This window comes from Kitasatospora misakiensis (assembly GCF_042656005.1).
In the GTDB taxonomy this organism is placed as follows: Bacteria; Actinomycetota; Actinomycetes; order Streptomycetales; family Streptomycetaceae; genus Kitasatospora; species Kitasatospora misakiensis.
The window spans coordinates 1-56997 of the sequence record NZ_JBHSOF010000017.1; the positions used below are offsets into that span (position 1 = coordinate 1).

General features: G+C 73.9%; 47 protein-coding genes and 1 other RNA gene (1 of these 48 only partly in view). 23 read left to right on the forward strand and 25 right to left on the reverse strand.

Annotated features, from left to right (window positions below; translation table 11 throughout):
- Positions 1–53 precede the first annotated feature (53 nt).
- Positions 54–695, reverse strand: coding sequence for a TetR family transcriptional regulator (locus tag ACFP3U_RS15320; protein WP_380226051.1), 642 nt, complete (start codon positions 693–695; stop codon positions 54–56).
- A gap of 282 nt (positions 696–977) precedes the next feature.
- Here ACFP3U_RS15320 and ACFP3U_RS15325 point away from each other — a divergent pair, with 282 nt between their 5' ends.
- From ACFP3U_RS15325 to ACFP3U_RS15335, 3 genes are all read left to right on the forward strand, one after another.
- Complete coding sequence (locus ACFP3U_RS15325; protein WP_380226052.1) at positions 978–2288, forward strand: glycosyltransferase family 4 protein; 1311 nt, start codon at positions 978–980, stop codon at positions 2286–2288.
- A 183-nt stretch (positions 2289–2471) separates the two neighbouring features.
- Positions 2472–3239, forward strand: coding sequence for a class I SAM-dependent methyltransferase (locus ACFP3U_RS15330; RefSeq protein WP_380226053.1), 768 nt, complete (start codon positions 2472–2474; stop codon positions 3237–3239).
- Complete coding sequence (locus ACFP3U_RS15335) at positions 3236–4318, forward strand: prenyltransferase/squalene oxidase repeat-containing protein (RefSeq protein ID WP_380226054.1); 1083 nt, start codon at positions 3236–3238, stop codon at positions 4316–4318. The genes ACFP3U_RS15330 and ACFP3U_RS15335 overlap by 4 nt, the downstream gene beginning before the upstream one ends.
- 101 nt (positions 4319–4419) lie before the next feature.
- Here the strand turns inward: ACFP3U_RS15335 and ACFP3U_RS15340 are convergent, their stop codons facing one another.
- The 7 genes from ACFP3U_RS15340 to lanL all read right to left on the reverse strand — a co-directional run bounded on the left by ACFP3U_RS15340 (position 4420) and on the right by lanL (position 15958).
- Entirely contained in the window at positions 4420–5322 is a 903-nt protein-coding gene (locus tag ACFP3U_RS15340; protein WP_380226055.1) for a hypothetical protein, read from the reverse strand.
- Positions 5323–5630: 308 nt separating this feature from the next.
- The gene (locus ACFP3U_RS15345; RefSeq protein WP_380226056.1) at positions 5631–6659 is read right to left on the reverse strand and encodes an N-acetylmuramoyl-L-alanine amidase; all 1029 of its coding nucleotides are present in this window, start codon (positions 6657–6659) and stop codon (positions 5631–5633) included.
- A 7-nt stretch (positions 6660–6666) separates the two neighbouring features.
- Positions 6667–7968, reverse strand: coding sequence for a hypothetical protein (locus ACFP3U_RS15350; protein ID WP_380226057.1), 1302 nt, complete (start codon positions 7966–7968; stop codon positions 6667–6669).
- A 280-nt stretch (positions 7969–8248) separates the two neighbouring features.
- Positions 8249–8902, reverse strand: a complete 654-nt coding sequence (locus ACFP3U_RS15355) for a class I SAM-dependent methyltransferase (protein ID WP_380226058.1) — start codon at positions 8900–8902, stop codon at positions 8249–8251.
- Positions 8903–9039: 137 nt separating this feature from the next.
- On the reverse strand, positions 9040–10401 hold the full coding sequence (locus ACFP3U_RS15360; protein ID WP_380226059.1) for a M48 family metalloprotease: 1362 nt from the start codon (positions 10399–10401) through the stop codon (positions 9040–9042).
- A gap of 290 nt (positions 10402–10691) precedes the next feature.
- Positions 10692–12698: a S9 family peptidase gene (locus ACFP3U_RS15365; protein WP_380226060.1), complete on the reverse strand. Its 2007-nt coding sequence runs from the start codon at positions 12696–12698 to the stop codon at positions 10692–10694.
- Positions 12695–15958, reverse strand: a complete 3264-nt coding sequence (lanL, locus tag ACFP3U_RS15370) for a class IV lanthionine synthetase LanL (protein WP_380226061.1) — start codon at positions 15956–15958, stop codon at positions 12695–12697. Before lanL ends, ACFP3U_RS15365 begins: the two co-directional genes overlap by 4 nt.
- Before the next feature lie 571 nt (positions 15959–16529).
- Here lanL and ACFP3U_RS15375 point away from each other — a divergent pair.
- Genes ACFP3U_RS15375 through ACFP3U_RS15385 form a run of 3 tightly spaced genes read left to right on the forward strand, consistent with a single transcriptional unit; the run spans position 16530 to position 19283 of the window.
- The gene (locus ACFP3U_RS15375) at positions 16530–17366 is read left to right on the forward strand and encodes a Nif3-like dinuclear metal center hexameric protein (RefSeq protein WP_380226062.1); all 837 of its coding nucleotides are present in this window, start codon (positions 16530–16532) and stop codon (positions 17364–17366) included.
- 23 nt (positions 17367–17389) lie between these two features.
- On the forward strand, positions 17390–18133 hold the full coding sequence (locus ACFP3U_RS15380) for a zinc ribbon domain-containing protein (RefSeq protein ID WP_380226063.1): 744 nt from the start codon (positions 17390–17392) through the stop codon (positions 18131–18133).
- 4 nt (positions 18134–18137) lie between these two features.
- Entirely contained in the window at positions 18138–19283 is a 1146-nt protein-coding gene (locus ACFP3U_RS15385) for a bifunctional RNase H/acid phosphatase (protein ID WP_380226064.1), read from the forward strand.
- Positions 19284–19382: 99 nt separating this feature from the next.
- Here the strand turns inward: ACFP3U_RS15385 and yaaA are convergent, their stop codons facing one another.
- Positions 19383–20168, reverse strand: a complete 786-nt coding sequence (gene yaaA / locus ACFP3U_RS15390) for a peroxide stress protein YaaA (RefSeq protein WP_380226065.1) — start codon at positions 20166–20168, stop codon at positions 19383–19385.
- A 205-nt stretch (positions 20169–20373) separates the two neighbouring features.
- Between yaaA and ACFP3U_RS15395 the strand changes: the two genes are divergently transcribed.
- Positions 20374–21858 carry an MFS transporter gene (locus ACFP3U_RS15395; protein ID WP_380226157.1) on the forward strand — a complete coding sequence of 495 codons (1485 nt, stop codon included), beginning with the start codon at positions 20374–20376 and terminating at the stop codon, positions 21856–21858.
- Between the two features lie 13 nt (positions 21859–21871).
- An RNA gene (rnpB, locus tag ACFP3U_RS15400) (RNase P RNA component class A) lies at positions 21872–22269 on the forward strand.
- A 166-nt stretch (positions 22270–22435) separates the two neighbouring features.
- Here the strand turns inward: rnpB and ACFP3U_RS15405 are convergent.
- From ACFP3U_RS15405 to ACFP3U_RS15415, 3 genes are read right to left on the reverse strand one after another with little or no spacing between them, the layout of a single operon-like run.
- Positions 22436–23287, reverse strand: a complete 852-nt coding sequence (locus tag ACFP3U_RS15405) for a helix-turn-helix domain-containing protein (RefSeq protein ID WP_380226066.1) — start codon at positions 23285–23287, stop codon at positions 22436–22438.
- A 4-nt stretch (positions 23288–23291) separates the two neighbouring features.
- Entirely contained in the window at positions 23292–23792 is a 501-nt protein-coding gene (locus ACFP3U_RS15410) for a DUF6879 family protein (protein ID WP_380226067.1), read from the reverse strand.
- On the reverse strand, positions 23761–24066 hold the full coding sequence (locus ACFP3U_RS15415) for a hypothetical protein (RefSeq protein WP_380226068.1): 306 nt from the start codon (positions 24064–24066) through the stop codon (positions 23761–23763). The genes ACFP3U_RS15410 and ACFP3U_RS15415 overlap by 32 nt, the downstream gene beginning before the upstream one ends.
- Positions 24067–24248: 182 nt before the next feature.
- Between ACFP3U_RS15415 and ACFP3U_RS15420 the strand changes: the two genes are divergently transcribed.
- Both ACFP3U_RS15420 and hemC read left to right on the forward strand, forming a co-directional pair.
- Positions 24249–24725, forward strand: a complete 477-nt coding sequence (locus ACFP3U_RS15420) for an NUDIX domain-containing protein (protein WP_380226069.1) — start codon at positions 24249–24251, stop codon at positions 24723–24725.
- The gene (gene hemC, locus ACFP3U_RS15425; RefSeq protein WP_380226070.1) at positions 24722–25690 is read left to right on the forward strand and encodes a hydroxymethylbilane synthase; all 969 of its coding nucleotides are present in this window, start codon (positions 24722–24724) and stop codon (positions 25688–25690) included. The genes ACFP3U_RS15420 and hemC overlap by 4 nt, the downstream gene beginning before the upstream one ends.
- Positions 25691–26120: 430 nt before the next feature.
- Here hemC and ACFP3U_RS15430 read toward each other — a convergent pair whose 3' ends face one another.
- Entirely contained in the window at positions 26121–26378 is a 258-nt protein-coding gene (locus tag ACFP3U_RS15430) for a Prokaryotic metallothionein (RefSeq protein ID WP_380226071.1), read from the reverse strand.
- A gap of 323 nt (positions 26379–26701) precedes the next feature.
- On the opposite strand from ACFP3U_RS15430, the gene ACFP3U_RS15435 reads away from it, so the two are divergent.
- On the forward strand, positions 26702–27361 hold the full coding sequence (locus tag ACFP3U_RS15435) for a PadR family transcriptional regulator (protein ID WP_380226072.1): 660 nt from the start codon (positions 26702–26704) through the stop codon (positions 27359–27361).
- A gap of 28 nt (positions 27362–27389) precedes the next feature.
- Here the strand turns inward: ACFP3U_RS15435 and ACFP3U_RS15440 are convergent, their stop codons facing one another.
- Positions 27390–27587, reverse strand: coding sequence for a hypothetical protein (locus ACFP3U_RS15440; protein ID WP_380226073.1), 198 nt, complete (start codon positions 27585–27587; stop codon positions 27390–27392).
- Positions 27588–27616: 29 nt separating this feature from the next.
- Complete coding sequence (locus ACFP3U_RS15445; RefSeq protein ID WP_380226074.1) at positions 27617–27847, reverse strand: hypothetical protein; 231 nt, start codon at positions 27845–27847, stop codon at positions 27617–27619.
- A 442-nt stretch (positions 27848–28289) separates the two neighbouring features.
- On the opposite strand from ACFP3U_RS15445, the gene ACFP3U_RS15450 reads away from it, so the two are divergent.
- The gene (locus ACFP3U_RS15450; protein WP_030391595.1) at positions 28290–28991 is read left to right on the forward strand and encodes a bifunctional DNA primase/polymerase; all 702 of its coding nucleotides are present in this window, start codon (positions 28290–28292) and stop codon (positions 28989–28991) included.
- 55 nt (positions 28992–29046) lie between these two features.
- On the opposite strand, the gene map is transcribed toward ACFP3U_RS15450, so the two are convergent.
- Positions 29047–29892 (reverse strand): type I methionyl aminopeptidase, encoded by an 846-nt coding sequence (map, locus tag ACFP3U_RS15455; RefSeq protein WP_380226075.1) that lies wholly within the window; start codon positions 29890–29892, stop codon positions 29047–29049.
- A gap of 121 nt (positions 29893–30013) precedes the next feature.
- On the opposite strand from map, the gene ACFP3U_RS15460 reads away from it, so the two are divergent.
- Complete coding sequence (locus ACFP3U_RS15460) at positions 30014–30247, forward strand: hypothetical protein (protein ID WP_380226076.1); 234 nt, start codon at positions 30014–30016, stop codon at positions 30245–30247.
- Between the two features lie 27 nt (positions 30248–30274).
- On the opposite strand, the gene ACFP3U_RS15465 is transcribed toward ACFP3U_RS15460, so the two are convergent.
- Both ACFP3U_RS15465 and ACFP3U_RS15470 read right to left on the reverse strand, forming a co-directional pair.
- Complete coding sequence (locus ACFP3U_RS15465; protein WP_380226077.1) at positions 30275–31642, reverse strand: MFS transporter; 1368 nt, start codon at positions 31640–31642, stop codon at positions 30275–30277.
- Positions 31643–31751: 109 nt separating this feature from the next.
- On the reverse strand, positions 31752–32375 hold the full coding sequence (locus ACFP3U_RS15470; RefSeq protein ID WP_380226078.1) for a hypothetical protein: 624 nt from the start codon (positions 32373–32375) through the stop codon (positions 31752–31754).
- 47 nt (positions 32376–32422) lie between these two features.
- Here ACFP3U_RS15470 and npdG point away from each other — a divergent pair, with 47 nt between their 5' ends.
- Positions 32423–33115, forward strand: coding sequence for an NADPH-dependent F420 reductase (npdG, locus tag ACFP3U_RS15475; protein ID WP_380226079.1), 693 nt, complete (start codon positions 32423–32425; stop codon positions 33113–33115).
- A gap of 142 nt (positions 33116–33257) precedes the next feature.
- The gene (locus ACFP3U_RS15480) at positions 33258–33443 is read left to right on the forward strand and encodes a hypothetical protein (protein WP_380226080.1); all 186 of its coding nucleotides are present in this window, start codon (positions 33258–33260) and stop codon (positions 33441–33443) included.
- Positions 33444–33476: 33 nt separating this feature from the next.
- Here the strand turns inward: ACFP3U_RS15480 and ACFP3U_RS15485 are convergent, their stop codons facing one another.
- Positions 33477–34292 carry a site-2 protease family protein gene (locus ACFP3U_RS15485; protein WP_380226081.1) on the reverse strand — a complete coding sequence of 272 codons (816 nt, stop codon included), beginning with the start codon at positions 34290–34292 and terminating at the stop codon, positions 33477–33479.
- 239 nt (positions 34293–34531) lie between these two features.
- Here ACFP3U_RS15485 and ACFP3U_RS15490 point away from each other — a divergent pair, with 239 nt between their 5' ends.
- Positions 34532–38005, forward strand: a complete 3474-nt coding sequence (locus tag ACFP3U_RS15490) for an AfsR/SARP family transcriptional regulator (RefSeq protein ID WP_380226082.1) — start codon at positions 34532–34534, stop codon at positions 38003–38005.
- Positions 38006–38092: 87 nt separating this feature from the next.
- Here the strand turns inward: ACFP3U_RS15490 and ACFP3U_RS15495 are convergent, their stop codons facing one another.
- From ACFP3U_RS15495 to panB, 3 genes are all read right to left on the reverse strand, one after another.
- A complete protein-coding gene (locus tag ACFP3U_RS15495) occupies positions 38093–38905 on the reverse strand; it encodes an ABC transporter permease (protein ID WP_380226083.1) in 813 nt (270 codons plus the stop codon).
- Complete coding sequence (locus ACFP3U_RS15500) at positions 38902–39933, reverse strand: ATP-binding cassette domain-containing protein (RefSeq protein ID WP_380226084.1); 1032 nt, start codon at positions 39931–39933, stop codon at positions 38902–38904. Before ACFP3U_RS15500 ends, ACFP3U_RS15495 begins: the two co-directional genes overlap by 4 nt.
- 131 nt (positions 39934–40064) lie before the next feature.
- Positions 40065–40952 (reverse strand): 3-methyl-2-oxobutanoate hydroxymethyltransferase, encoded by an 888-nt coding sequence (gene panB / locus ACFP3U_RS15505; protein ID WP_380226085.1) that lies wholly within the window; start codon positions 40950–40952, stop codon positions 40065–40067.
- A 310-nt stretch (positions 40953–41262) separates the two neighbouring features.
- Here panB and ACFP3U_RS15510 point away from each other — a divergent pair, with 310 nt between their 5' ends.
- From ACFP3U_RS15510 to ACFP3U_RS15520, 3 genes are all read left to right on the forward strand, one after another.
- A complete protein-coding gene (locus tag ACFP3U_RS15510; protein ID WP_380226086.1) occupies positions 41263–42918 on the forward strand; it encodes an MFS transporter in 1656 nt (551 codons plus the stop codon).
- 124 nt (positions 42919–43042) lie between these two features.
- The gene (locus ACFP3U_RS15515; protein WP_380226087.1) at positions 43043–43681 is read left to right on the forward strand and encodes a TetR/AcrR family transcriptional regulator; all 639 of its coding nucleotides are present in this window, start codon (positions 43043–43045) and stop codon (positions 43679–43681) included.
- A 223-nt stretch (positions 43682–43904) separates the two neighbouring features.
- Entirely contained in the window at positions 43905–44951 is a 1047-nt protein-coding gene (locus ACFP3U_RS15520) for an endonuclease/exonuclease/phosphatase family protein (RefSeq protein ID WP_380226088.1), read from the forward strand.
- 24 nt (positions 44952–44975) lie between these two features.
- Here ACFP3U_RS15520 and ACFP3U_RS15525 read toward each other — a convergent pair whose 3' ends face one another.
- On the reverse strand, positions 44976–46730 hold the full coding sequence (locus ACFP3U_RS15525) for an NAD+ synthase (RefSeq protein ID WP_380226089.1): 1755 nt from the start codon (positions 46728–46730) through the stop codon (positions 44976–44978).
- A 152-nt stretch (positions 46731–46882) separates the two neighbouring features.
- Here ACFP3U_RS15525 and glnA point away from each other — a divergent pair, with 152 nt between their 5' ends.
- Positions 46883–48244, forward strand: coding sequence for a type I glutamate--ammonia ligase (gene glnA / locus ACFP3U_RS15530; RefSeq protein ID WP_380226090.1), 1362 nt, complete (start codon positions 46883–46885; stop codon positions 48242–48244).
- Positions 48245–48434: 190 nt separating this feature from the next.
- Complete coding sequence (locus tag ACFP3U_RS15535; RefSeq protein ID WP_380226091.1) at positions 48435–49646, forward strand: hypothetical protein; 1212 nt, start codon at positions 48435–48437, stop codon at positions 49644–49646.
- Here the strand turns inward: ACFP3U_RS15535 and ACFP3U_RS15540 are convergent.
- A complete protein-coding gene (locus ACFP3U_RS15540) occupies positions 49613–50776 on the reverse strand; it encodes an acyltransferase family protein (RefSeq protein WP_380226092.1) in 1164 nt (387 codons plus the stop codon). The two genes, ACFP3U_RS15535 and ACFP3U_RS15540, sit on opposite strands and share 34 nt — an antisense overlap.
- Before the next feature lie 179 nt (positions 50777–50955).
- Between ACFP3U_RS15540 and ACFP3U_RS15545 the strand changes: the two genes are divergently transcribed.
- On the forward strand, positions 50956–53979 hold the full coding sequence (locus ACFP3U_RS15545) for a bifunctional [glutamine synthetase] adenylyltransferase/[glutamine synthetase]-adenylyl-L-tyrosine phosphorylase (protein ID WP_380226093.1): 3024 nt from the start codon (positions 50956–50958) through the stop codon (positions 53977–53979).
- A gap of 75 nt (positions 53980–54054) precedes the next feature.
- Here the strand turns inward: ACFP3U_RS15545 and ACFP3U_RS15550 are convergent, their stop codons facing one another.
- Positions 54055–54963 carry a phosphatase PAP2 family protein gene (locus ACFP3U_RS15550; RefSeq protein WP_380226094.1) on the reverse strand — a complete coding sequence of 303 codons (909 nt, stop codon included), beginning with the start codon at positions 54961–54963 and terminating at the stop codon, positions 54055–54057.
- A gap of 327 nt (positions 54964–55290) precedes the next feature.
- Between ACFP3U_RS15550 and pulA the strand changes: the two genes are divergently transcribed.
- Positions 55291–56997, forward strand: partial view of a pullulanase-type alpha-1,6-glucosidase gene (gene pulA / locus ACFP3U_RS15555; protein WP_380226095.1) — the start only. It continues 3822 nt past the right edge of the window; the window shows 1707 of its 5529 coding nt (coding positions 1–1707); its start codon is at positions 55291–55293; its stop codon lies off the right edge, out of view.

The window sequence follows — 56997 nt, forward strand, 5'->3', positions numbered from 1 at the left end:
TGGCCCAGCCGCCCCACCACCCGGCGTCTCAAGTGATCCATTTGCCGGTCGGTCTAAGGCAGCGTGAGCAGCCGGGCGGCGGTGTGCAGGTCGGCCCGGACCTCGGCGATCGAGGCGCGGCCGGAGAGCCAGGCGACCAGCGCCGCGTGCCAGGTGTGCTCGATCACCCGGACGGCGGCGCGCTGCGTCTCGGTGGGCGGTCCGGACTGCCCGATGGCGTCCAGGATCAGCTGTCCGGTGGTGGCGGAGACCTGGTCCACCTCGGCGCCCACCGAGCGGTCGGCGAAGGAGAGCGCGCGGACCATCGCCTCGGCCAGCAGCGGCTCGCGCTGCAGCGCGTGGAACGCCCGGGTGAGCGTCTCGGCGACCCGCGGCGCCGGTTCGCGCTCGGTCGGCGGGTGCCGGCGGACCTGCTCCTGGAGGCCGCGCAGCTGTTCCAGCATGACCGCCACCAGCAGGTGCACCTTGGAGGGGAAGTACCGGTAGAGCGTGCCGAGCGCCACCTGCGCGCCCTCCGCGACCTCCCGCATCTGGACGGCGTCGTACCCGCCGCGGGCCGCCAGGACGGTCGCGGTCCGCAGGATCCGCCGCCGCCGTTCGGCCTGCCGGGCGGTGAGCGGCGGGGTCGCCCCGGGGACGGCCGCGGACGCGGGCGGTGCGGCCGGCGTGGGCGGCGGTGAGGACGGTGACGGCAAGGACGCTCCCGGGCGCGAGAAGTGGTGGGCTGCTCCGGACGGGGACGGACAGAGAGGGAAGGGACGGGCTGGGACGGGTGGGGCCGGACGGACGGGCACGGGCGGGTGTGGCACCCGGGCGTGGCGCGAATCACCAGCCCTGGATCCGGAGCGGATGCTACGGGCCGGTATCTTCGAGGTCTCTCATTGTTCACGGGGCAGCTGGTGAACTCCACACCACACTGAAACCTGATCTACTTTACCGACCGGCAGCACAGACAGCAGCAGAGATGAGGGCCGACGATGACCGCGCAGCCGCTGCGGATTGCCCTGCTCTCGTACCGCGGCGACCCGTTCTGCGGCGGTCAGGGCGTCTACGTACGGCACCTCTCCCGTGAGCTGGCCCGCCTCGGCCACCACGTGGACGTGATCGGCGCCCAGCCGTACCCCGTCCTGGACGAGGTCGAGGGGCCGGGCTCGGTCCGGCTGGTGGAACTGCCCAGTCTGGACCTCTACCGCGCCGACGACCCCTTCCGCACCCCGGCGCGAGAGGAGTACCGGGGGCCGGTGGACGTCCTGGAGTACGTCACCATGCGCACCGGCGGCTTCCCCGAGCCGCTGACCTTCTCGCTGCGCGCCCGCCAGTACCTGGCCCGGCACCGCGGCCGCTACGACGTGGTGCACGACAACCAGACGCTCGGCTACGGCCTGCTCGGCCTGGCCCGGCACGGCTTCCCGCTGGTCACCACGATCCACCACCCGATCACCGTGGACCGCCAGGTCGAACTCGACGCGGCGGCCGGCCGGCTGAAGCGGCTGTCGCTGCGCCGCTGGTACGCCTTCACCCGGATGCAGCGCCGGGTCGCCACCCGGCTGGAGCACATCATCACCGTCTCCGGCACCTCCAAGCGCGAGATCGCCGAGCACCTGGGCGCCGCGCCGCACTCCGTCTCGGTGGTGCCGATCGGCGCCGACACCCGGCTCTGGTCCCCGTCGGACGCGGTGGCCCGGGTGCCCGGACGGATCGTCACCACCTCCAGCGCCGACGTCCCGCTGAAGGGCCTGGTGCACCTGGTCGAGGCGCTGGCGAAGGTCCGCACCGAACGGGACGCGCACCTGGTCGTGGTCGGCAAGCCGCAGAAGGAGGACGGCCCGATCGCCCGCGCGGTGCGCGCCTTCGGGCTGGAGCGGCACATCGAGTTCCGGCACGGCCTGACCGACTGGGACCTGGTGGACCTCTACCGCTCGGCCGAGGTGGCCTGTGTGCCGTCGCTGTACGAGGGCTTCTCGCTGCCGGCCGCCGAGGCGATGGCCACCGGCACCCCGCTGGTCGCCACCACCGGTGGCGCGATCCCCGAGGTGGCCGGTCCGGACGGCGAGAGCTGCCTCGCGGTGCCCCCGGGCGACGCGGACGCGCTCGCGACGGCGCTCGGCCGGCTGCTGGACGACCCGGAGCTGCGGGCCGCGCTCGGCGCGGCGGGCCGGGAGCGGGTGCTCGCCCGGTTCACCTGGGAGCGCGCCGCCGAGCTGACCGTCGAGGGCTACCGGGCCGCGATCGCCACTGGGGCCGGCCGCCGGGCCCGCTCCGGCCCGGGCTGGCGCTACGTGGCCTGACGGCGTCCGCCCTACGGCCGGGACGCTGCGGCCGGGACGCCGCCGCCGGGCGGGCGGCGCGGGCGACCGGCCGCCGCACCCGTGGCCGCGCCGGGCGGCCCGCCCGACCGCCCCGGCCGCGCCTCCGCGTTTTCCCTGGCTCGGCGTCAGGAACCTTGGGTACCGAAGGAATGGGAGTCCGCAGTGCTGACCGTTGATTTCTCGCGCTTCCCGCTCGCCCCCGGCGACCGGGTGCTCGACCTGGGCTGCGGCGGGGGACGGCACGCGTTCGAGTGCTACCGGCGCGGGGCCAATGTGGTCGCCCTCGACCAGAACGCCGAGGAGATCGCCGAGGTCAGGAAGTGGTTCGCCGCCATGGAGCAGGCCGGCGAGGCGCCGGAGGGCGCGTCCGCGGTCGCCATGGAGGGCAACGCGCTGGCCCTGCCGTTCGAGGACGACTACTTCGACAAGATCATCATCTCCGAGGTGATGGAGCACATCCCGGACGACAAGGGCGTGCTCAACGAGATGTTCCGGGTGCTCAAGCCCGGCGGCCTGCTCGCCGTCACCGTGCCGCGCTGGCTGCCCGAGAAGATCTGCTGGGCGCTCTCCGACGAGTACCACGAGGTCGAGGGCGGCCACATCCGGATCTACCGGGGCGACGAACTGGTCGGCAAGCTCAAGGACGCCGGCCTGGAGCCGTACGGCACCCACCACGCGCACGCGCTGCACTCGCCGTACTGGTGGATCAAGTGCGCGGTGGGCGTCAACAACGACAAGGCGCTGCCGGTCAAGGCCTACCACCAGCTGCTGGTCTGGGACATCGTCGGCACCCCGGTGATCAGCACCCTCACCAAGGCCGCCGAGCGGGCGCTCAACCCGGTCATCGGCAAGAGCTTCGTCGCCTACGCCGCCAAGCCCCACCGGGCCGGCGCGGGGCGCGGCGCCGAGGGCGCGGGCGGGGCGGAGTGACCGCCGCCGTCCCCGAGGTCCTGCTCCTCGACGGGGTGCTCGACGCCGAGCAGGCCGCCGGCACCGTCCGCAGCATCCTCGCCGAGCAGCAGCCCGACGGCGCCATACCGTGGTTCCACGGCCACCACCTCGACCCGTGGGACCACACCGAGGCGGCGATGGCGCTGGACACGGCCGGCGAGCACGCCGCCGCCGAGGCCGCCTACCGCTGGCTGGCGGCGCGCCAGAACCCGGACGGCTCCTGGTACGCCGCGTACGCCTACGGGCAGTCGGAGCACGCCGACGGCGAGGTCTGCGACGCGGCCAAGGAGACCAACTTCTGCGCCTACGTGGCGGTCGGCGTCTGGCACCACCACCTCTCCACCGGTGACGACGCCTTCCTGGACTGGATCTGGCCGACCGTCCGGCGCGCGCTGGACTTCATCGTCGCCCAGCGGCTGCCCGGCGGCCCGATCGCCTGGCGGGTCGACGAGCACGGCCGGGCCACCGACGAGGCGCTGCTCACCGGCTCGTCCAGCATCCTGCACGCGCTGCGCTGCGGGCTGGCCGTCGCCGACTACCTGGAGGAGCCGCAGCCCGACTGGGAGCTCGCGGCCGGCCGGCTCGGGCACGCCGTCACCCACCACCCCGAGCGGTTCCTCGACAAGGGCCGTTACTCGATGGACTGGTACTACCCCGTGCTCGGCACCGCGCTGCGCGGCCCGGCCGCGCAGGAGCGGATCGCCCGGGACTGGGACCGGTTCGTCGTCCCGGGCCTGGGCGTGCGCTGCGTCGGCGACCGGCCCTGGGTCACCGGCGGCGAGAGCGCCGAACTGGCCATGGCGCTCTGGGCGATCGGCGAGTCGGACCGCGCGGTGGACATCCTGCGCTGGATCCAGAAGCACCTGCGGCACGAGGACGGCTCGTACTGGACCGGGTACGTGTTCGAGGACGACGCGATCTGGCCGGAGGAGCGCACCACCTGGACGGCGGGCGCGCTGCTGCTGACGGTCGCGGCGCTCGGCGGCGACCCGGCGACGGTGGCGGTGTTCGGCGGCGAGGAGCTGCCGACCGGGCTGGTGGTCCAGGACTGCTGCTGAGCGGCCGACCACAGCCGACGATATCCGCCGCGTGGAACGGCGAAGGGGCGGGACCGGAGAGATCCGGTCCCGCCCCTTCGCCGTACGGGGCGTCGGCGGGGTCAGCCGCGCTGGATGCCCGAGGGGTCGGCCAGCAGGCCCTGGGTGCCGTCCTGCAGCTGGGCGACCAGCGCGCCGCCGCGCTGCTCGACCGCCAGGTACCAGGTGCCGGGGACCAGCTCGCCGACCGGGGCACCGGCCGGGTTGTCCTTCGGGCTCAGCTGACGCGGCGCCGGGACGGCGAACCAGAACGGCGCGAAGTCCGCGGCCGGGGCCGCCGGCTGCGGCTGGGTGCCAGCCTGCTGCGCGGCCTGCTGGGCGGCGACGTCGTGCGGCTGGCCCGGGACCGGCTGGCCGGGCTGGCCGGCCTGCGCGGACGGGTAGCCGTAGCCACCGGGCTGGCCGAACGGCGGCTGGTTCGGGTCCTGGCCCGGGTAGCCGTAACCGCCGGGCTGGCCGGGCTGGCCCGGGGCGGGGTAGCCGCCGGCCGGGAAGGCCGCCGGGGCGGCCGGCTTGTCGGTGACCAGCGGGGTCTTGAGCACCGGGATCAGCTGGCCGCCCGCGGCCGCAACGGCCAGCACGACCAGCGCGATGACGGCGAGCCAGGCGCCGAAGCCGTGGCCGATGCCGTCCATGCCGCCGCCGAGCGCCCACAGCGCGGTCCACAGCGCGGCCACCGAGAAGGCGATGCCCCACTGGTCCAGGCGCAGGCCGAGGATCTGACGGTTCGCGGCCGCCTGGCCCTGGAAGCGCTGGATCAGGATGAGGGCGGCGGCCAGGATGCCGAGCAGGAAGACCGAGGGCAGCACGGGGAACAGGACACTGTCCCAGGCGTTCGTCGAGGTGTCGCCGCAGTACCTGCCCTTGCAGTCGACGGACCAGTACGGCAGGAAGGAGGCGATGAAGAGCAGGACGGCCGCACCTGCGACGGCGGCGTCTCCCTTGGTGAGAGCGCGCAGATTCACTAACGTTCCCCTCGTTGGTGTGTCGTGGTCGGCGGTTTTCGTGTCGGCGCTCGGCCGGTGTTCGTCGGCGCCCGTCCGGTCGGCTGACCGGGCCGAAAACTCCGAACGGACCAGAAGCCTAGGGCCAACGGCCTCCCAGGTGCACGGCGGGCTCGGGAACGGGGCGAAGTCGTTGCAAACCGCGCGGTTCCGACCCCGGTTGTTTAGTGTTCCGTCAACCGGTCCGCCGCGCCGTCAACCGGTCCGCCGCGCCGTCAACCGGCTCGCCGATCCGTCGACCGGACCGCCGTCCGCCGCCGGGCGGCCTCCTACCGGGTGGTCAGGAACGAGGTCAGCGCGTCGGCGATCCCCTGGGCGGCCTGTTGGCGCCACTGAGGATCCGTCATCCGACGGGCGTCCGTCGGGTTGCGCATGTTACCGCACTCGATGAACACCTTGGGCACGGTCGAGAGGTTCAAACCGCCGAGGTCCGAACGGGTGTCCAGGCCCTGGCTCGCGACGTAGTCGGCGTACGGCTCGCCCGTCGCCGCCCGGAAGCCGTCGCGCAGCAGCAGGCCCAGCCGGTGCGAGGGTTCGACGATCGCGGAGGTGTTCGCCTTCCCGGCGGTCACCTTGGCGGGCATGATCACGTGGAAGCCGCTGCCGCTCGCCGGGCCGCCGTCGCCGTGCACCGAGACCGCGGCGTCGGCGTGGGCGGTGTTGCCGATCCGGGCGCGCTCGTCGATGCACGGCCCCCACGGGCGGTCGCCGTCGTGGACCAGCACCACGGTGGCCCCGCGGGCGGTGAGGATCGCGCGGGCGCGGCGGACCACGTCGAGGGAGTACTCGGCCTCGGTGTAGCCGGCGTTGGTGCTGGTGCCGGTGGTGTCGCACTCCTTGCGGGTGTTGCCTATGTCGACCTTGCGGTTGATCTCGGTGGTGTGGGCGGAGTTCCCGGCGTTGTGGCCCGGGTCGAGGACGACGGTGCGGCCGGTCAGGGTGGTGGTGGTGGTGGGGGCAGGGAGCGGGAACGCGGGGGCGGCGCTGCCGTTGCCGGGGGTGGCGGCAGGGGTGGGCGCCGTCGACGCGCCGGGGGTTCCGAAGCCGGGCGTTCCGAAGCCGGGGTTCGGGGCGGCGGGCGTACCGGTGCCGGCGGCGGCCGGGGTGGCCGGGTCGGAGTCGCCGAGGGCCTGCCGGCCGAGCCAGCCGGCCAGGCCGAGTACGGCGAGTACGCCGACCGCGGCCGCGGTGCGCAGCAGCGCGGAGCGGCGGCGCTTCGGGGCGGCCGGGCGCTCGGCGTCATCGGTGATGGTGGAGGTGGCCGTGGGGGCGGCGGGGTGATCGGTGATGCGCGTCACGGGTGGTTCAGATCCGGTCCTGGGTGCGGGGGGTGAGTCCGAACTGGTCGGCGATCGCCTTCCACTTCGTGACGAAGTCCTTCTTCGCCTGGGTGGCCTGCGGGTTGAGCTCGTCGGCGCGCTTCTTGTCGGCGGTGTTCGGGGCGCTGCCCGAGCAGCCCTGGGTGGAGACCGTCCGGGCCCAGCTCGCGTACGCCCGGTCGATGTCGGCGGACAGCTGCCAGGCGGACTTCAGCGACTGCACCGCCTCGGCGCCGCCCGGCAGGTCCGCGACGCCCAAGGTGCCCAGCTTGGTGAGGAGTTGGTCGCGCTGCTTGGCGCCGTTGTCGAACACCTGCGCGGCGGAGTCGATGTCGGGCTTGGCCGGGCAGCTGTTCACCTTGGCGACCGCGCTGCCGATCGGGGCCTTGGCGCCCTCGCCCTGGGTGAGCAGCTCGTCCAGGGCCTTGGCCTGGGCCGGCGCGTTGGGGCCGCCGGCGGCGGTCGGGCTGGGGGTGCCGCTCGGGCTCGCCGCGGGGTCGGTGGCGGCCGGGGTCGGCGCACCGGCGGAACCGGTGGGGGCCGGGGCGGGCTGCGGGTTCCCGGAGCCGGTGGTGGCGGCGGAGGAGGAGGGCGCGGGGCCGGCCTGGTCGGTGGTGGAGCCCTTGTCCCTGACCGCCCAGAGGATGCCGCCGCCCAGGGCCAGGACGAAGAGCAGGGCGAAGGCGATCAGCAGCGGCGCGCGCCGGCTGCCGGGGCCCTCGTCGTCCTCGGCCGCCTCGTAGCCGGTCGGGTAGTCGTGGGGGGCCTGGCCGTAGCCGTGCTGCTCGTAGCTCTGCTGCTCGTACGCGGCCTGGCCGTAGCCCTGCTGACCGTAGCCCGGCTGGTCGTAGCCGGGCTGGTCGTAGCCGTACGGGGCCTGGGCGTGGCCGTCCTGCGGCGGGTACGGCGGCTGCTGGGCCGGCCGGGGCGGGCCGTAGGGCGCGCCGGGGGCCGGCCCACCGGGGGCGACCTGCGGGAACGCCGGGGCGGTCGGGGCCGCGGCGGACGGCTGCGGCGGCGCGTTCCGGGGCGGGAAAGCGCCGGGTGCGGCGGGCTGCGGCGGGAGCGGGTGCGGGATGAGCGCCGTCGGGGCGTCGTCGTCGTGCGGTCCGGCCGGGGGCGCTGGCGGGCCGGCGGGCCGACCGGGGGCGGCCGGCGGGGCGGCCGGCGGGGCGGTCGGCGGCGCGCCCGGCGTGGCGGGCTGCTGGGGACCGCGCACCCAGCCGCCCGCACCGCCGCGGGCGGTCGGGTCCCAGACCGCCGGAGCGGTGTTCTGCTGGTCGGTCATCTGTGCCTGGCCCCCACGGTCTGCCCGGGCCTGGTCCGCCCGGGTGCTCTGCTGGTGTCGTGCGGCCGCGCCGCGATCGCGGGCGTCCGCGACCGCGCGGACACCGTAACCGTTCGCGCCCCCGCCCGGCAGTCCCGGCACGACGTTAGAGCATCCGTGATCGGCCGTGGGGCGGGTCGGCCGACTCCGGACACCCCGCGGACGTCGTCCGGGAGCGTCCGCCGGGGTGCCGGGTGGAGTGCCGGGCGGGAGCTGCGGAAACCGGTCCGACCTGCGGTTCTCAGCCGGCGGCGCGGCGCAGGACGCGCAGCGAACCGGTCACCGAGACCTCCTCGAAGCCCTCGGCCAGGGCCCGCAGGTACACGCGGTAGGGAGCCTGGCCGCCGTCGGCCGGGTCCGGGAAGACGTCGTGGACGACCAGCAGGCCCTCGGGTGCCAGGTGCGGCGCCCAGCCCTCGTAGTCGGCGGTGGCGTGCTCGTCGGTGTGGCCGCCGTCGATGAAGACCAGGGCGAGCCGGCCGCCCCACAGCGCCGCGATCCGGGGCGAGCGGCCGACCAGGGCGATCACGTGCTCCTCCAGACCGGCCGCGTGCAGCGTGCGGCGGAACCGGGGGAGGGTGTCCATCCGGCCGACCTCCGGGTCGACCAGGGTCGGGTCGTGGTACTCCCAGCCGGGCTGCTGCTCCTCGGAGCCGCGGTGGTGGTCGACGGTCAGCGCCATGGTGCCGGTCTCCCGGGCGGCGGCGGCCAGCAGGATCGCCGAGCGGCCGCAGTAGGTGCCGATCTCCAGCACGGGGAGCCCGGTCCGGCGCGCGGCGGTCACGGCGGCGGCGTACAGGGCGAGGCCCTCGTCGACGGGCATGAACCCGGTCGCGGCCTCGAACGCGGCCAGCACCTCGGGCTGGGGGCGCGCGGTCTCCAGGAGGTCGGACATGGTGCTGCTCCTCGGCGGGTGGTCCGATGGTCGGGCGGTCTTACTGGCCGTCGGACCCTACTCGACAGTTTGAGCTCGGCTCGCCTCCGCCCCCAACCCCGGTCGGACCGGTCGGACCGGGGTCGGGGGCGGGCAGGTCAGCCGGCGAGCAGGGTGCGGGCGACGCGGCTGCGGTGCGGGGCGAGCTCGGCGTCGATGGCGGCGGCCTCCTCCGGGGTGCAGCGGATCGCCGCCGGGACGGGCGGGCGCTCCGCGAGCAGCGCGATGCGCAGATGGGTCGGCGGGTGCGAGGCGTCCACGGCCTGCCCCTGCCGGCGCGAGCGGCGGAGCAGCCGCTCGCGCTCCAGCGGCGGGATCGCGGCCAGGTGCTCGCGCAGCCGCGGCCAGAGCGCGTCGGTGTCCGGCCCCGCCGGGGTGTCCCCGCGCCGTCCGGACCGGGGCCGCGACTGGATCTCGGCGCGCAGCCGCATGGTCACCGTCCCGGTCGCCGCGGCGAGCAGCCCGACGGTCAGGCCCTCGCGCGCCGCCTCGGTGGACCCGACCCGGGCGCCGAGCTCGTCGGCGTGGTACTCGGCCTGCTGGCCGGCCCGCGCCGTGAGCCGGTCGAGCACGAAGAACGCCCGGTACAGCACCCGGCTGAGCAGGTGCAGGAAGGCGTTGCCCAGGTAGTCGCCGATCAGCGACAGCAGCGCGACCACGCCGTACCCGCCCCTGGTCCGCTCGCGCGGCAGGCTGAGGTCGTACCAGTGCGCGAGCGAACGCATCGCCGAGCCGAGCCAGAGGCCGCGCCGGTAGTCGCCGTTGACCCGGTGGGCGAGCTCATGGCCGAGCAGCGCGATCCGCTGCCGCTCGTCCAGCGCCTCCCAGAGCGGCAGGCCCACCGTGAGCACGGACGTCCGGCGCAGGCCGACCACCGCCATGCTCGCGTTGAACGCCTCGTCGACCTGGATCACCCCGACCGGCGGCGCCCCGATTTCGGCGGCGATCCGGTCGGTCAGCCCGTACAGGGCGGGTGCCTCGGCTCGGTTCAGGACGCCCGTGCCGCTCGGCGCCCGGCCGAGGCGCGGGCGGAGCAGGAAGGCGACGGCGAGCAGCAGTGCGCCCAGGCAGCGCAGCGGTGTGTTGCCGGTGACGAGGAGCCAGGCGCCCGAACCCGTCACGGCGAGGGTGACGAGGTGGATCGGGACGGCCAGGGCCGAGGCGGCGAGCCAGTCCCGGCGGGTGGTGTCGGCGCGGCCGGCCACGACGTCCTCGAACAGCCGCTCGGTCCGCTCGGCCGCCGCCCGTTCCCGGGCCAGCTCCTTCGGGCTCCTGGCGGCGTCCTCGGCAGCCTCCTCGGTGGGGAGGAGGTTCCACTCGCAGGCCGGGCACCAGGCGGTGAACCGGGGGTCGGGGTCGACCGGCGCGGAGCACTCGGGGCAGTGGCGCGGGCGGCCGTCGGCGGCGGGGGAGGTGGAGGTCGCGAGCGCGGACGGTGGGGGAACGGTGGGGTTCGGCACGGCGGACGATCATGCCAGTGGTGCGGACGGCGGCGGAAGACCCGGCGGCCCCTGTTTTCGGGGGCTCGTACGCGGCGCCCGGGCGCGGGCCGGGGCAACTGGAACGCGTTCTACCTCGCGGGCATGATCGCGCACCGGGTCGCCCTGGCGGAGGTCAACGAGGCGCTCGCGCAGATGCGCGGCGGCGAGGCGCTGCGGACGGTCGTCACGCTGGGCTGAGCGGGTCGCGGCGCGGTGACCCGGTGGCCCGGACGCGGCGCGGGGCCCGCCGGGCGTTCCGGCGGGCCCAGTTACCCCGGCCGGCCGGTGCGCAGGAAGCCGGCGAGCAGTTCGTGCAGCACCGCGCCGCCCTCCTCGGCCAGCGCCTCGTGCCCGGCCCCCGCCGCCTCGACGTAGCGGAAGTCGGCCCCCTCGGAGCGTCCGATCCGCAGCAACTCGTGCCGCAGCGAACGGGACTGGCTCACTGGCACGACCTCGTCCCGGTCGCCGTGCACGACCAGCAGCGGCGCCCCGATCCGGTGCGCGAGCTGGAGCACGTCGCGCGGTCCGCGGGCGTCGGAGATCGGCTCGCCGCCGCCCAGGCGGGTGGTCAGCGCCCGGACGGCGGTGGAGGCTTCGGCCTGCAGCCGGGCGCCGGACAGGAACGGCGCGACCACCGCGCAGCGCGCCACCTGACCGGCCGGCGCGTGGACCGCCGCCAGCAGCGCGAGGAACGCGCCGTAGCTCACCCCGAACAGGGCGGGCGGCTCCAGTCCGAGCGCGGCGCGCTGGCCGGCGATGCCCTCCAGCAGGTGCAGGACGTCGTCGAGGTCGGGCCCGCCCCAGGCACCCCGGATCGCCATCGCGTGCGCCACCCCGTACCCGGTGGAACCGCGCTGGTTCGGCGCGAGCACGGCCAGGCCCTCGCCGGCCATCCGTTGCAGCGCCGGGTCGAACTCCAGCCGCCAGGCGTCCGCCGGGCCGCCGTGCAGGGCGAGTACCAGGTGGGGGCTGCTCAGCCAGGCGTCCCCGCCGTAGACCACGGCCTCCAACGGGCCTGCAGGGCCCGAGAGTTCGAGGCTCTGGGCGGGGTGCCAGCGGCCGCCGTCGCCGGGCTCGGTGGAACCGTCGAGCCGCCATCCACGCGGTGTCGTGCCGGGGCGGCTCCTGGTGCCGCCGGGCTGCCAGGGCAGGACGGTGTCCCGCCACGGCCCCGGCAGGCCGGAGCCCAGCGGCGCCAGTTGCAGGGGCAGCGGCACCGGCCCCGAGGTGGCGGCGACCGGCCCGTGCGAGAGCAGCGCGTCCACGTCCAGGGTGGCGAGCGCGGCCGGGTGGTCGGGCGCCGAGTACGGCATCCGCAGACCGTCCGCCGACCAGTGGCCGACCGCGCCGAGCCGCCCCGGCGGGACGGGCAGCGGGTCCAGCCGGCCGGTGGCGGGCCGCCAGAGGGCGAGCGAGCAGCCCGCGCCGTGGTCGATCTGGATCGCCACCCGGGGCCCGTCGGCGGCCGCCCGGAGGGCGACCGGCCGCAGGAACATGCCCGCGACGTGCAGCACCTCCGGGAAGCGCAGCGGGTCGCCGCCGCCCAGCACGCCCCAGCCGATCCGGTCGCCGCCGGGCGCGTCGCTGCGCACCATCGCGAACCGGCTGTCCGGGTCGAACAGCGCCAGCCGGTCGTTGCTGCGCTCGCCGATCTCCAGCAGCGGGGTGACGGCGCCGGTGCGCAGGTCGAGCACCACGGTGCGGACCAGGCCGTCGCGCACCCGGTCGAGCGCCAGCAGCGCGCCGGCCCGGTCCAGCCAGGCGCCGCCGCTGTGCAGGCCCGGGATCTCGGCGACCCGGTGGGGCGCGGAACCGTCGGCCCGCACCTGCCAGACGGTGGTGGCCGGTCGGGTGTCGCTGCCGACGGCCAGGGCGACCGGCGCCCGGGGCCCGGTCGGCGCGCCCTCGGGGAGCGGCAGGAGGCGGAGCCCCGGCATCCGCAGGGTGGCCAGCGGCCGTTCGGCGGTGACGGGGCGGCCGTGCTGGTCGGTGGCGGCGGAGAGCGTCACCAGGTCGTGCCGTTCGCCGTCGCTCCGGCGGACCAGCACCGAGCCGTCGGGCAGGGCGACCAGTTGCGAACGGAGGTCCTCGGAGCGGTTGCCGGGCAGCGGGAGCCCGGTCGGCCGGGCGGGGCCCTGGGCCGGGAGCTGCCAGCTCTCCGCGTACCAGCCGCCGTCGGCGGCGGAGGCGAGGCAGGCGGCGTGGCTGCCGTCGGCGGCGAAGGTGAAGCCGATCCGGCGCAGCGCCTGGGCCACGGCCCGGACGGCCACGTTCACGGCGCCACCACCCCGCCCAGGCCGGGACGGGGACCTGGCACCCTGTCCGTACCAGGGCTGGAGCGCTCCGCCGCGTCGAACGGGGTCGGGTCCACCCAGAGCCGCGGACCGCCGTGCCGCAGCCGCAGCAGGAAGGCCAGCGCACCCGCCGTCCCGGTGCCGTAGGCGGGCGCGCACCCGGTGCCGGTCTCGTCCGGCAGCACCAGCAGCCCGTCGCGCAGCGCCGAGCGGGCGGCGATCAGCAGGCCCGACTCGACGGCCGCAGCGCGGAAGCCGGGGTCGCCGGTGGCCTCGGCGAGGTCGAGCAGGAACTCCCCGTCGCCGGCCAGTCCGTGGCAGGCGCAGACGCCGCTGTGCCAGCGCCCGGCGGTCACCGCCCGCCCGGCGGCCAGCGCCAGCCGGTGCGCGTCGGCGTCGCCGGTGGCGCGCCAGAGCCGCAGCAGGAAGGTGCCGGCGCCGGAGGAGCCGTTGCACCAGTGGGCGAGGCGGACGTGCGCGGGGTCGTCGGCGCTCCGCGGCCACCAGGCGGCCGGTACGTCCTCGGCGCCGACCGGGCCTGCGGAGTTCGGTGGGTCGAGGCGGGTGGTCGGGCCTTCGGGGCCCGGCGGGTCGAGGCGGGCGGTCGCGGTGAGCGTGCGGCCGGCGGCGCGGGCGCCGTCGAGCAGCACGCCGTCCCCGGTGGCCCCGGCCGCCGCGAGCAGGAAGGCGCCGACCCCCGCGACCCCGTGCGCGAACCCGAGGTGGGTGATCCCGGCGAGCGCCGAGTCGAAGTCCTGCGGCACCGGCCACACCACGCCGTACGGCGTCTGCCGCGCGGAGGCCAGGAGACCGTGGCCGCAGCGCGACGCCCGGGCGAGGAACTCCGCCGGCCCGGCCCCGCCGCCGGACACTCCCTCGGCGGCGCAGCGGAGTTGCAGGAACCCGGCGCCGGTCGCCCCGTGGCAGACGTCCGGGTTCGGCCACTCGACGGCGATCCGTCCGGCCAGCTCGGCGGCCCGCCCGGCGAGCGCGTGGTCGCCCAGCGCGCGGGCGGCGTCCAGCAGGGCCCAGGCGGCGCCGGAGCGGCCGAAGTGCAGGCCGGGCAGGACCACCGGTTCGGCGGCGCACCGGCGTTCGATCCATCCGGCGGCGGTGCGGGCGGTGGTCCCGGCGAGGGTGCGGACGTCCTCCGGCAGTCCGGGGGTCGCCGCCGCCCGGGCGAGGAGGGCGAGCACCCCGGCCGCGCCGTGCTGCACGTTGCAGGGGTCCGACCGCTCACCGGCCGGGACCACGGGCCACAGCCGGTCCGGCCGCAGCGGCGTGGCGGTGGCGGCGATGTGCCGCAGCCCGTCGTGCAGCACCCGGTCGAGGACCGCCGTGCCGCCGTCGCCGTCGCTGTGTACGAGACCCGGACCGTCGGTGGGGCCCTGCGCCGGTCGGCGGGGCGGCGGACGGTCAGGCACCGGTCGGTCCTCCGTCGGCCGGTCCTCAGCCGGCGCGGGACCGGGGTGCCGGAACGCCCCGCCGTGGTCCGCGCTGCCGGGCCCGTCGGGCGCGAGGGCCTCCCGGACCCGGGCCGGGTGCCAGCGCCGGTGCGGCTTCTCGGCGCGCAGGCCGAGGACGGCCGGGGCGAGCCGGTGGGCGGTGGTGCCGCAGCGGGCGGCGAGGGCGAGCCAGCGGCCCAGCCGGTCGGTGACCGGGCGGGCGTGCGGGAGGTCCTCGGGCAGCAGCGGGTCGTGGCCGGTGGCGAGCAGGAAGAGCAGCCCGCCGAGCGCGTACAGGTCGGCCTCCGGTTCGGCGGTGCGGGTGCCGTCGCCGCCGCGGCCCGCCGTGAGGCGGGCGAATCCGCCGATCCGCCGTTCGGGGGCCGGGGCCCCGGCGGCCGCGACCAGGGCGAGCCGCCCCGGCCCCTGCTCGGGTGCGCGGTAACCGGGCGTGCCGCCCGCGACGGCCCGGCTGCCGGCCTCGGCGGCCGGCGCCAGGTCGACCAGCCGCAGCGAGCCGTCCGGCTGGACGAGGACATGGCCGGGGGAGAGGCCGCGCAGCACGAGCCCCTGCTCGTGTACCCGTTCGACGAGGTCGAGCAGCGCGTGGGCCATCGGCTCGGCCTCGGCCCAGTCGACGCCGGGGCTGCCGTCGCGGCGGAGCCGGGCCGCGACCCAGTCGCCGAGCGGCTGTCCGGCGATTCGTTCCTGCACCAGGAAGAGCGAGTCGTCCTGCTCGACGAGTTCGACCGGTCGCGGGGCCAGGCCCAAGCCCTCCAGCCGGGCGAGCAGGGCGGCCTCGTGCCGCAGGGTGGCGCGCGCGTCCGTGCCGTCGCGGTCCACCTCGATGTGCGCGCGGGCCTGCTTGACCACGACCTCGGCGCCGCCGTCGGTGTCACGGCCGAGGAAGACGCCGCCCTCGATGCCGTGCCGGATCGCCGCGGTGACCACGTACCGGCCGGCGAGCAGCACGCCGCCGCTGCCGCGCCGCCGGGGTGCGGGCCGGCCGATGCCGGGCCGGTACCCGGGCCAGCCCCGGACGGCCATCGGCGCGCCGCCCACCGGATCCGCTGGGGCCGGACCCGCCGGACCCGCCACCGCCTGCGGCCCGTCGAACGCCCGGGGCCCGTCGACGCCCAGCGGGTCCCGGGCCCACGGCGGGCACCGGTACGCCTCCCCGCGCACGTCCTCGACCCGCTCGCCGTCCGGCCCGCGCAGCATCGACCGGTACCCGCCGTCGTTGCCCAGCTCGGCGCGCGCCGCGATGGCGCCGTAGCGGTAGTGGACGAGGCTGCCCGGCCGGTACGGGCGGTCGGAGAGCACCACGGGCCCGGGCAGGCCGTCGGTGGCGCGGTGCAGCGCGGCGGCCAGCCGCCGGAACTGCGGTTCGCCGGCCGGGTAGACGGTGATGAACTTGCCGGCCGAACCCCGGTCGCCGTGGCAGGAGTTGAGCTCGTGCAGCTGGGCCGGGCCGGCCGCGAAACGGAACGCGCACGGATCCTCGGCGAGGACTTCGGTGACGGCCGCGAGCACCGCGCCGCCGACCGCCGAGGCGGCGCTGACGTGGAGTTTCCAGCCCTCGTCGGGGAGTTCGCCCGCGGCCGGCCCGGCCGTGCACCAGAAGCCCTCGACGGTGACCCGCCAGTCGGTGACCCGCCCGTCGGCCCGCCCGTCGGCGGCGGCCAGCGCCGCCCGCGTCATCTCCGGCCACCGGCCGGCCGGGTCCGGCCCGTGGTCCGCCCAGCCCGTTCCACCGCCCGTTCCGCCGGCCGTACGCAGCGATGTGTCCGCCTCCATCCGCCACCACATCCCTTCGTCCGGCGCCGACGCGCCCTCTGCGGTGCCCACTGCTCCGGCACCGGGCGCGCGGCCACGGCCTGAATCGGTTCCTCGGAACTGCCCGGGTGCGTCGCCCCGGCGGTCGCCGGCGCCGTCCCGGCCGCGTCCGCCGCGGGGCCCGGTCCGGTCCGGTTCGGTCCACCCGTCCGGGCCCGGAGCTCCGGCGGGGGGCCTGCCCGACCCGCCGGGTCGGGGCAACTCCCGGTCGCGGAAGTGAAGTTACTTTCGGTAGCGAGGGGTGCTCAATCCGAAGCCGGTCACTTCACTCATAAGGGTGATCGGGGTGCCGGTTCGCCTGCGTGCGAGGGGTCCCGTGTGCGCGGCGCGCAGCCCTTCGTCCGGCGTGAACCGCGCTCGCGCGCCGGTCGAACGGGCGCCATCGCCCGCCCGCGCACACCTCCGTCGCGGGTTGACGCGCATCCGTGCGCCCCCGCCCAGCCCCCCCGCCCAGCCCCTCGCCCGGCCCCGGCCGCGCCCCCCGCCCGGCCGGGCGGACCGCCTCCCCCCGCGCGCACGGTAGTCTCGACAGGTGCCGAAACTGTCCGACGTCATCACCGCCCTCGAAGAGCTGTACCCGCCGCAGTGGGCGGAGTCCTGGGACGCCGTCGGCCTGGTCTGCGGAGACCCTCAGGCCGAGGTCCGCCGCGTGCTGTTCGCCGTCGACCCCGTCCAGGCCGTCGTCGACGAGGCCGTCGAGTGGGGAGCGGACCTGGTGGTCACCCACCACCCGCTGTACCTGCGCGGCACCACCACCGTCGCCGCCACCACCTTCAAGGGCCGCGTCGTGCACACCCTGATCCGCCACGGGATCGCCCTGCACGTGGCCCACACCAACGCCGACCACGCCGACCCGGGCGTCTCGGACGCGCTCGCCGAGGCGGTCGGCGTGACCGTGACCGGCCCGCTGGTCCCGGACCCGACCGACCCGCTGGGCCGGCGCGGCACCGGGCGGGTCGGCCTGCTGGAGCCCCCGCTGACCCTGGCCGCGTTCGCCGCGCAGGTCGCCGCGAGCCTGCCGGCCACCGCCACCGGCGTACGGGTCTCCGGTGACCCGAACCGCCTGATCAGCCGGGTCGCGGTGTGCGGCGGCTCCGGCGACAGCCTGTTCGCCGAGGTGCGCGCGGCGGGCGTCGACGCCTACCTGACCGCCGACCTGCGCCACCACCCGGCCTCCGAGGCCACCGAGGCGGCGCCGGTCGCCCTGGTCGACGCCGCGCACTGGGCCACCGAGTGGCCCTGGCTGCCCCTGGCCGAGCGGGCGCTGCACGCCGCCGCCGAGAAGCGCGGGTGGACCGTGGAGACCAGGGTCTCCGGCACGGTCACCGACCCGTGGACCGCGCACGCCCCCATGTCCTTCCCCGCCTGACCCGATTCACAGGAGCTCTCCGCTTGAACGCCGCGCCCGCCGACCAGATCCGCCTGCTCGACCTCCAGGCCATCGACTCCAAGCTCGACCAGCTGGCCCACCGGCGGCGCAGCCTGCCGGAGCACGCCGAGATCGACAAGGTCAACGCCGACCACACCGCGCTGAAGGACCTGGTGGTCGCCGCCCAGGCCCAGCACGGCGACACCACCCGTGAGCTGACCAAGGCCGAGCAGGACGTGGAGCAGGTCCGCGCCCGGTCCGCCCGCAACCAGCAGCGCCTGGACTCCGGCGCGATCACCTCGCCGAAGGACCTGGAGAACCTCCAGCACGAGATCGGCTCGCTGGCCAAGCGCCAGGGCGACCTGGAGGACGTCGTGCTGGAGGTCATGGAGCGGCTGGAGTCCGCCCAGACCCGGGTCACCGAGCTGACCGCGCGCCTGGAGCACTCCACCGTCGTGCTGACCGAGGCCGAGGGCCGCCGGGACGCCGCGTTCGCCGAGATCGACGGCGAGGCGGAGAAGGTCAGGCGCGACCGCGAGGCCGTCGCCGCCGTCATCCCGGCCGACCTCATGAAGCTCTACGCCAAGCTGCGCGAGACGCAGGGCGGCGTCGGCGCGGCCCGCCTGTACCAGCGCCGCTGCGAGGGCTGCCGCACCGAGTTCTCGATCACCGAGCTGAACTCCATCAAGGCCGAGCCGGCCGACAAGGTGGTCCGCTGCGAGAACTGCGGGCGGATCCTGATCCGCACCGCCGATTCGGGCGTCTGACCCGGTGGCCGCGCGCAGGTTCGTCGTCGAGGCGGACGGCGGCTCCCGGGGCAACCCGGGGCCGGCCGGCTACGGCGCGGTGGTCCGGGACGGCGACACCGGGCAGATCGTCGCCGAGGCCGCGGAGTTCATCGGCCACGCCACCAACAACGTCGCCGAGTACCGGGGCCTGATCGCCGGTCTGCGGGCGGCCCGGGCGCTCGATCCGGACGCCGCGGTGGACGTCCGGATGGACTCCAAGCTGGTCGTCGAGCAGATGTCCGGCCGGTGGAAGATCAAGCACCCCGACATGCAGCCGCTCGCGGCCGAGGCGCGCGAGGTCTTCCCGCCCGGGCAGGTGAAGTACACCTGGATCCCGCGCGAGCGGAACAAGGAGGCCGACCGGCTCGCCAACGAGGCGATGGACGCCGGCAAGGCCGGCCGGCAGTGGGAGCCGAGGGCGGCGGCCGCCCCGGCGGCGGCCGTCGTCGAGGAGCCGCTGGAGACGGCCGCGCCCAAGGCCGGCTGGGCGGCGCCCGCGGACCTCGGCACCCCGACCACCTTCGTCCTGCTGCGGCACGGCGAGACCCACCTCACCCCGGAGAAGCGGTTCTCCGGCAGCGGCGGCACCGACCCGGAGCTCTCCGAGAAGGGCCGCTGGCAGGCCGAACGGGCGGCCGAGGCGCTGGCCGCGCGCGGCTCGATCCAGGCCGTGGTGGCCTCGCCGATGCTCCGCACCCGGCAGACCGCCGAGACCGTCGCCGCCCGGCTGGGCCTCGACGTCCGGTACGAGGAGGGGCTGCGCGAGGTCGACTTCGGCGCCTGGGAGGGGCTGACCTTCGCGGAGGTGCAGGAGCGCCACCCGGAGGACCTCACCGCGTGGCTCGGCTCCGCGAAGGCCCGGCCGAGCGGCGGCGGCGAGAGCTTCGCCACCCTCACCCACCGGGTCGGGGTGGCCCGGGACAAGATCCTGGCCCGCCACCCGGGGAAGACGGTGCTGGTGGTCTCGCACGTCAGCCCGATCAAGACGCTGGTCCGGCTGGCGCTGGGCGCCCCGCCGGACGCGCTGTACCGGATGGAGCTGTCGGCCGCCTCGCTGTGCGCCGTCCAGTACTACGCGGACGGCAACGCATCGCTGCGGCTGCTGAACGACACGGGGCACCTGCGCTGACGAACGCCGGGGGCCGGAACGCCGGGGGCCGGTCGGATCCCGCCGACCGGCCCCCGTTCCGTCGCGCTCAGTGCCCGTCGAACTCAGTGCCCGTCGAACTCAGTGCACCTCGGTGACCACCACGTCCAGCTGCCACGGCTTGCGCGCGGTGCCCTCGGCGGCGACCTCCACCCGGTGGCCGAGAGCGAGCAGCGCGTCCAGCAGCTCGCCGGGCGTCTTCGGTTCGGCGCCCGCCACCAGCAGGTCGCGGACCAGTCGGCCCTTGGTGGCCTTGTTGAAGTGGCTGACGACGGTGCGCTTGCCGTTCCGCTCCTGGAGCACCCGGACGGTCGCCGTCCGGGACACCAGCTCACCGGCCGGCTTCCAGGCCGCCGCGTAGGCGGTGGACCGCAGGTCCAGCACCAGGCCGTCGGCCACCTCCGGCAGTACGTCCGCCATCGCGCGCCGCCAGTACGCGCCGAGCGCCCCCGGTCCGGGGAGTTTCACCCCCATCGAGCAGCGGTAGGGCGGGATCCGGTCGCCGATCCGCACCGCGCCCCAGAGGCCGGAGAAGACCAGCAGCGTCCGCGCGGCCCGGTCGTACGCGGCCTCGTCGAGCGTGGCCAGCCCGAGGTTGTCGAACAGCACCCCGGTGTACACCTGCCCGGCCGGCAGCACGCCCGCCGTCGGCAGGCCCGCGTTGCGCGCCACCTCGCCGCGCAGGCCCGGGCTCAGCCCGAGCACCTCGGCGGCGGCGTCCTCGTCACCCCGGCACAGGGCGACCAGCGCCTCCAGCACCTCGCCCCGGGCCGAGGTCAGCCCCGGCAGCGACAACCCGTCGAGCGCCACCGGCACCCCGTCCGCGGAAGCGGCCTTCCCCTCCGAGGGCGGCAACAGCACCAGCACGACGGACTCCTCCACACTCCACGGGCCACGGACCCCGCCACCCTACGCAACCCGCCCCCACCCGGAGAAACGGCCGGTCACCGCCGGGCCGGGCCGCCGTCCCGCTCGGCTGACCGCCGCCGACCCCGCCACCCGGACGGTCCGCTCCGCCGCCCTCCGAGCGCCGCACGGGTGGGAGGATCGACCCGTGCCCGAAGCGACCCCCATGAGTCCGCCGTCCGCCGCCGACCTCGGACGGCGCCGCCGGCTGCTGGTCCTGGCGATCTGCTGTCTGAGCCTGTTCATCGTCGGGCTCGACAACACCGTGGTGAACATCGCCCTCCCGGAGATCCAGAAGGACCTCGACGCCCCCGCCTCGGGCCTGCAGTGGATCATCGACGCCTACACCCTGGTGCTGGCCTCGCTGCTGATGCTGTTCGGCTCGCTGGCCGACCGCTTCGGCCGCCGTCGGGTGTTCCGGACCGGCCTGCTGGTCTTCGTGCTCGGTTCGCTGCTCTGCAGCCTGGCGCCGAGCCTGGAGTGGCTGGTGGTGTTCCGGGCGGTGCAGGCGGTCGGCGGTTCGATGCTCAACCCGGTGGCGATGTCGATCATCACCAACACCTTCACCGAGCCGCGCGAACGGGCCCGGGCGATCGGCATCTGGGGCGGCGTGGTCGGCATCTCGATGGCGCTCGGTCCGCTGCTCGGCGGCTTCCTGGTGCACGCCGCCGGCTGGCCGGCGATCTTCCTGATCAACGTCCCGGTCGGTCTGCTGGCCTGCCTGCTGACGATCCGCTACGTCCCCGAGTCGCGCGCGCCGAAGGCCCGCCGCCCGGACCCGGTGGGGCAACTGCTGATGGTGGTGCTGCTCGGCTGCGGCACCGCCGCGATCATCGAGGGCCCCGAGCACGGCTGGACGTCCCCGCTGATCCTGGGCCTGGCCGTGGCGGCGCTCGCCGCGCTGGTGGCCTTCCCGCTCTGGGAGCGGCGGGTCGCCGAACCGCTGGTCGACCCGCGGTTCTTCCGCAGCGCGCCGTTCACCGGCGCCACCCTGACCGCCGTCTGCGCCTTCGCCTCGCTCGGCGGCTTCCTCTTCCTCAACACCCTCTACCTCCAGGACGTCCGCCACTACAGCCCGGTCGAGGCCGGCCTGTGGACGCTGCCGATGGCCGGGATGATGCTGGTCTGCGCGCCGGTCTCGGGCCGGATCGTCGGCGCCCGTGGCCCGCGGGTGCCGCTGGTGCTGGCCGGTCTCGGCCTGGCCGGCAGCGGTCTGCTGCTCACCCGGCTGGCCGCGGACTCCCCGCCGGCGCTGCTGCTGGCCGCGTACGGGCTGTTCGGCTTCGGCTTCGGCTTCGTGAACGCGCCGATCACCAACGCCGCGGTGTCCGGCATGCCGCGCGCCCAGGCCGGGGTGGCGGCGGCCGTCGCCTCGACCAGCCGGCAGGTCGGCCAGTCGCTCGGCGTCGCGGTGATCGGCACCGTGGTCGCCACGGCGGTGGTCGGCCCGGTGCTCACCGGCTTCGCCCCGGCGAGCCACGCCGGCTGGTGGATCATCGCGGGCCTCGGCGCCGTGATCCTGCTGCTCGGCCTGGTCACCACCTCGGCCTGGGGCACCGCCACCGCCACCCGGGTCGCCGCCCGCCTCGGCGGCGATCCGCCGATGACCCGCCCCGGAGTACGGGAGGCTCCGCCCGAGCGGCTACCATGACCTCTACGGCGGAAGAGCCGGCCGGGCGGCCGCGACGGGTCCCAGGACCCGCCGAGGAACGTCCGGGCTCCACAGAGCAGGGTGGTGGGTAACGCCCACCCGGGGTGACCCGCGGGACAGTGCCACAGAAAACAGACCGCCCGCCGCTTCGGCGACGGGTAAGGGTGAAACGGTGGTGTAAGAGACCACCAGCGACCGGGGTGACTCGGCCGGCTCGGTAAACCCCACCTGGAGCAAGGTCAAGATCGGTGCCTCACGGCGCCGTGCGCGGATGCCCGAGGGCTGCTCGCCCGAGTCCGCGGGTGGACCGCACGAGGCTGTCGGCAACGGCAGCCCTAGATGGATGGCCGCCTCCCCGGCCCGCGCAAGCGGCCCGGGAGACAGAACCCGGCGTACAGGCCGACTCTTCCGTCGCCTAGCTTGAGTGAGGCCCCCTGATCTGCAAAACAGCAGATCAGGGGGCCTTCCTCTTTGATCCACCCTGGGGTGTCAATCCAGGGTGGTTCTGTCCGTTCGGGGCCGTTTCTCGGCGCTCTGTGGCGATGCTGTGGCGGCGCCGTCGGCTGATCACCGCTCCTCAGGCCCCTTGAAGACGGCCACGGGCTGCCTCGATCTCGTTTCGGGCGGCAGTACCGAACACGGCTTGGTCTCGCAGAGCGGCGAACACGCGGACGAAGTACGAGGTGTTCTCGGGTCTGGACGTCTGGAATGCCCCCGACCAGAACTCTTGCTTGAGCAAGCTCTCATCGAACAGGTAGAAGCCCTCGCCGGGGTAGAGCGACCGTGGTCGGCCTTGCGGGATGATCCCGATGGACACGTACGGCAGCCTGGACACCTCCAGGAGGTGGTCAAGTTGCCCGTTCATCACCTGGGCACCGCCCGTGTTGTTAGTTAGCGCTGAGGCTTCCAGGAGGAACGAGAAGATCGGTGCCCCGGTGCCGAGGAACCGTTTCCGGACCATGCGGTTCTGTGCTGCTTTCTCAACGTCGTCCAAGGGCAGGCCGTGCAGCTCGGCATGGATGGTGAACTGCGCCTTGGCGTACTCGACCGTTTGTAGGAAACCGGGGACGAACAGCGACTCGTACACGCGGACCAGCTTGGTCTTCGCGTACAAGTCCATGGCTTGGAACTGGAGACGCTTCATCCCCGGTCGGTGCCACCGCTTGTAGTCGGTCCACATCTGCTCGATCTCACGACTCATCGCGATGAGTTCGGGAGTCTGCCCCTCGACGGCACACGCCGTTGCCCATTTTCGGATGTCTTCCTCGGTCGGGCTCTGCGTCCCGTGCTCGATCTTCGACACCTTGGTCTTGTGCCAGCCACACCGCTGCGCGAGTTCGACACCCGAAAGGTGGGCATCCCGACGGAGTTCCTTGAGCTGAATCCCGAAGGCGCGCTTTGCGGACTCGGATGGTTCCTGGTCAGACATGTCGTTACGGCTTGTACTCACCATTGGGGACGCCGAGCGACCATGCCTGCTCGAACGCCTCGTTGCAGAACCGGATCACGTCCGGATCGGTTGAGAGCTGGATGTCGGTCTGTTGGTTGTCTCCCCCGATGAGGTTGAAAACCACCAGATCCTCCCGGATCAGGCAGTCGTTCCCCGGCAAGGGCAGCGCCGACACGAGACGGCGGGGAAGCCACCGAAGACGTTCCGTGGGGTCGGCCAGCTCGACCGCCATCCGCTGGTAGCCCGAGAGGGGTTCGGAGACGACCCGCACACGCCGGTAAGGGAAGCCGGCGGCGGCCTTCCCGGTCAGGAACGCACGATGCCCACGCATCGTCTCCTCGACCGTCTCACGGTCGCCTGAGCTCCATGCCTCGAACAACGGGCGGTCCACCTCATAGAAGTCCCGTAGCTCAAGCTTCCGGACCTCTTGGGCGGGCTCACCGAACAGCAGGTCAATTCGGCGTGCCGCCGAGATCAATTCCATAACGCTCCCTGACGTACTTCCGCACGAACACATCCATGGTCCGCCCGGACATCTCCCCGAACGTCTCGTCGTCGGCGAGGGTGACGAGCTGATCCCGAACCTTCGGCCCGCGCTTCTTGAGCTGCACGATCCATGAGTCACGGTCAGTCTCATAGAACGTCTCGCACTCGACGCCGCCCTGAGAGTTGGGGTCCGTGCAAAAGAACGTAGCGGTCAAGTCGTCGCCGTCGCTGCTGTGTTGCCGCATATTGCTCCCCCCGTGATCCGGCCGCATGGCACCCTCATTCCGCCGGACGACGCCCCGGGGGGATTCTTTGATGACCGCGATGCGGGCCTCTGGCGTGATGGCCGTCCGTGTACGCGGTCTCTGTGGGCCTGGCGCGTTTCGGCGTCCGCCGTGGCCGTGGTCCTGGCCCTTTGGGTTGGCTGGCCCATCGGCCGCCCGTGGGGGGAGGAATGGCAGTGTCTTCGTATCGGGCACCGGGTCACCCGGTAACGGCATCGGTACTTCTGACCGATTCTGCAAGCCGCGTGCTGATCGTTCATCCGGCACACCGAACCGCGGAGCGGCATCTGCCCGGCGGGATCGTCGAGGACGGGGAGTCCCCTGTCGATGCCGCCCGCCGAGAGGTCCGCGAGGAGCTGGGATTGATCGTCGACCTCCGGCATGGCGATCTGTTCGCCGTGGAATGGGTCCAGGCCCGCCGGCCTGGCCGCCGCTCCCGCTTCGCATTCGTCTTCGCCGGTCCCGTCCTGGCCGCCACTGACACGGCCCGGATCTCGTTGCAGCGTACGGAACTCGACGCCTGGCGTTGGGCAACCCGCGAGGAGGTGAAGACCCTGCTCCACCCGGCGGTCGCCGCACGGATCGTGGCGCCGCTTCAACTGCCCGGAACCGTGACCTACCTTGAGACAAGAGGACCGGAGTCATGAGTGACTTTCCCGAGCGTGAGATGCGTATCGGCACCCGCAGTTCACCGATGGCGCTCGCCCAGACCGACCAGGTTGCGACGCTGCTGAGGAAGTACGAGCCTGACCTGAGGGTCACCGTCGTGCCGGTGACCACCGAAGCCGATCTCTGGCAGGGTGACCTTGCCAAGTTGGGCGGCAAGGGCCTGTTCACCAAGCAGATCGACCAGATGTTGCAGCGCGGCGATGTGGACATGGCCGTGCACTGCGTCAAGGACGTGCCCGGAGACGTCCCCCTGCCGGATGGTCTGATCTTCGCGGCCTACCTGCCCCGAGACGACGTCCATGATGTGCTGCTGTTCCCCGAGGGGGACTCTCGGCAGACCCTTGACGACCTTCCACCCGGCGCGTCGGTGGCCACGTCTGCGGTCCGCCGGAAGGCTCAGATCCTGCGCGTGCGACCTGACTTGAACGTCATCCGCATCCGGGGACTGGTCGGCACCCGCGTGGACAAGCTCGACCGCAAGAAGCCCATGGACGCGAAGCTTGACGCAATGATCCTCGCGGCCTCGGGACTCGAACGCCTCGGCCTTTCGGACCGTGCCCGGCAACGGTTTGGGGTTCAGGAATTGCTCCCTGCCGTTGGGGCGGGCGTGCTCGGTCTGCAGTGCCGCCGGGATGATCACCCGGTGGCGGCTCTGTTGGAGCGTCTGAACGACGAGAAGACCATGCGAGAGGTCACGGCTGAGCGCGTGATGCTGCACGGCCTACGTGGACACTGCAACAGCCCGATTGCCGGGTACTGCACCACCGACCCGGACGGCCAACTGTCTCTGCGCGGGATGGTGTTCTCCCGCGACGGCTCGAAGTTCGTGCATGCCCAGTACTGGGGCGAGAGCCTGAACGATCCGGCCGTTCTCGGCAGTCGGGTCTGTGCCGAGCTGCTGCGTCAGGGTGCCCGCGACATCATTGAGGGCATCCCTCACTGACACCGCCCGAGCAGATGAAAGAACCGCCCCGGCCGAGAAGGCCGGGGCGGTTTGCTTTGCTTCGAGCGTTCAGAGGAGTGCGATGGGCACCTACCACCACCAGGTGTAAGGGGCGGAGGCCCGGGACCGGAAGGCCCTCGAAGCGGTCTTCTTCACGGAGACCAAGGAGGTTGTGATCCCGGATGTCGTGGAGGGGGACGACGAAGGGGCGGCGTGATGCGTGGTGGCCGGCCGAAGTGTGGCGATCGTGTGGCGATCTGGTCTGGCCCCGTTTCACGGCATCGCCGCAGGTCACAGCCGCTATGGCGACAGAACCCGGCGTACAGGCCGACTCTTCCGTCGCCGACCTGAACGAGGCCCGCCGACCTGCGCAGCAGCAGGTCGGCGGGCCTTCGTCGTCCCGGTGCGCGGGCTCGGGACCGGCTCGGGATCAGCCCGGGTGGGTGCCGACGGCGTCGCGGATCTGGTCGCCGAGGCCGCCGTTGACGCGGGCGCAGTTGGCGCAGCAGAAGAACATGCCGGCGACTTCGACGCCGTGGCCGACGATCCGGACGTTGCAGTGCTCGCAGCGCGGCGCGAGCTTCTCCATCGCGCACTCGAAGCTGTCGAAGGTGTAGACGTCGCCGGTGACGGTCTTGATCTCGAAGGCGAGCCAGTAGTCGTTGCCGCAGGTGACGCAGGTGGCCATGGCGGCGCACTTCCTTCCGGACGGGAGGGGAGAGGGCCGGGCGGCTGCCCGGCCCTCTCAGTGTCGGAGCCGCTCCGGAGGGCGGCCACCCGGCGGAGCCGACCCGGTCAGGCGGGCCGGGCGGAGAGCTCCTCCAGGGCGCCGACGGCGCCCTGGCCGCCGCTCGGGCGGCGGTGTCGGGAGGTGTATCGGAAGGCGTTGACGGTCGACAGTCACCGATATATCGTTGAGTTATCGGGACAGTAACTCGACTGTCGCGAACGATTGTCTGACGATCGTTGACGGGGTCGCCTTCGAGTGGCCCGAAACGGGAGGTGGGTGCCATGCGCCCAGGACGATTTCGTGGAGAAGGCGGTCCCGGCGGTTGCCGGCCGGGGCCGGAGTTCGCCGGGATGCCCGGTGAGTCGAGCGAGGGCCGTAGGGCGTTCGGCCCGTTCGGGCCGCCGTTCGGCGGCGGTGGGCCGGGGGGACGCCCGGGGCCGCCGTGGGCCCGGGGCGGGTTCGGCGGGCCGCCGCCGTGGGTTCGCGGCCGGCGTGGCGGGCGGGCCCGGCGCGGGGATGTGCGCGCCTCGCTGCTGGCGCTGCTCAAGGAGCGGCCGATGCACGGCTACGAGATGATCGCCGAGATCGCCGAGCGGTCCGGCGGGGCCTGGCGGCCCAGCCCCGGCTCGGTCTACCCCACTCTCCAGTTGCTGGAGGAGGAGGGCCTGGTCACGGCGGAGGAGATCGGCGGCAAGCGGCTGGTCTCGCTCACCGAGGCGGGCCGGACCGAGGCCGAGGCCGGGCCGGACGAGCCGTGGGCGGAGGCCGGTCAGGAGATCGACTGGGCCGCGGTCCGGGAGGTCGGCCAGGCGCTCGGCGCGGTGGAGCACGCCGTCCGCCAGGTGATGGCGACGGGGACGGAGGCGCAGCGGGCCAAGGGCCTTGAGGTGCTCAACGAGGCCCGTAAGAAGCTGTACCTGATTCTGGCCGAGGATGCCTGACCGGTACCGGTGAGGGCGGTGCGGCTGCTCAGGGGCGGACGGCGAACAGGGCCGCGCACGCGAGCAGCAGCACCGTCCAGCCGAACCAGAGCCAGCCGTTGGAGCCGAGCACCGCGCTGTAGAGGCTGACCACCACGAGCAGGCCGGCCGTGACGCCGGCCATCTGCCGGTTGTGGTGCGCCACCGCGGTGGCGCGGCTTCTCGGCTGCCGTTCGGATCTCGCCATCGGCGTCCTCCCGCAGGGGGAGGCGGCCGTCACCCGGAAGCGCGGGCGGTGGCCGCCTCGTCGTACTCGTAGCGCCAGTACCAGCGGGTGCCCCGCTGCTGCTTGGCCCGGACGTACACCAGTGTGCGCGCCGGGGTGTCCCCGTGCGAGGGGACCGGCACGGTGTACTTCTTGGGCACCCCGTACATCGGGCCCAGCGGGATGGGGAGGATCCGGCCGTCCAGGGGGCCGCCGACGAATTCGGTGTCCGCGCTCTTCACCCCCCCAGGGTCTCACCCCGGCCCGGGTGCGCGGCCGGCCGCCCGGCGGGGTCGGCGGTGGCCCGCGCGGAGGCGGTGTGGCGGCAGGGTGCCGGGAGTGTGACCGGAGAGGCACCGCCCCCGGTCATCCGAAGGGCCCGCGCACCCTTATCCTTCCTGTTACGCCCTCGGGGTCCACCCGGGTCAGCGGGCCCGTACGGGCCGGGCGAGGCGCGACTCACCGTGCCCGCCGGGCCGCCGAGCCGCAGCCGTCGTGCCGCCGTGACTCCGTACCGTGACCCCGGGCGTCGGCCGTCCGGCAACCCCGGCTCCGGCTGTCGGGGCGCGGGACCGCAGGGCCGAGCACCACCCGGGGAAGCAGCGGGGGGCGCCGTGCGTTGCGTCGGAGTGGTACGTCGAACGCTGTGTCACACCAGGCACGGCAATGCGCGGAAGGGGCCCGATGGAATCCGGCGGCAGGTGGACGGCCTGGTGGCAGAAGCGTGACCGTGAGCGGGCCCGGTCGGCGGCGCCCGACACCCCCGCCGCCAGACTGGACCAGCTGCTCGGCGCGGTCCGCGCGGGTTTCCCGCTCGCGCCCGCGGCCCATCCGGCCGGGTACCGCTGTTCCTGCGACCGGGTGGCCTGTCCGGCCCCGGCCCAGCACCCGGTCTCCTTCGCCTGGCAGACTCAGGCGACCACCGACCCCGAGCAGCTCGCCCGTTGGCTCTCCCGCGATCCGCTGGCCAACTTCGTCACGGCCACCGGCCGCGCCCACGACGTGCTGGACGTGCCGGCCGAGGCCGGGCGGCTGGCCCTGGAGCGGCTGACCGCTCTCGGCGTCGAGGGCCCGGTGGCGGCGGTCGGCGAGGACCGCTACCTCTTCTTCACCGCCACCCGGGGCACCCCGGTGGACGAGGACGAGTGGTGGCCGAGCGCCCTGGACTCCACGCCGGACACCATGTCCGAGCACCCCGGCCTGCGTTGGCACTGCCGCGGCTCGTACACCCTGCTGCCGCCGGCCGCGCTGCCGGACGGCTCCGAGGTGCGGTGGCTGCGCGGGCCCGAGCAGCCGCTGCCGGACCCGCTGCGCGTCCTGGACGTGCTGACCGACGCCTGCACCGAGGTGGGCGCGGTGGCCGAGGAGCAGTGGCTGATCGGCTGACCGGCCGGCTGGTCGGTCAGCTCATCAGCCGACCGGCCGCTAACCGACGGGGGCCCTACGGCAGGGTGAGGACCTCCGCGCCGTCCGCCGTGACCACCAGGGTGTGCTCGAACTGGGCGGTGCGCTTGCGGTCCTTGGTGACGACCGTCCAGCCGTCCGGCCAGATCTCGTAGTCGTAGGTGCCCAGGGTCAGCATCGGCTCGATGGTGAACGTCATGCCCGGCTTGATGACCTCGGTGGCCCGCTCGCTGTCGTAGTGCGGGACGATCAGGCCGGAGTGGAACGACGTGTTGATGCCGTGTCCGGTGAAGTCGCGCACCACGCCGTAGTCGAAGCGCTTGGCGTAGGACTCGATGACCCGTCCGATGACGTTGATCCGGCGGCCCGGCTTGACCGCCTTGATCGCCCGGTCGAGCGACTCCCTGGTCCGCTCGACCAGCAGCCGGGAATCCTCGTCCACGTCGCCGCACAGGTAGGTGGCGTTGAGGTCGCCGTGCACGCCGTGGATGTACGCGGTGGCGTCGATGTTGACGATGTCACCGTCCTGGAGGACGGTCGAGTCGGGGATGCCGTGGCAGATGACCTCGTTGATCGAGGTGCAGACCGACTTGGGGAAGCCCCGGTAGCCGAGGTCGGACGGGTAGGCGCCGTGGTCGCACATGTACTCGTGCGCGACCGCGTCCAGGGCGTCCGTGGTGACGCCGGGAGCGATCAGCTCCGCCGCCGCGGCCATCGCCCGGGCGGCGATCCCGCCGGCGATCCGCATCTTCTCGATCGTCTCGGCGGTCTGCACCTCGGGCCCGGTGTACGGGGTCGGCGCGGGCTTCCCGACGTACTCGGGACGCGCGATGTGCGCCGGGACCTTGCGGGTGGGGGACTGGATGCCGGGTACGAGTGCCATGGCGGCGAGTCTAGTTGGCAGCACCTGGGCGTCGGGTGTGCGGTGGGCGCCCGGGCGGGGAATGATCAGGACGACGCGACGCCGCACGGGGGACGCGACCGCCGACACGGAGGTGACCACCATGGCCCTGGGATTCCGCCGCAACAAGCCGACCGGCCGGCCCGGCGAGTGGTTCTACTGCATCAAGCACGGCAAGGTCGAGGAGGGGCCGGAGTGCCCGGCCAAGGACCGGCTCGGCCCGTACTCCACCCAGCGGGAGGCGGCGCACGCGCTGGAGACCGCCGAGCGGCGCAACCAGGAGTGGAAGGACGACTCGCGGTGGAACGACCGCCCGGCGGGCAGCGCGGGGGAATAGCGGGCGTCGGGGAGTAGCCGGGGGGGCTCAGCCCGTGCTGGCGCCCGCCCCCTCGGCCTCCGCCGTCCGCTCCGCGGCCTCCCGTTCCGCCGCCGCGTGCTCGTGCTCCGCGCGGACGGCGGCCGCGTGCGGGTCGGTGCGGTCGTCGTAGGAGAGCAGCCGGGGCAGCGCGGTGGCCAGCGCGAGCACGCCCACCACGCAGGCCACGCCGCCGACCCACACCGAGGCCCGGACGCCGACCAGCCCGGCCATGCCGCCGGCCCGGACCTGGCCGAGCTGGGGCCCGACCGAGTAGCTGAGCAGTTCGACGCCGGCCATCCGGCCGCGCACCGCGTCCGGGATCGACTGGTTCCACAGGGTGGAGCGGGCGATCCCGCTGACCTGGTCGGCGCCGCCGGCCAGCGCCAGGCAGAGCAGCACCACCCAGACCGAGGCGGACAGGCCCGCCAGCGCGATCGCCACGCCCCAGCCGAGCGCGGCGACCAGCAGCAGTCGGCCGTGCCGGTGGATCCGGGACGTCCAGCCGCTGGTCATCGAGACCAGCAGGGCGCCGACCGCCGAGGCGGCGTACATCGGCCCGAGCGCCCAGTCGGCGTCCAGCTCGGCGGCCAGGAACGGGAAGATCGCCACCGGGAAGGCGAACAGCATCGCGCACAGGTCGATCGCGTAGGTGCCGAGCAGGTCCTTGCGGCTCCACGCGTAGCGGACGCCGGTGAGCACCGCCCGCACCGAGGGCTTCTCGGCGCCGGTGGGCGGCGGTACCGCCCGGATCCGGGTGAGCAGCAGCACCGAGGCGGCGAAGGTGACCACGTCCAGCGCGTACGCGGTCTGCACCCCGGCGAAGGTCACCACGACGCCGGCCAGGGTCGGGCCGGCCACCGAACCGACGTTCCGGTAGAGCGAGTTGAGGGCGAAGGCGGCGGTCAGCTGCTCGTGCGGGACGATCCGCGGGGTGAGCGCGTCCAGCGCCGGGCGCTGCAGGCCGTCGGCTGCGGCGACCAGGGCGGCCACCAGGTAGACCGGCCACAGGACGGGCGTCGGCAGCAGCGCGTTGACCAGCAGCAGGACGCTGAGCAGGCCGAGTCCGGCCTCGGCGAACAGCACCAGGCGGCGGCGGTCCAGGGCGTCGGCGAGGGCGCCGCCCCAGAGCCCGAAGACGATCAGCGGGACGAGCTCGAAGGCGCCGATCAGACCGACCGCGAAGGCGGAGTCGGTCAGCTCCTTGATCTGCAGCGGGACGGCGACGTAGGTGAGGAAGCTGCCGAAGCTGGTGACGCAGCCGGAGAGCCAGAGCAGGCGGAAGTCCCGGGAGGAGCGCCAGGGCGTGAGATCGGGAGCCACCGAGCGCAGCAGGGACTTCGCCCGGCCGCTCGGGGGTTGGTCGGGTTCGTTCACGAGCGACCATCCTGCGCGGGCGTTCGTCCCGGCCGCAACGGAATTTCCGCCGGCACCCGCGCCCGGCAGCTCAGCCCGGTGCCTCAGCCCGGCAGCGCCGCCCGCGCGCTCACCAGCGGCTGATCGCCGGCCCCGCGGTGAGCCTGCCGGCCAGCTCCGCCAGCCGCCCCAGCGTCGAGCGCCGCGCGGGCGGCTCGCCGGCGGCGGCGCTGACCAGGTGCTGGGCCAGGTCGAAGGGCTCGTCCTCGGCCGTGCCGACGGCGAGCCGCCGGTGCGCCAGCCCGGCGAGATCGGCGAGATCGGCGAGTTCGCCCGGCGCGTCGGGCGTCGCGCCGTCCAGCGCCAGGACGGTCGCCCCGTGCCGGCGGGCGTCGTGCACCCGCTCCAGCAGCGGCTCGCCGGCCGCCGCCGGGGCGACCACCAGGACGGTCGACCCGCGCCCGGCCTCGGTCAGCCGCCGCAGCCCGTGCGCCAGATGGGCCGGCGCCCGGGCCGGGACCCGGTGGCGCAGCAGGGTGGGGGCCAGCCGGGGGACGTCCGACCAGGCGGCCTCGTCCTCCAGGTGGGCGGCCAGGTGCCAGGGCTCGTAGGCGGCGGTGCCGACCAGCAGCAGCTCGCCCGCGCCGCGCCGGGAGACCGCGTTCCGCAGCTCACCGGCGAAGCCGCCGACGGCTTCCAGCCACCCGGTTCCGGCCAATCGGTCCCGTAGTGCCGAAACTCTCACCGCGTCCATGGCGCACAGGATGTCGCGGCGGGCCGGCGATTTGGCAGGATCGGCCCATGACTTCCCTCGATTCAGCGACAAACCCGGCCCATGAGTTGCCGGACGTCTCGCAGCTGGTGGTCGGTGTCCTCGGCGGCACCGGAGACCAGGGGCGGGGGCTGGCCCTGCGGCTGGCCAGGGCCGGCCAGCAGGTGATCATCGGTTCGCGCGACGCGGCCCGCGCGCAGGCCTCGGCGGACGAGATCGGTCTCGGGGTGCGCGGCGCCGACAACGCCGCCACCGCCAGCGAGAGCGACATCGTCATCGTCTCGGTGCCGTGGGAGGGGCACGCCGCCACCCTCACCGCCCTCCGTACGGAGCTGGCCGGCAAGATCGTGGTGGACTGCGTCAACCCGCTCGGCTTCGACAAGCAGGGCGCCTACGCGCTCGTCCCGGAGGAGGGCAGCGCCGCCCAGCAGGCCGCCGCCCTGCTGCCGGACTCCCGGGTGACCGCGGCCTTCCACCACCTCTCGGCGGTGCTGCTGCAGGACGAGTCGGTCGAGCGGATCGACACCGACGTCATGGTGCTCGGCGAGGAGCGCGCCGCCACCGACATCGTGCAGGCGCTGGCCGGCCGGATCCCGGGGATGCGCGGCATCTACGCGGGCCGGCTGCGCAACGCCCACCAGGTGGAGTCCCTGGTGGCGAACCTGATCTCGGTCAACCGCCGCTACAAGGCGCACGCGGGTCTGCGGATCACCGACGTCTGATCGTCGGGCCATCCGACGGTCCGACGTCCCGATCGTCAGTCGATCGGACCGGATCGCCGACCTCACCCCTGGACCCGGTCCGGAGGTGAGGTCGGCGACAATGGGGGCCGACCTCGCCACCGGCCCTCAGGAGTCCCCCGCCATGCCCCGCACGTCCGTCCTCGCCTCGCTCGTCGTCGTTCTCGCGCTGGCCGCCGCCGTGGTCTCGCTCGTGCAGGGCTGGTGGCTCGGCCTCATCTGGCTGCCGATGGCGGGCATCGCCAGCAATGTGCTCTGGATGAACGTGCGCCGGGAGAGGCTGGCCCGGGCGGCCGCCGAGCAGTCCTGAGCCGCCCTGAGCCCCTCAGCCCCCGCAGTCCGTTCAGTCCTTCCAGAACGTGAACAGCTCGTGGCCCACCTGCGGGTAGGCCCGGTCGACGCCCAGCAGGTCCATCGCCCCGTACACGGCCTCGAAGAACCAGTGGTTGACCTCCGGCTGCCAGAGCAGCGCGAAGACGGCCAGCATGCCGTACGGCGCGAACGGCTCGATCGCCCGCCGGGTCTTGTACGACAGCCAGGGCTCGACGATCCCGTAGCCGTCCAGGCCGGGCACCGGCAGCAGGTTGAGCAGGGTCGCGCTCAGCTGGAGCATGCCGAGGAAGCCCAGGGCGAGCGCCAGCGGCGAGACGTCCAGCTCGATGCCGTTCCAGAACGCGTGCACCTCGGAGTCGTCCAGCCAGCCCGCGCCGACCGGGACCAGCAGGAGCACCGCGGCCAGCAGGTTCACCAGCGGCCCGGCGGCCGAGATCAGGCTGTGCTTGAGCCGCCCGTGGACCCGGCTCCGCTCGATCCAGACCGCACCGCCGGGCAGGCCGATGCCGCCCAGCAGCACGAAGACGATCGGCAGCACGAAGCTGAGCAGGGCGTTGGCGTACTTGAACGGGTTGAGCGTCAGGTAGCCCTTGGCGCCGACGGTGATGTCGCCGCCGTGCAGGGCGGTCCGCGCGTGCGCGTACTCGTGCAGGCAGAGCGAGACCATCCAGCCGGCCACCACGAACAGGAAGATCCCGAAGCGGGAGTTGCCGTACCCCTGGTAGACCGCCCAGCCGGACGTGCCGAGGATCGCGAGCAGGGCCCAGAACACCGGGCTGATCCGGCGGTCCTCGCTGCGTGAGCGCTGCGTGGCGGCGAAGGTCATGGTGTGGGTGCTCCGGTGGTCGGGGGCGCGTGCGGACTGGGCAGAGGCCGATCATGCCGGGCGGGCCCGCGTCGGACAAGCCGTCCCGGATGAACGTACGGAGCCCGCCGCCGGGTTCCTGGCCCCGAACGGCCGCGCACCGGGGGGAGGGCAGGCGAATACCGGCCTCAGCGTTCGGTCAGGGGATGGTCCCGGACAATTGTGCGTGGGTGGCGGGGTCGATCCACCAGAATGGTGCGGTGCACTACGGCATCCTCGGCACCACCACGGCCCACCACGACGACGGCACCCCGGTTCCGCTCGGCGGAGCCCGGCTGCGCGCCCTGCTCGCCGCGCTGGCCCTGCGCCAGGGGCGGCCGGTGCCCGCCGATCTGCTGGTCGACGAGGTGTGGGACACCGAGCCGCCGCAGGACGCCTCGGCCGCGCTGCAGACCCTGGTCGGCCGGCTGCGCCGCACCATCGGCCGGGACCGGGTCGGTTCAGGCCCGGCCGGGTACTGGCTGACCGACCCGGTCACCGACCTCGCCGAGTTCCAGCGGCTGGCCGCCGAGGGCCGCCGGGCGCTGGAGCAGGGCGACCAGGTGTCGGCCGCCGAGCGGCTGCGGGCGGCCCTCGTCCTGTGGCGCGGCCCGGCGCTCGCCGACCTGCCCGACCGCGGCGGCCCGGCCACCCGGCTGGAGGCGCAGCGCGAGGAGGTCCGCCGGCACCGGATCACCGCCGAGCTCGGTCTCGGCCGGGCCGCCGAGCTGGTGGCCGAGCTCGCCGAGCTGTGCGAGCGGCAGCCGCTGGACGAGCCCCTGCAGTACCTGATGGTCCGGGCGCTGCACGAGAGCGGCCGGACGGCCGAGGCGCTGCGGCACTACGAGCGCACCCGGCGCGCCCTGGCGGACGAGCTGGGCGTCGATCCGGGGCGCGCGCTGCAGTCGCTGTACGCGGAGCTGCTGAGCCCGGTCGAACCTGTCGAGCCGACCCCGGCGGGCCCGTCCGCCCCGGCCCCCGGGGCCCGGCCGTCCACGCCCGCTGTGCCGATGACCACGGTGCCGATGACCGCAGCGCCGATGACCGCGGTCCCGATGACCGCAGCGCCGATGACCGCGGTCCCGATGACCGCGGCGCCTGTGCCGCCCGCCCCGGTGCCGCCCGCCCGCGCGCTCGGCAATCTGCGCGGCCGGCTGACCAGCTTCGTCGGCCGGGAGAGCGACCTCGCGGCGCTGCGCTCGGTCCTCGCCACCAGCCGGCTGGTCACCCTGACCGGCCCGGGCGGCTCCGGCAAGACCCGGCTGTCGGTCGAGGCCGGCCGGCTGGAGCAGGGCGCCGGGCACTGGCCGGACGGCGTCTGGGTGGCCGAGCTCGCCCCGGTGGAGCGCCCGGACGCGGTGCCCGGCGCGGTGGTGTCGGCGCTCGGTCTGCGGGAGACCGTCCTGCACACCGGCGGCATGGTCGCCGAGGTGATCGAGGCCCGCACCGACGACCCGGTCCGCCGGCTGATCGAGCACTGCGGGCGCCGCCGGATGCTGCTCGTCCTGGACAACTGCGAGCACCTGATCCAGTCCGCCGCCGACCTCGTGGACACCCTGCTCACCGAGTGCCCCGGGCTGACCGTGCTGGCCACCAGCCGGGAGCCGCTCGGGGTGCCCGGCGAGACCGTCCGGCCGGTCGAGCCGCTGCCCGACCCGGTGGCGCTGCGGCTGCTCGCCGAGCGGGCGGCCGCCGCCCGCCCCGGCTTCGACCCGCGGAGCGACCCGGAGGCCTGCGCCGAGATCTGCCACCGGCTGGACGGCCTGCCGCTCGCCATCGAACTGGCCGCCGCCCGGCTGCGGGTGATGACGGCCCGGCAGATCGCCGACCGGCTGGACAGCCGGTTCGCCCTGCTCACCGCCGGCAGCCGCACCCTGCTGCCGCGCCAGCAGACGCTGCGCGCGGTGGTGGACTGGAGCTGGGACCTGCTCGGCAAGCAGGAGCGCGCGGTGCTGCGCCGGCTGGCGGTGTTCGCCGGCGGCTGGACGCTGGAGGCGGCCGAGGCGGTCTGCTCGGACGACTCCGAGGTGCCCCGCGAGGAGGTCGCCGACCTGCTGCTCTCGCTGGTCGACAAGTCGCTGCTGGTCGCCGACCTGGACGGGGAGGGCCCGTCGCGCTACCGGATGCTGGAGACCATCCACGAGTACACGGACGAGCGGCTGGCCGAGGCGGAGGAGACCGGGGCGACCGAGGGCCGGCACGTCGAGTACTTCCGCGAGCTGGTCCGCACCGCCGAGCTGTACGTCCACGGGCCCGAGCAACTGCACTGGCTCGCGGTGCTGGAGCGCGAGCACGACAACATCCGGGCCGCGCTGTGCCGCGCCGTCGACCGCCGGGACGAGGACGAGGCGCTGGTCCTGGCGCTGGGCATGAGCTGGTACTGGTCGCTGCGCGGCTTCAGCCAGGAGGCCCGCCGCTGGTACGACGCGGTGCTGGAGATCGGTCCCGACCCGTTCGACGCGGAGGCCCGCCCGGTGCCGCTGGACCGGCCCGTGCTGGAGTACCCGGTGCCGATGCCGCCGGAGGCGCTCGGCGAGGCCCGTCGGGCGCTGGTCATCCACCGGCTGATCAGCATGTTCGAGGGGAACCTCGACGTGCTGGCCGACCAGGAGGCGGTCGCGGTCGCCCGGAAGATCACCGGGTCCTACACCCGCGACCTGCCGCAGTCCTACCGCTTCCCCGGGCTGATGCGGGTCTTCGGTGCCTTCCTGATCGGTCAGCTGGACAGCATGAAGGACCTGCTGGACGAGGCGGTGGAGGGCTGCCGGGAGCACGGCGGCCCCAGCGACCTCGCGTTCATCCTGCAGATCCGGGCCAAGATGATGAACGACTGGCCGGGCGGCGCCGAGCAGAGCACCCTGGACGGCGAGGAGTCGCTGGAGCTGTACCGCCGGGCCGGCGACCGCTGGGGGATGTCCCAGGCGCTGTCCGCGCGCGGCGAGTCGCTGGCCAACCAGGGCCGCTCGGCGGAGGCCGTCGAGGCGTACCGCCGGGCGATCGAGCTGGCCGAGGAGCTGGGCGCGCCGCAGGAGGTGCCGATGCTCCAGGTGCACCTCGGGTCGGCGATGCTGGACGACGACCCGGTGACGGGGGAGCGGACGGTCCGGGCGGCGATGGAGGGGATCGAGCCGGGGAACAACCAGGCCACCAACGGCGCGCTGCTGCTCGGGCGCCTGATGCTCTGCGGCATCAGCGTCCAGCGCGGGGACTACGCGAACGCCCTGGCCGAGCTGGACGAGCTCCGGTGGACCCGGGTCGGCGCGTTCGCCCCGGGCGTGGTCGGCGGGATGCTGACGGTCACCCGGGGCTGGATCACCGCGCGGGCCGGCGACCCCGACCGCGGCCGCGAACTGGTCAACGAGGGGCGGCGGTTGATGAGCTCGGCGCCGTCCGGCGCGAGCGGCTTCGTGGAGCAGATGTCGGTGATCCTGCTGCCGCCGGTGATCGGGCTGCTGGAGGCCTTCGCGCTGCGCGACGGCGACCGGGAGCGGGCCCGGCAGGCCGCCGTGCTGTTCGGCGCGCACGCCGGGATGAACGGGCCGAAGGGCGGCTACCTCGACCGGGTGGAGCGGGAGCGGGCCGAGCGGAGCCTGCGCGGGATGCTCGGTGACGCGGTGTTCGAGGCGGCGGCCGCCGAAGGCGGCCTGCTGACCACGCGGGACGCCACCGACCTGCTCGACCGGCTGGTAGGCTGACCCCGGGTGCCCCCCTCGCGCACCCGGGGCCGGCGCACCAGCCGTGCCCGGCCGTTCCTTCATTCCCCGTGCCAGTCCGGCCGGGACTCAGGTCCGCTTGCGGAAGCGGGCGACGGCGAGCGGCGCGAAGACCGCGGTGATGCCGATCGACCAGGCCAGCACGATGAGCACCGGGTGCGCCACCGCGCCCTGGCCGTTCATCAGGGCCCGGCAGGCGTCGGCCAGCGCGGACAGCGGGTTCACCTTGGTGAAGGCCTGGAGCCAGCCCGGCATGGTGTCGGTCGGCGCGAAGATCGAGCTGCCGAACTGCATCGGCATCAGCACCAGCATGGCGACCCCCTGGACGGCCTGGGCGCTGCGCAGCGCCATGCCGAGCAGCATCGAGATCCACACGATCGACATGCCGAACAGCAGCGAGAGCCCGATCGCGGCCAGCAGCTCCAGGAAGCCGCCGTTCAGTTCGAAGCCGAGGATCAGCGCGAAGACGATCAGGATGGTGAAGGAGAGCAGCGCCCGGCAGGTCTCCGCGGCGATCTTGGAGAGCAGGACCGAGGAGCGGCCGATCGGCAGGGTGCGGAACCGGTCCATCACCCCGGTCTGGAAGTCGCTGTTGAGGCCGGTGCCGACGGCCATCGCCAGGGTGATGCCGGTCTGCCCGAGCAGGCCGGGGATCATGTACTGCTTGTAGGCGTCCTGGCCGCCGGCGATGGCGCCGCCGAAGACGTAGACGAACAGCACGGTGAAGATGATCGGCATCAGGACGGCGTCGAACATCGACTCCGGGTCGGCCTTGATCCGCATCAGGTTGCGGCGGGTCAGCGCGCCGACGTGCCGCAGATGGCCGGCCGGGCCGATCCGGCTGTCCTCGGCCCGGGCGGGGGCGAGCGTGGCGGTGGTCATGCGACGGGCTCCTTGGCGAGGCTGGGGGCGGCGTCGGCGACCGCCGGGCGGTCGGCGGGCTTGCCGGTGATGGCGAGGAAGACCTCGTCGAGGCTGGGCAGCTGGGTGTCGATGTCGGCGATGCCGAAGCCGCGGGTGCCGAGGGCGCCGATCACGGCGGTCAGCTGCTCCTCGGCGGTGAGCGGCACGGACAGCAGGCCGGTGTCGGCGGAGAAGGTCGCGGTGGCGATGCCGGTGTCGTGCAGGCAGCGGGCCATCTCGGGGAGTTCGGCCGGACGGGTGGGACGGACCTGCAGGGTCCGGCCGCCGACCTGGGCCTTGAGCTCGGTGACCCCGCCGGCCGCGATCACCCGGCCGCGGTCGATGACGGTCAGCTCGCCGGCGAGCTGCTCGGCCTCCTCCATGTACTGGGTGGTGAGCAGCACGGTGGAGCCCTCGGCGACCATCCGCTGCACCTCGTCCCAGACCTCGTTGCGGGTCCGCGGGTCCAGGCCGGTGGTGGGCTCGTCCAGGTAGAGCACCCGGGGCCGGCCGATCATCGAGGCGGCCAGGTCGAGGCGGCGGCGCATGCCGCCGGAGTAGGTCTTGGCGGGCCGCTTGGCGGCCTCGGTGAGCGAGAAGCGCTCCAGCAGCTCGGTGGCGCGGGACTTGGCGTCCTTGCGGGGCAGGTCGAGCAGCCGGCCGATGAGGTAGAGGTTCTCGTAGCCGGAGAGCAGTTCGTCGACGGAGGCGTACTGGCCGGTGAGGCCGATGGTGCGGCGCAGCTGCTTGGGCTGGCGCAGGACGTCGTAGCCGCCGACGAAGGCGGTGCCGGCGTCGGGCTTGATGAGGGTGGACAGGACGCGGACCAGGGTGGTCTTGCCGGCGCCGTTGGGGCCGAGCACGCCGAGCACGGTGCCCTCGCGGACGGTCAGGTCGACGCCGTCGAGCGCCTTGGTGCTGCCGAAGTGCTTGACGATGCCGTGGACCTCGACGGCGTTCCCCGCGGCGGGCCCCCGGTCGTTCGGGGTGGTGGAGATTCGTGTCATGCCCCCAGGTTGTCCGCCCGGTCTGTCAGCCCGCTGTCAGGGCGTCGACCGGTCCGGCAGGGCACTGGCAGGCCGCTGTCACGCCGCTGTCACCGGGGCCCGGCCGTGGTCGGGCCCCGGTGACGGGGGCGTCAGTGGAAGGTGTGCTCCGGCGCGGGGAAGTCGCCGCCGCGGACGTCCTCGGCGAACGCGCGGGCGGCGTCGCCGAGGACGGCCCGCAGGTTGGCGTACTGCTTGACGAACTTGGGCACCCGGCCCGCGGTCATGCCGGCGAAGTCCGTCCAGACCAGCACCTGGGCGTCGCAGTCCACCCCGGCGCCGATGCCGACGGTGGGGATGGCGAGCTGCTCGGTGACCTGCCTGGCCAGCTCGGCGGGCACGGCCTCCAGGACGACCGCGAAGGCGCCGGCCTGCTGCACCGCCTTGGCGTCCCGCAGCAGCTGGTGCGCGGCCTCGTCACCGCGGCCCTGGACGGGGTAGCCGCCCAGCGCGTGGACGGACTGCGGGGTGAGCCCGATGTGCGCCATGACCGGGATGCCGGCCTCGACCAGCAGCTCGATCGAGCGGGCGCTGCGCTCGCCGCCCTCCAGCTTGACCGCGCCGACCCCGGCGTCCTTCATCAGCCGGACCGCGTTGTGCATCGCCTGGGCCGGGGACTCCTGGTAGGAGCCGAACGGCAGGTCGGCGACGATCATGGCCCGCTTGGTGCCCCGGACGACCGCGGCGGCCAGCATGACCATCTGATCCATGGTCACCGGCACGGTGGTCTCGTAGCCGAGGTGGCAGTTGCCGGCGGAGTCGCCGACCAGCAGGACGGGCGTGCCGGCCTCGTCGAAGACGCCGGCGGTGAGGGCGTCGTAGGCGGTCAGCATCGACCACTTCTCGCCGCGCTGCTTGGCGGCGGCGAGGTCGCGGACGGTGACGCGGCGGGTGGTGACCCCACCGTAGAGGGTGGCGGTCGCCGCCTGGTTCTGGGTCGACGCCTGGTTCTGGGCAGGCGAAGGCGAAGAAGCGTTCATCGAACAGGCTCCTGAAGGGTTGTCGTCTCGTGGCGCCGTGCGGCGTCCCCGGATCACCTCCATGCTTGCACGGCCCGGCGCGGGCGCAAAAGTGGCGGGGTGGGTGGTGTGCGAGATCGGCCACCGGGGTCTTTGCCACGGTTTTACGAAACGGAGTCGTCTCGTATCGATAGTGCCGCTACGCTGACGGCGGGGGGTTTACGAGACGACTGCGGCTCGAAACAACTGCGGCTCGAAACAACTGCGGCTCGAAATGCTGCGGCTCGGCATGCCCGCCAGTGACACGCCGGACCACGGACGGGAAGAATCCATGACCACCGCCGCCGCACCACCCCGGGTGCCGGAAGCCATCCACCGCCGCCGCTGGGCGATCCTGGGCACCCTGGTGCTCGCCCTGCTCGTCGTCGTCCTCGACAACTCGATCCTCAACGTGGCGATGAAGACCATCGCCTCCCCGGCGCCCACCGGCATCGGCGCCAGCCAGAGCGACCTGGAATGGTCGATCAACTCCTACACCCTGGTCTTCGCCGGGCTGCTGTTCACCGCGGGCCTGCTCGGCGACCGGTTCGGCCGCAAGCGGGCCCTGCTGGCCGGCATGGTCGTCTTCGGCCTCGCCTCGCTGCTCTCCGCCCTGGCCGCCACGCCGGGCGAGCTCATCGGCTACCGGGCGCTGATGGGCGTCGGTGCCGCCCTGGCGATGCCGGCCACGCTCGCCATCATCATGAACGTCTTCGAGCGCGCCGAGCAGCCCAAGGCGATCGGCATCTGGGCTGGCGCGGTCGGCCTGGCCATCGCGATCGGCCCGATCACCGGCGGCCTGCTGATCGAGCACTTCTGGTGGGGCTCGGTCTTCCTGGTCAACGTGCCGATCGTGATCGTCTCGGTGATCGCGATGGTGCTGCTGGTCCCCGAGTCCAAGGACCCGAACCCGGGCCGGCTCGACCCGGTCGGCGTGCTGCTCTCCATCATCGGCCTGGTGGCGCTGATCTACGGCATCATCAAGGGCGGCGAACTGGCCGACTTCACCGCCGCCGCGGCCTGGGTCCCGGTGCTGATCGGCGTGGTGGCGCTGACCGCCTTCGTGCTCTTCGAGCGCCGCACCGCGCACCCCGCGCTGGACGTCGGCTGGTTCCGCAACAAGGTGTTCAGCGCCTCGGTGGTCGTGATCGGCGTGGTCTTCTTCGCGCTGATGGGCGTCTCCTTCTTCGGCGTCTTCTACACCCAGAGCGTGCGCGGCTACAGCGCGCTGGAGGCCGGTGCGCTGATGCTGCCGCTGGCGATCGCCCAGCTCGTCTTCGCCCCGCGCGCCCGGCTGGTGGTCGACCGCTTCGGCGTCCGCGCCACCTGCGCCGTCGGCATGGTGCTCATCGCGGTCGGCTTCCTCGGCTACCTGCTGCTGGAGGCCACCACCCCGATCTGGGTGCTGGTCGTGCTCGGTCTGCTGATGGGCACCGGCATGGCGCACGTCATGCCGCCGATCACCGTGTCGATCATGGGCTCGCTGCCGCGCGAGAAGGCCGGCGCCGGCTCGGCGGTCAACAACACCTTCCGCCAGGTCGGCGGCTCGCTCGGGGTCGCGGTGCTCGGCGCGGTGCTCTCCACCGTCTACCGCGACGGCGTCTCCGACACCCTGTCCCACCTGCCCACCCCGGAGCTGCGGGAGAAGGCCGGCGAGTCGCTGGAGGCCACCCTGGCCATCGCCGCGCGACTCGGCGACCGGGGCCGGGAGCTGGTCGGTCCGGCCAACGAGTCCTTCATCCACGCGATGCACGTGGTGGCCGGGCTCTCCGCGGGCATCACCGCGGTCGGCGCCCTGCTCGCCCTCCTGCTGCTGCCCGGCCGGGTGCCGGCGGGCGGCCCGGGCGGCCCGGGTGCTCCGGGCGGTCCGAGTGGCGCGGCGGCGGACGCGGCGGGGCACGCCGGCTCCGGCGAGAAGGTCGGCAGGACGGCGGCCGCGGACGCCTGACGGGCGGTCGGGCTGAGCGAGAATGGGGCCCTGCCGCCGGGAAGCCGCCGGTGACAGGGCCCACGAGCGCGTGCGACCCCCCTCCCCCCTCCGGGCGGGGGGCTCCACAACCGGGAGATGTGAGATGAAGAGCGACCCGCCGGCCGCGCCGCCCTGCGCCGGTCCCCGCCGCGGCAGGCCCCGCAGCGAGGCCGCCGAACAGGCGATCTTCGCCGCCGTCGAGGAACTAATGACGGCCGGCACCAGCCTGGCGGAACTGACCATCGAGGGCATCGCCACCGCCGCCGGCGTCGGCAAGGCCACCATCTACCGGCGCTGGCCCAACAAGGAGGCGCTGCTGATCGACATGGTCAGCCGGCTGGAGGAACCGCTCCCCGAGTCCACCGGCTCGGTCCGCGACGACCTCGTCGCGATGGTCGAGTACATGCGGCAGCGCGGCCTGGCCAAACGCTCCCGCTGGGTGCTCAAGGCGGCCCTCGGCCAGATGCACAGCTGGCCCGAGCTGCACGCCGCCTACCGCGCCCGGGTGATCGCGCCGCGCCGGGAGGCCGCCCGCCGGCTCGTCCGCCGCGGCGTCGCCGGGGGCGAACTGCGCGCCGACGTCGACGAGGAGCTGCTCGGCGACCTGCTGCTCGGCCCGATCCTCGCCCGCAGCGTGCTCTGGGACGACTCCGACCTCGACGACCCGCAGCTCGCCGACCGCATGGTCGACGCCCTCCTCGGCGGCCTCGCGGGCCCCGCCCTGCGGGCCGGGTCGGTCTGACCGGACGGCATCCGCGCAGGTCGGAGGAGGGATCCGGCCCGCCCGCGCAGTGGCCTGGCTCACCAACCGGGCCACGCCGGAACCCCGGTCCACCGGCCCGGCGTCTGTCCCGACATAGGCTGAGCCGGGAATCCGACAAACCGGCACCAGTCCGGCGCGCCCTCCGCCACCCGGCGGCGGCGCACCGCGGACCGGCAGACGGCGCGAACGACGGGAGCCACGGATGGCGCAGGCGGAGCGGGCGGACCGGGTGTCCACGGCGGAGGCCGGCGACCCGGGATCCGGCCGCCGCCCGGCCGGGTTCCTCGGGGTGCGCGGCTGGGGCCGGGACGCCCGGGGGAGCAACACCTGGCGGCGCGGCCTGGCGGTCGCCGTCCTGGCCCTGCTCACCGGCACCCTGCTGGCCTTCCACACCGAGGTACCGAACGGTGTCGGCAACCTCGGCAGCCTGCTGGAGACCTTCCTGCCCTGGCTGGGGCTGGCCGTGCCGCTGCTGCTCGTCCCCGCCCTGCTGCGCCGCTCCGCCACCGCGCTGCTCGCGCTGCTGGTGCCGGTGGTGATCTGGGCCAATATGTTCGGCGGCCTGCTCACCGACAAGAGCGGCGGTACCGGCGACTTCACCGTGGTCAGCCACAACGTGGCCGCCGCCAACACCGACCCGCGCGGCACCGTCGAGATGCTGGAGAAGTCCGGCGCGCAGATCGTCGCGCTCCAGGAGCTGGCCGGCCGGCCGCTGCACGCCTACGAGTCCGGGCTGGCCGGCAGCTACCCGTACCACGCGGTGGAGGGCACCGTCGGGCTCTGGTCCAAGTACCCGATCGGCGACGTCTCGGTGGTGGACATCAAGATGGGCTGGACCAGGGCGTTCCGGGCCGAGGTCACCACCCCGAAGGGCCCCCTCGCGGTGTACGTCGCCCACCTGCCGTCGGTCCGGCTCAAGGCCGAGGGCGGCTTCACGGTCAACCAGCGGGACGCCAGCGCCCAGGCGCTCGGCGACGCCATCGAGGCCGAGCCGATCAAGAAGGTGCTGCTGCTCGGCGACCTCAACGGCACCATGAACGACCGCAGCCTGGCGCCGATCACCTCGCAGATGCGCTCGGCCCAGGGCGCGGCCGGGGACGGCTTCGGCTTCAGCTGGCCGGCGTCCTTCCCGATGGCCCGGATCGACCAGATCATGAGCAGGGGCGGGCTGAAGCCCACCGACTCACGGACCCTGGAGCGGGACGGCAGCGACCACCTCGCGGTGGCCGCCACCTACCGCTACCAGTGAGGCGAACAGGCCAGGAGCGCTTTCTCAGCCCTGGCGCCACCGGTTGGTGATCGGGAGGCGGCGGTCCCGGCCGAAGCCCTTGACCGAGATCTTCGGGCCCGGCGGGTACTGGCGCCGCTTGTACTCGGCGGTGTCGACCAGCCGGACCACCCGGTCCACCACCGCCGGGTCGAAGCCGGCCGCCACGATCGCGTCCCGGCCCTGGTCGCCCTCGACGTACAGGTCGAGGACGGTGTCCAGCAGGTCGTAGTCGGGCAGCGAGTCGGTGTCCTTCTGGTCCGGCCGCAGCTCGGCGGACGGCGGCTTGCTGATGGTGTTCTCGGGGATCGGCGGCACCTCGCCGCGCCGCTCGGCCTCCTCGTTGCGCCAGTGGGCCAGCCGGAAGATCAGCGATTTGTAGACGTCCTTGATCGGGCCGAACGCGCCGACCGAGTCGCCGTACAGGGTCGAGTAGCCGACCGCCAGCTCGCTCTTGTTGCCGGGCGCGAGCACGATGTGCCCCTCCTGGTTGGAGATCGCCATCAGCAGGGTGCCGCGCAGCCGGGACTGCAGGTTCTCCTCGGCCAGGCCGGTCAGCTCGGTGGCCGCCAGGTAGGCGTCGAACATCGGGGCGATCGACACCGTGCGGAAGTCCAGCCCGGTGCGGCGGGCCAGCTCGGCCGCGTCGTCCCGGGAGTGCTGCGAGGAGTAGCGGCTCGGCATCGAGACGCAGTACACGTTCTCGGCGCCGAGCGCGTCCACGGCGATGGCGGCCACCACCGCGGAGTCGATGCCGCCGGAGAGGCCGATCAGCACCGAGCGGAAGCCGTTCTTGCGGACGTACGCCCGGGTGCCGGAGACCAGCGCCGACCAGATCTCGGCCTCGTCGCTCAGCCGCGGCGCGACCTCGGCCCGCGCGGGCGCGGCGGGCGCCCCGGCCGGCTCGCCGCCCAGTTCGGCACGGACCAGGTGGAGGCCGTCGGCGAGCAGCAGCCCGTCGGTGTGGTCGCTGCTGGCCGCCGGCAGGTCGAGGTCCAGCACCATCAGGTGCTCCTCGAACTGCGGCGAGCGGGCCAGCACCTCGCCGTCCGGGGCGACCACGATCGAGTCGCCGTCGAAGACCAGCTCGTCCTGGGCGCCGACCATGTTGACGTACGCGAGCGCGCAGCCCGCCTCGGCGGCCCGGCGGCGGACCAGCTCCAGCCGGGCGTCGTCCTTGTTCCGCTCGTACGGCGAGCCGTTGACCACCAGCAGCAGGCCGGCCTGCGCCTCGCGGGCGGCGGTCACCCGGCCGCCGTCCTGCCAGATGTCCTCGCAGATCGCCAGCGCGACGTCCACCCCGTGCACCCGCAGCACCGGCAGCTGGTCACCGGGGACGAACCAGCGGTACTCGTCGAACACGCCGTAGTTCGGCAGGTGGTGCTTGGCGAACCGGGTGGCCACCTCGCCGCGGAACAGCACCGCGGCGCAGTTCTGCGGGGAGCCGGCCGGCCGGCCGAAGCGCGGTGAGGCCTGCTCGGAGCGGCCGAGGTAGCCGACCACGACGGGCACCTCGCCGAGCCCCTCCGCGGCGAGCCGCCCGGCCAGCTCGACCAGCCCGGTCCGCGACGCCTCGACGAAGGAGCGGCGCAGCGCGAGGTCCTCGACCGGGTAGCCGGTCAGGGCCATCTCGGGGAACGCGACCAGCTGGGCACCGGCCTCGACGGCCTGCCTGGTCCAGTGCACCACCTCATCGCCGTTGCGCGCGATGTCACCGACCCAGGGGTCGGTCTGGCAGAGGGCGAGACGCAGATTGGGCATGCCACCGAGTCTAATCGTCGATCTGACGCAATGTCGTGGTCGGGGTCGCCACTGCCCCCGGCGGCCGTGATCCGCCATGATGGGGTTCAGTCGCTGTCGGGGTGGATTCCGGGCGTAACACGAACGTAAAGAGCAGAGGTGAGACTGTCCCCATGGGCAAGCAGCAGGAGTTCGTGCTTCGGACGCTCGAAGAGCGTGACATCCGGTTCGTCCGGTTGTGGTTCACCGACGTCCTGGGGTTCCTGAAGTCGGTCGCGGTGGCGCCGGCCGAACTGGAGCAGGCATTCGAGGAGGGCATCGGCTTCGACGGCTCGGCGATCGAGGGCTTCGCCCGGGTCTACGAGTCGGACATGATCGCCAAGCCGGACCCGACCACTTTCCAGATCCTGCCGTGGCGCTCGGAGACCCCGGGCACCGCCCGGATGTTCTGCGACATCCTCATGCCGGACGGCTCGCCCTCGTACGCCGATCCGCGGTTCGTGCTGAAGCGCACCCTGGAGAAGGCCTCCTCGCTGGGCTTCACCTTCTACACCCACCCCGAGATCGAGTTCTTCCTGCTGAAGAACCTGCCCGGCGACGGCACCGCGCCGACCCCCGCCGACCAGTCGGGCTACTTCGACCACACCCCGCGCGGGGTGGGCCACGACTTCCGCCGCCAGGCGATCACCATGCTGGAGTCGATGGGCATCTCGGTGGAGTTCTCCCACCACGAGGGCGCCCCCGGCCAGCAGGAGATCGACCTGCGGTACGCGGACGCGCTCTCCACCGCCGACAACATCATGACCTTCCGGCTGGTGATGAAGGAGGTCGCGCTGGAGCAGGGCGTGCACGCCAGCTTCATGCCGAAGCCGTTCTCCGACCACCCGGGCTCGGGCATGCACACCCACCTCTCGCTGTTCGAGGGCGACCGCAACGCCTTCCACGAGTCGGGTGCCGAGTACCAGCTCTCCAAGGTCGGCCGCTCCTTCATCGCGGGCCTGCTGCGCCACGCCGCCGAGACCGCCGCGGTCACCAACCAGTGGGTGAACTCCTACAAGCGGATCTGGGGCGGCTCCCAGCGCACCGCCGGCGCCGGCGGCGAGGCCCCGTCCTACATCTGCTGGGGCCACAACAACCGCTCCGCGCTGATCCGCGTCCCGATGTACAAGCCGGGCAAGCAGGGCTCCACCCGGGTCGAGGTCCGCTCCCTCGACACCGGCTGCAACCCCTACCTCGCCTACGCCGTCACCCTGGCGGCCGGCCTCAAGGGCATCGAGGAGGGCTACGAGCTCCCGCCGGGCGCCGACGACGACGTCTGGGCGCTCAGCGACGCCGAGCGCCGCGCCCTCGGCATCCAGCCGATGCCGCAGAACCTGGGCGAGGCCATCGACCTCATGCAGCGCAGCGAGCTGGTCGCCGAGACCCTCGGCGAGCACGTCTTCGACTTCTTCCTGCGCAACAAGAAGCAGGAGTGGGAGGAGTACCGCTCCGAGGTCACGCCGTTCGAGCTGCGCAAGAACCTCCAGGTGCTGTAGGGGCGTTGCGAGGTCGCCACAGGAGGCTGACGTCGCGTCAAGCATGACCGGGCCCGCTGTCGTTCGAATGGATGACGGCGGGCCCGCCGTTTGGGTTGGCGCGTTCTCCGATGGCGGTATGTGAGGAGATTGTGACGTTGCGTTGTGATCCGATAAGCGTGATCAATCCCCTCCCTCCTGAGAGGACCTCATGCCCTCCTCCACCGTCAGCCGCGCTGCCGCCGTCCGTCTGCTCGCCCGCCGGGCCGGGATCGCGGGCGTCGCCGTCGTCGCCGTCGCCGGACAACTGCTCTCCGCCCCGATCGCGGACGCCCGCGGTTCGGGCCCCAGGGGAACGCAGCACCGGGCCGACACCATCGTCTCGAACCCGCTGCCGTTCACCACGCGCTTCCAGGGTGACTTCCACGGGTCCGTCACGCGGATCAGCAACACCCTGATGACCTGCGACGAGACCCAGCCGCCGGTCGACCCGGCGCAGCCGCCGTGCGTGGACGCCCGGACGGGCGCGGGCAGCCGGCCGATCAACAACAACTACCAGATGAAGTACGTCAACATCGATCCGGGCAGCATCGGCCCGCTCGGTGACGAGATCTACTCGGCCAGCTCGGCCGACCTCGGGCTGCTGGAGGGCTCCAAGGTCAAGTACGCCCGGCTGTACTGGGGCGGCACCCGGGGCATCGGCGACACCGTGCTGCCGGAGAGCCGGATCGACGAGGTCTACCTGAAGGTCCCGGGCGAGAACCAGTACCGCAACATCGCCAACGACCAGCCGTCCATCGGCTACATCACCACCACCGAGGAGAGCAGCTACCAGGCCTCCGCCGACATCACCGACCTGGTCACGGCCGCCGGCAACGGCACCTACACCCTCGCCAACATGGACTCGGTGGTGAAGCCGCACAGCTGGGGCGGCTGGTCGATCGTGGTGGCCTACGAGAACGACTGCAAGCCGCTGCGCCACGTCCACCTGTGGGACGGCTTCCAGGTGGAGCTGCCGGACAGCCCGCCCCGCGAGTTCGACCTCACCGGGCTGACCACCCCGGCCGTCGGGCCGGTCAACGGCAAGCTCGGCTTCGTCGTCTACGACGGCGACCTGAAGTGGACCGGCGACACCCTGGCGATGCAGTCCACCAACGGGCCGCTGGCGCCCTTCACGGACGTCAACCACGCCTCCAACGACGCCTTCAACTCCACCATCGAGGAGCTGACCCCGGCGGACCAGTTCGTCCGCAACCCGTACTTCCGGAACAACTTCGGGTACGACTCCAACCGCTGGGACATCTCGCCGTTCCTGCGCAACGGGGACACCTCCATCAGCATCAAGTTCGACACCGACAAGGACGGCTACGACCTCGGTGTCTTCTACGCCTACGTGAACCTGGACGGCTCGCTGGAGGGCTGATCCCCGGACACCGACCGGCGCCGCTGCCGCACCACCCGCACCGGGGGGTGCGGCAGCGGCGTTCCGCCGTCCCGGCGCGCACCGCGCAGCAGCCGCTCGCAGGGGCGCTCCACCCACCGGTAGAGGGCGCCCGCCAGGGCCAGGGTCGCCGCGGCCAGCAGCAGTTCGACGGCGAGCAGGGCGAGCGTCCCGGTCGGCCGCCCGGCCGTCCGCAGCCAGCAGCGGATGCCGATCTCGTGCACCAGGTACCAGGCGTAGGACCACTCGCCGAGGCGCACCGCCGTCCGTCCGGCGAGCAGCCGGGGCCCGCCGCCCGGCCCCAGGTCGCGCCGGGCGGCGGCGGCCAGCAGGGCGGCGAACAGCGGGGCCGGGACGAGCTGGGCGGCACTGTACGGGCCCCACCACAGGGCGTCCGGGACGGCCGCGTGCCAGGGGACCAGCAGGAGGTGCCAGCCGGCCACCGCCGCCGCGGCCGCGCCGAGCCGCACCCGGGGGAGCAGCCCGTGCCGGACGGCCAGCCCGGTGACCACGCCGAGGACGAACTGCGGGGTGCGGGTCAGCGGCAGGTAGTCCAGCAGCCAGCCGCGCAGGGCCGGGTCGTCCGGCAGCAGCGCGCCCGCCGCCCAGAGCGCCGGGCCGAGCGCGGCGCACAGCGCGGCCAGCGGCAGCCAGCTCCGGCGGCGCGGCGCCAGCAGCCGCAGCAGCGCGGGGAACAGCAGGTAGAACCAGGCCTCGGCGCCCAGCGACCAGGAGGCCGGGTTGCCGCCGAAGACCGTCCCCGGGGCCCAGGTGTGCAGCAGCGGCAGCGACCAGAGCGCGGCCGTCAGCGGGACGGCCAGGCCCAGCGCGGCGTCCGCGCCCAGGGACAGCGTGGTGGTCAGCGCGTGCAGCGGCCAGATCCGGGCGAACCGGCGCCGGGCGAAGGACCGGGCGGGGGCCGGCGAGCCCTCGTACGTCCAGGCGAGGACGAAGCCGGAGAGGACGAAGAAGAAGGTGACGCCCGAGCGCCCGTACCAGGCGAGCGGGCCGAGCAGCGGCAGCTCGCCGACCTTGCGCGACAGGTGGTAGAGCACCACCAGCAGCGCGGCCCAGAAGCGCAGCCCGGTGAGCGAGGGCAGACGGCTGGGCATCGGGCACTCCGGTGACGGTGACAGCGGTGGCGGGCCGGGGCAGGGGTGACGCCGGATGAACGAGCGCGCAGGTGCGAGGTCACGGATGGCGGGCGACACCTCCCGGTCCACCCGGTGGTCACGCCCGGCACCGCGCCCCGAGGGCGCGTAGCCTGCTGGGGCGGACGGACGGAGGGGCGATGGCGGTGGAGGAACAGCGGGCCGGCAGCCGGGTCAGCCGGCCGGAGAACAGACTGGTGCGCCGCGGGTTCACCGACCCGGCCCGGGCCCTGCGGCTGCTCGCCGAACCGGCCCTGAACGGGCTCGCCGCGGACCCGGTGCTGCTCGACGCGCTCGCCGCCACCGCCGACCCCGACCTCGCGCTGCTCGGCCTGGCCCGGCTGCTGGAGGCCACCGACGAGACCGACCGGCACACCCTGCGCGACACCCTGACCACCTCCAAGCCGCTGCGCGACCGGCTGCTCGGTGTGCTCGGCGCGTCCACCGCGCTCGCCGACCACCTGGCCCGCCACCCGCGCGACTGGCACGTCCTGGTCACCTTCGAACTGCGCGACATGCACCCCGGCGCGGCGGACTTCCGCCGCTCGCTCGCCGAGGCGGTCGCCGCCGACACCACCGGCCGCCCGGCCGACGCGCTGCGCGTCGGCTACCGCCGCTGCCTGCTGGCGGTCGCCGCCCGCGACCTGACCGGCACCACCGACCTCGCGCAGACCGCCGCCGAACTCGCCGACCTGGCCGGCGCCACCCTGCAGACCGCCCTCGACCTCGCCGCCGAGCAGGACCCGGAGGCCGCCGCGGCCTGCCGGCTCGCCGTGATCGGTATGGGCAAGTGCGGCGGCCGGGAGCTCAACTACGTCTCCGACGTCGACGTCATCTTCGTCGCGGAGCCGCGCGAGGGCGTCGAGGAGCACCGGGCGCTCAAGGCCGCCACCCGGCTGGCCGCCGCCCTCACCCGGCTGTGCGCCGACACCACCGGCGAGGGCACCATCTGGCCGGTCGACGCCAATCTGCGCCCCGAGGGCCGCAACGGCCCGCTGGTCCGCACCCTGGCCAGCCACCTCGCGTACTACCGGCGCTGGGCCAAGACCTGGGAGTTCCAGGCGCTGCTCAAGGCCCGCCCGGTGGCCGGCGACGCCGAACTCGGCGAGGCGTACGTCACCGCGTTGGCGCCGATGGTTTGGCAGGCCGCCGCCCGGGAGAACTTCGTCACCGACGTGCAGCAGATGCGCCGCCGGGTGATCGACTCGATCCCCGCCACCGAACTGGACCGCCAGCTCAAGCTCGGCCCCGGCGGGCTGCGCGACGTCGAGTTCTCCGTCCAGCTGCTCCAGCTGGTGCACGGCCGCACCGACGAGGCGCTGCGCAGCGGCAACACCCTGGAGGCGCTGGCCGCGCTCTCCCGCGGCGGGTACGTGGGCCGCGCCGACGCCGCCTCGCTGGACGCCGCCTACCGCTTCCTGCGCTCGCTGGAGCACCGGATCCAGCTGCACCGGCTGCGCCGCACCCATCTGATGCCCACCGCCGAGGAGGACCAGCGCCGGCTCGCCCGCTCGCTCGCCCCGCTGATCAACGACGACACCCGGGCCGACCCGGTCGCCGCGCTCCAGCGGGAGTGGAAGCGGCACGCCGTCGAGGTGCGCCGGCTGCACGAGAAGCTGTTCTACCGGCCGCTGCTGGACGCCGTCGCCGAACTCCCGCCCGGCGCGGCGGGCCTGTCCCCGGACGCGGCCCGGGCCCGGCTGGAGGCGCTGGGCTACGCCGACCCGGCCGCCGCGCTGCGGCACCTGACCGCGCTCGCCGCCGGGGTCAGCCGCAAGGCCGCGATCCAGCGCACCCTGCTGCCGGTGCTGCTCGGCTGGTTCGCCGACTCCGCCGACCCGGACGCCGGGCTGCTCAACTTCCGCCAGGTCTCCGACGCGCTCGGCCGCACCCCCTGGTACCTGCGGCTGCTGCGCGACGAGAGCGCCGCCGCCGAGCAGCTGGCGCGGGTGCTGTCGGCCGGGCGGCTCGCCCCCGACCTGCTGCTGCGCGCACCGGAGGCGGTCGCCATGCTCGGCGACCCTCAGGGCCTGGTGCCGCGCGGGCGGGCCGCGCTGGAGCAGGAGGTGCTGGCCGCCGTCGGCCGGGCCGACTCGACGGCCGCCGGGGTGGCCGCGGTGCGCTCGGTGCGCCGCCGCGAACTGTTCCGCACCGCCGCCGCCGATGTGCTCGGGCGGCTCGGCGAGGACCCGGCGCGGGCGCTGGAGACGGCGGGCGAGGCGCTCACCGCGCTCAACGCCGCGACCCTGCAGGGCGCGCTGCGGGCCTGCGTGGCCGGCTGGGAGGCCCGCAACGGGGACCTGCCGACCCGGATCGCGGTGATCGCGATGGGCCGGTTCGGCGGGCACGAGCTGGGCTACGGCTCGGACGCGGACGTGCTCTTCGTCCACGAGCCGCTGCTCGGCTCGCTGGAGGAGGAGGCCGCCCGGGCCGCCCAGGCGGTCTGCCACGAGTTGCGCACCCTGCTGGCCGCGCCGTCCCCCGAGCCGCCGCTGGAGGTGGACGCCGACCTGCGGCCGGAGGGGCGCAACGGTCCGCTGGTGCGCTCGCTCGCCTCGTACGCGGCGTACTACCGGCGCTGGTCGCACGCCTGGGAGAGCCAGGCGCTGCTGCGGGCCGAGCCGGTGGCCGGGGACGCGGAGCTGGGGGAGCGGTTCCGGCAGCTGGTCGACCCGCTGCGCTACCCGGGGACCGGGGTGCCCGAGCGGGACCTGCTGGAGATCCGCCGGATCAAGGCCCGGATCGAGGCGGAGCGGTTGCCGCGCGGGGCCGATCCGACCACCCACACCAAGATCGGCCGGGGCGGGCTGGCGGACGTCGAGTGGACCGTCCAGCTGATGCAGCTCCGGCACGGGCACGAGCTGCCGCGGCTGCGCACCACCCGGACCAGGGCGGCGCTGGCGGCGGCGGTCGAGGCCGGGCTGGTCGGGGCGGAGGACGCGGAGGTGCTGGACGCGGCCTGGGTGCTGGCCTCCCGGGTGCGGTCGGCGGTGATGCTGGTGCGCGGCCGGCCGGGCGACTCCTTCCCGGCGGACGCCCGGGAGCTGGCCGGGGTGGCCCGCTACCTGGGGTACGGGGCGGGGCACAGCGGCGAGCTGGTGGACGACTACCGGCGCACCACCCGGCGGGCCCGGTCGGTGGTGGAGCGGCTGTTCTACGGGTGAGGCCCCGGCCGAGGCGCTACGTGAGGAGGGCCCCCGAGCGGGGGCCCTCCTGGTGCGCTCAGTACCGGCGGTGTCTCAGCGCCGCGCGGTGGTCGCCGCGGGTTCGCTCCACTGCTCGGGGACGGTGACCGGCTCGGCCGGGACGTCCTGGCCGGGCAGCTGGGGGAGTTTGTAGACCCAGGAGTGGTAGAGCCAGCGGGCGGTGAGGAAGCCCACCAGCAGGCAGAGCTCGCCGCCGACGGCGTCCATCCAGAAGTGGTTGGCGGTCGCGACGATCACCACCAGGGTGGCCGCCGGGTAGAGCAGGCCGAGCACCCGGACCCAGGTCCGGCGGGCCAGGAAGAAGATGGTCAGACCGCACCACATCGACCAGCCGATGTGCATCGAGGGCATCGCGGCGAACTGGTTGGAGACGTGGGTGGCCGGGCCGGAGGCCATCGAGCCCCAGGTGCCGTGCGTCTTCACGGTGTCGATGAAGCCGCCGTCGGTCATCAGCCGGGGCGGGGCCAGCGGGAAGAAGTAGAAGCCGACCAGCGCGATCGCGGTGGTGACGAACAGCACCGTGCGCACCGCGCCGTAGCGGCCGGGGTGCCGGCGGTAGAGCCAGACCAGGACGCCGATGGTCACGACGAAGTGCAGCGTCGCGTAGTAGTAGTTCATCCCGGTGATCAGCCACCCGACGCCGTCCACGGCGTGGTTGACCGAGCGCTCGACGGCGACGCCGAGGGAGTGTTCGAGGTCCCAGATCCAGCCGGCGTGCTTCTGCGCGATCGCCTCCTGCTCGGGGACGGCGTTGCGCACCAGGGAGTAGATCCAGTAGCTGAGGCCGATCAGTGCCAGCTCGAACCAGATCCGCGGCCGGGCCGGCGAACGGCGCTGCTCGCGTACGCGGGCGCGCAGGGCGGCGGTACGGGTCTGGGCGGCGCGCGTGGCTCCGTCGGGCATGCGGCCGCCGTTCTGCTGGATCTCGGTCGGTTCCCCCATGGACGAGAAGTCTGCCAGACGTCCCGTAGCCGTCTGCTCATCCTCCGGAAGTGGATTCTTCACCGACTGTCCCCCTTCAGAGGTAGGGGGCGGCTCCCACCGGGGGAGGGCGTGCGGTCGGGGCTGGGGCGAACCGGTGGGACGGGCATACGTCCCATTGTCACGCCGGAGGGACGGGCCGGCGCAATCGGGGGTGGGGGCGGAGGCGGGGCGCGCGGCGTCCCGGGTTTCCGGGCCGAAACCGTTTCTGCATCTTGCTGAAACATATTGCAGGCCGCTAGCGTCTCGGCAACCCGACCACCCCTTACCCCCGCAAGGGAGCCCTCAGTGGCCGAAGTCCCGCCCCGCCGCCGGCGGAGCACCTCTCGCAGACCCGGCCGGACGGCGGTGCTCCTCGCCGCCTCGCTCACCGCCGCCACCCTCGGGACCGCCGGCCCGGCCGCGTTCGCCGCCGCCCCGCCCGCTCCGCCCTCGGACGCCGCGCTGGCCGCCACCGCCGGACGGCACGACCTCACCCGCGAGCAGTTCTACTTCGTCCTGCCGGACCGCTTCGCCAACGGCGACCGGGGCAACGACACCGGCGGCATCACCGGCACCCGCCTGGACCACGGCCTCGACCCGGCCGACAAGGGCTTCTACCACGGCGGCGACCTGGCCGGCCTGATCCAGCGGCTCGACTACATCCAGGACCTCGGCACCACCGCGATCTGGATGGCGCCGATCTTCGCCAACAAGCCCGTCCAGGGCACCGGCGACCAGGCGTCGGCCGGCTACCACGGCTACTGGATCACCGACTTCACCCGGGTCGACCCGCACTTCGGCACCAACGAGCAGCTGAAGGACCTGATAGCCAAGGCCCACGCCCGCGGCATCAAGGTCTTCTTCGACGTCATCACCAACCACACCGCCGACCTCATCGACGACCAGCAGCACCGGTCCGGCTACCGCACCACCGGGGCGTACCCCGTGCTGGACGCCGACGGCAACCCCGTCGACGAGACCGCGCTCGCCGACGCGGGTGCCGCCTGGCCGAAGCTGACCAAGGACTCCTTCCCCTACAGCCCGGTCTTCCGCAAGCCCTCCGACGCCACCGCCAAGACCCCGGCCTGGCTCAACGACCCCGCGCTCTACCACAACCGGGGCGACTCGACCTTCGCCGGCGAGTCCGCCACCGAGGGCGACTTCTCCGGCCTCGACGACCTCGACACCCAGAACCCCAAGGTGGTCAAGGGCTTCGAGAAGGTCTACCAGCAGTGGGTCGCCGGCGCCGGCGTGGACGGCTTCCGGATCGACACCGTCAAGCACGTCAACATGGCCTTCTGGCAGCAGTGGGCGCCCGCGCTCAAGGACTTCGCCGCCAAGCGGGGCAACAAGAAGTTCTTCATGTTCGGCGAGGTCTACTCCGGCGACCCGGCGATCACCGCGCCCTACGTCACCAAGGGCCGGCTCCAGGCCACCCTCGACTTCCCGTTCCAGAACGCCGCCCGCTCCTACGTCTCCCAGGGCGGCCCGGCCCGCGGCCTCGCCGAGCTCTACGGCCAGGACCACCGGTACACCACCGCCGACACCGACGCCTACGAGCTGCCGACCTTCCTCGGCAACCACGACATGGGCCGGTTCGGCGCCTTCCTGCTCGCCGACAACCCCGGCGCCGACGAGGCCACCCTGCTGAAGAAGGACCGGCTCGCCAACGAGCTGATGTTCCTCACCCGCGGCCAGCCCGTCGTCTACTACGGCGACGAGCAGGGCTTCACCGGCGCCGGCGGCGACAAGGACGCCCGGCAGGACGTCTTCGCCTCGCAGACGCCCTCCTACAACACCGACCGGGTGCTCGGCGGCACCCCCGGCTCCGCCGACCGCTACGGCCGGGACGGCGAGCCGTACCGCGACATCGCCGCCCTGGCGAAGCTCCGCCGCGACCACCCGGCGCTCGCCGACGGCGCCCAGATCGAGCGGTACGCCGCCGACGGCCCGGGCGTCTACGCCTTCTCCCGGATCGACGCCGGCCAGCAGGTCGAGTACCTGGTCGCGGTC

Bases quoted from the DNA above. Each gene is read 5' to 3' on its own strand.
- ACFP3U_RS15395 (WP_380226157.1), top strand. From the start codon at position 20,374: ATGAGTCCGCCGTCCGCCGCCGACCTCGGACGGCGCCGCCGGCTGCTG.
- ACFP3U_RS15450 (WP_030391595.1), top strand. From the start codon at position 28,290: ATGGAATCCGGCGGCAGGTGGACGGCCTGGTGGCAGAAGCGTGACCGT.
- npdG (WP_380226079.1), top strand. From the start codon at position 32,423: ATGACTTCCCTCGATTCAGCGACAAACCCGGCCCATGAGTTGCCGGAC.
- ACFP3U_RS15410 (WP_380226067.1), bottom strand. From the start codon at position 23,792: ATGGAATTGATCTCGGCGGCACGCCGAATTGACCTGCTGTTCGGTGAG.
- ACFP3U_RS15515 (WP_380226087.1), top strand. From the start codon at position 43,043: ATGAAGAGCGACCCGCCGGCCGCGCCGCCCTGCGCCGGTCCCCGCCGC.
- ACFP3U_RS15325 (WP_380226052.1), top strand. From the start codon at position 978: ATGACCGCGCAGCCGCTGCGGATTGCCCTGCTCTCGTACCGCGGCGAC.
- ACFP3U_RS15440 (WP_380226073.1), bottom strand. From the start codon at position 27,587: ATGGCGAGATCCGAACGGCAGCCGAGAAGCCGCGCCACCGCGGTGGCG.
- hemC (WP_380226070.1), top strand. From the start codon at position 24,722: ATGAGTGACTTTCCCGAGCGTGAGATGCGTATCGGCACCCGCAGTTCA.
- ACFP3U_RS15460 (WP_380226076.1), top strand. From the start codon at position 30,014: ATGGCCCTGGGATTCCGCCGCAACAAGCCGACCGGCCGGCCCGGCGAG.
- ACFP3U_RS15525 (WP_380226089.1), bottom strand. From the start codon at position 46,730: ATGCCCAATCTGCGTCTCGCCCTCTGCCAGACCGACCCCTGGGTCGGT.
- ACFP3U_RS15550 (WP_380226094.1), bottom strand. From the start codon at position 54,963: ATGGGGGAACCGACCGAGATCCAGCAGAACGGCGGCCGCATGCCCGAC.
- ACFP3U_RS15435 (WP_380226072.1), top strand. From the start codon at position 26,702: ATGCGCCCAGGACGATTTCGTGGAGAAGGCGGTCCCGGCGGTTGCCGG.
- lanL (WP_380226061.1), bottom strand. From the start codon at position 15,958: ATGGAGGCGGACACATCGCTGCGTACGGCCGGCGGAACGGGCGGTGGA.
- ACFP3U_RS15535 (WP_380226091.1), top strand. From the start codon at position 48,435: ATGCCCTCCTCCACCGTCAGCCGCGCTGCCGCCGTCCGTCTGCTCGCC.
- ACFP3U_RS15520 (WP_380226088.1), top strand. From the start codon at position 43,905: ATGGCGCAGGCGGAGCGGGCGGACCGGGTGTCCACGGCGGAGGCCGGC.
- ACFP3U_RS15500 (WP_380226084.1), bottom strand. From the start codon at position 39,933: ATGACACGAATCTCCACCACCCCGAACGACCGGGGGCCCGCCGCGGGG.
- ACFP3U_RS15355 (WP_380226058.1), bottom strand. From the start codon at position 8,902: ATGTCCGACCTCCTGGAGACCGCGCGCCCCCAGCCCGAGGTGCTGGCC.
- ACFP3U_RS15470 (WP_380226078.1), bottom strand. From the start codon at position 32,375: ATGGACGCGGTGAGAGTTTCGGCACTACGGGACCGATTGGCCGGAACC.
- ACFP3U_RS15510 (WP_380226086.1), top strand. From the start codon at position 41,263: ATGACCACCGCCGCCGCACCACCCCGGGTGCCGGAAGCCATCCACCGC.
- ACFP3U_RS15415 (WP_380226068.1), bottom strand. From the start codon at position 24,066: ATGCGGCCGGATCACGGGGGGAGCAATATGCGGCAACACAGCAGCGAC.
- ACFP3U_RS15480 (WP_380226080.1), top strand. From the start codon at position 33,258: ATGCCCCGCACGTCCGTCCTCGCCTCGCTCGTCGTCGTTCTCGCGCTG.
- ACFP3U_RS15485 (WP_380226081.1), bottom strand. From the start codon at position 34,292: ATGACCTTCGCCGCCACGCAGCGCTCACGCAGCGAGGACCGCCGGATC.
- ACFP3U_RS15495 (WP_380226083.1), bottom strand. From the start codon at position 38,905: ATGACCACCGCCACGCTCGCCCCCGCCCGGGCCGAGGACAGCCGGATC.
- ACFP3U_RS15405 (WP_380226066.1), bottom strand. From the start codon at position 23,287: ATGTCTGACCAGGAACCATCCGAGTCCGCAAAGCGCGCCTTCGGGATT.
- ACFP3U_RS15430 (WP_380226071.1), bottom strand. From the start codon at position 26,378: ATGGCCACCTGCGTCACCTGCGGCAACGACTACTGGCTCGCCTTCGAG.
- panB (WP_380226085.1), bottom strand. From the start codon at position 40,952: ATGAACGCTTCTTCGCCTTCGCCTGCCCAGAACCAGGCGTCGACCCAG.
- ACFP3U_RS15350 (WP_380226057.1), bottom strand. From the start codon at position 7,968: ATGACCGACCAGCAGAACACCGCTCCGGCGGTCTGGGACCCGACCGCC.
- ACFP3U_RS15540 (WP_380226092.1), bottom strand. From the start codon at position 50,776: ATGCCCAGCCGTCTGCCCTCGCTCACCGGGCTGCGCTTCTGGGCCGCG.
- map (WP_380226075.1), bottom strand. From the start codon at position 29,892: ATGGCACTCGTACCCGGCATCCAGTCCCCCACCCGCAAGGTCCCGGCG.
- glnA (WP_380226090.1), top strand. From the start codon at position 46,883: ATGGGCAAGCAGCAGGAGTTCGTGCTTCGGACGCTCGAAGAGCGTGAC.
- ACFP3U_RS15545 (WP_380226093.1), top strand. From the start codon at position 50,956: ATGGCGGTGGAGGAACAGCGGGCCGGCAGCCGGGTCAGCCGGCCGGAG.
- ACFP3U_RS15420 (WP_380226069.1), top strand. From the start codon at position 24,249: ATGGCAGTGTCTTCGTATCGGGCACCGGGTCACCCGGTAACGGCATCG.